56 protein-coding genes and 1 tRNA gene (1 of these 57 cut by a window edge) are annotated in these 56224 nt (G+C 64.8%); 22 read left to right on the forward strand and 35 right to left on the reverse strand.

The window, feature by feature from the left end:
• The first annotated feature begins 965 nt into the window (after window positions 1–965).
• Entirely contained in the window at window positions 966–2558 is a 1593-nt protein-coding gene (locus AC1DIO_RS09735) for a recombinase family protein (protein ID WP_476770383.1), read from the forward strand.
• Here AC1DIO_RS09735 and AC1DIO_RS09740 read toward each other — a convergent pair.
• From AC1DIO_RS09740 to proB, 11 genes are all read right to left on the reverse strand, one after another.
• Window positions 2509–2585 (reverse strand) — tRNA-Arg (locus AC1DIO_RS09740). The two genes, AC1DIO_RS09735 and AC1DIO_RS09740, sit on opposite strands and share 50 nt — an antisense overlap.
• A 142-nt stretch (window positions 2586–2727) precedes the next feature.
• The gene (hisE, locus tag AC1DIO_RS09745) at window positions 2728–3114 is read right to left on the reverse strand and encodes a phosphoribosyl-ATP diphosphatase (RefSeq protein WP_476770380.1); all 387 of its coding nucleotides are present in this window, start codon (window positions 3112–3114) and stop codon (window positions 2728–2730) included.
• Window positions 3115–3256: 142 nt separating this feature from the next.
• The gene (locus AC1DIO_RS09750; protein ID WP_476853363.1) at window positions 3257–3763 is read right to left on the reverse strand and encodes an RNA pyrophosphohydrolase; all 507 of its coding nucleotides are present in this window, start codon (window positions 3761–3763) and stop codon (window positions 3257–3259) included.
• Window positions 3760–4968: a divergent polysaccharide deacetylase family protein gene (locus AC1DIO_RS09755; RefSeq protein ID WP_476853364.1), complete on the reverse strand. Its 1209-nt coding sequence runs from the start codon at window positions 4966–4968 to the stop codon at window positions 3760–3762. Before AC1DIO_RS09755 ends, AC1DIO_RS09750 begins: the two co-directional genes overlap by 4 nt.
• Window positions 4969–5093: 125 nt before the next feature.
• The gene (locus tag AC1DIO_RS09760) at window positions 5094–6428 is read right to left on the reverse strand and encodes a S41 family peptidase (RefSeq protein ID WP_441492176.1); all 1335 of its coding nucleotides are present in this window, start codon (window positions 6426–6428) and stop codon (window positions 5094–5096) included.
• Window positions 6428–7798, reverse strand: a complete 1371-nt coding sequence (locus AC1DIO_RS09765) for a murein hydrolase activator EnvC family protein (protein WP_441505622.1) — start codon at window positions 7796–7798, stop codon at window positions 6428–6430. Before AC1DIO_RS09765 ends, AC1DIO_RS09760 begins: the two co-directional genes overlap by 1 nt.
• Window positions 7795–8274, reverse strand: coding sequence for a 23S rRNA (pseudouridine(1915)-N(3))-methyltransferase RlmH (rlmH, locus tag AC1DIO_RS09770; protein WP_441505623.1), 480 nt, complete (start codon window positions 8272–8274; stop codon window positions 7795–7797). The genes AC1DIO_RS09765 and rlmH overlap by 4 nt, the downstream gene beginning before the upstream one ends.
• Before the next feature lie 12 nt (window positions 8275–8286).
• Window positions 8287–8616, reverse strand: a complete 330-nt coding sequence (gene rsfS / locus AC1DIO_RS09775) for a ribosome silencing factor (RefSeq protein ID WP_441477524.1) — start codon at window positions 8614–8616, stop codon at window positions 8287–8289.
• A 150-nt stretch (window positions 8617–8766) separates the two neighbouring features.
• Entirely contained in the window at window positions 8767–9378 is a 612-nt protein-coding gene (locus AC1DIO_RS09780; protein ID WP_441492179.1) for a nicotinate-nucleotide adenylyltransferase, read from the reverse strand.
• Window positions 9375–10616 (reverse strand): glutamate-5-semialdehyde dehydrogenase, encoded by a 1242-nt coding sequence (locus AC1DIO_RS09785; RefSeq protein ID WP_441505809.1) that lies wholly within the window; start codon window positions 10614–10616, stop codon window positions 9375–9377. Before AC1DIO_RS09785 ends, AC1DIO_RS09780 begins: the two co-directional genes overlap by 4 nt.
• Window positions 10617–10716: 100 nt before the next feature.
• A complete protein-coding gene (gene proB / locus AC1DIO_RS09790; RefSeq protein ID WP_441505624.1) occupies window positions 10717–11841 on the reverse strand; it encodes a glutamate 5-kinase in 1125 nt (374 codons plus the stop codon).
• Between the two features lie 353 nt (window positions 11842–12194).
• Between proB and rpsU the strand changes: the two genes are divergently transcribed.
• The 6 genes from rpsU (at window position 12195) to AC1DIO_RS09820 (ending at window position 17409) form a co-directional block, all read left to right on the forward strand.
• Window positions 12195–12458, forward strand: a complete 264-nt coding sequence (gene rpsU, locus AC1DIO_RS09795) for a 30S ribosomal protein S21 (RefSeq protein WP_069882405.1) — start codon at window positions 12195–12197, stop codon at window positions 12456–12458.
• A gap of 83 nt (window positions 12459–12541) precedes the next feature.
• Window positions 12542–12919, forward strand: coding sequence for a DUF6481 family protein (locus tag AC1DIO_RS09800; RefSeq protein WP_441477526.1), 378 nt, complete (start codon window positions 12542–12544; stop codon window positions 12917–12919).
• A gap of 483 nt (window positions 12920–13402) precedes the next feature.
• Window positions 13403–14518, forward strand: a complete 1116-nt coding sequence (locus AC1DIO_RS09805; RefSeq protein ID WP_441492180.1) for a TRAP transporter substrate-binding protein — start codon at window positions 13403–13405, stop codon at window positions 14516–14518.
• Between the two features lie 90 nt (window positions 14519–14608).
• Window positions 14609–15184 (forward strand): TRAP transporter small permease subunit, encoded by a 576-nt coding sequence (locus tag AC1DIO_RS09810; protein ID WP_441492181.1) that lies wholly within the window; start codon window positions 14609–14611, stop codon window positions 15182–15184.
• Entirely contained in the window at window positions 15184–16512 is a 1329-nt protein-coding gene (locus tag AC1DIO_RS09815) for a TRAP transporter large permease (RefSeq protein ID WP_441492182.1), read from the forward strand. Before AC1DIO_RS09810 ends, AC1DIO_RS09815 begins: the two co-directional genes overlap by 1 nt.
• A gap of 147 nt (window positions 16513–16659) precedes the next feature.
• The gene (locus AC1DIO_RS09820; RefSeq protein WP_441492183.1) at window positions 16660–17409 is read left to right on the forward strand and encodes a GntR family transcriptional regulator; all 750 of its coding nucleotides are present in this window, start codon (window positions 16660–16662) and stop codon (window positions 17407–17409) included.
• A 9-nt stretch (window positions 17410–17418) separates the two neighbouring features.
• Here the strand turns inward: AC1DIO_RS09820 and AC1DIO_RS09825 are convergent, their stop codons facing one another.
• The 4 genes from AC1DIO_RS09825 to AC1DIO_RS09840 all read right to left on the reverse strand — a co-directional run bounded on the left by AC1DIO_RS09825 (window position 17419) and on the right by AC1DIO_RS09840 (window position 20476).
• Window positions 17419–18198 (reverse strand): enoyl-CoA hydratase/isomerase family protein, encoded by a 780-nt coding sequence (locus AC1DIO_RS09825; protein ID WP_441492184.1) that lies wholly within the window; start codon window positions 18196–18198, stop codon window positions 17419–17421.
• A gap of 15 nt (window positions 18199–18213) precedes the next feature.
• A complete protein-coding gene (locus tag AC1DIO_RS09830) occupies window positions 18214–19407 on the reverse strand; it encodes a CaiB/BaiF CoA transferase family protein (RefSeq protein ID WP_476853365.1) in 1194 nt (397 codons plus the stop codon).
• Window positions 19408–19591: 184 nt separating this feature from the next.
• Entirely contained in the window at window positions 19592–19783 is a 192-nt protein-coding gene (locus AC1DIO_RS09835; protein ID WP_441492216.1) for a hypothetical protein, read from the reverse strand.
• 93 nt (window positions 19784–19876) lie between these two features.
• Window positions 19877–20476, reverse strand: a complete 600-nt coding sequence (locus AC1DIO_RS09840; protein WP_441505627.1) for a TetR/AcrR family transcriptional regulator — start codon at window positions 20474–20476, stop codon at window positions 19877–19879.
• A gap of 206 nt (window positions 20477–20682) precedes the next feature.
• Here AC1DIO_RS09840 and AC1DIO_RS09845 point away from each other — a divergent pair, with 206 nt between their 5' ends.
• Window positions 20683–21693 (forward strand): LLM class flavin-dependent oxidoreductase, encoded by a 1011-nt coding sequence (locus AC1DIO_RS09845; RefSeq protein WP_441505628.1) that lies wholly within the window; start codon window positions 20683–20685, stop codon window positions 21691–21693.
• 3 nt (window positions 21694–21696) lie between these two features.
• Here the strand turns inward: AC1DIO_RS09845 and AC1DIO_RS09850 are convergent, their stop codons facing one another.
• Genes AC1DIO_RS09850 through AC1DIO_RS09865 form a run of 4 tightly spaced genes read right to left on the reverse strand, consistent with a single transcriptional unit; the run spans window position 21697 to window position 25239 of the window.
• Window positions 21697–22560: a metal ABC transporter permease gene (locus tag AC1DIO_RS09850; RefSeq protein ID WP_476853366.1), complete on the reverse strand. Its 864-nt coding sequence runs from the start codon at window positions 22558–22560 to the stop codon at window positions 21697–21699.
• On the reverse strand, window positions 22557–23417 hold the full coding sequence (locus AC1DIO_RS09855) for a metal ABC transporter permease (protein ID WP_476853367.1): 861 nt from the start codon (window positions 23415–23417) through the stop codon (window positions 22557–22559). Before AC1DIO_RS09855 ends, AC1DIO_RS09850 begins: the two co-directional genes overlap by 4 nt.
• A complete protein-coding gene (locus AC1DIO_RS09860; protein WP_441505631.1) occupies window positions 23414–24322 on the reverse strand; it encodes a manganese/iron ABC transporter ATP-binding protein in 909 nt (302 codons plus the stop codon). The genes AC1DIO_RS09855 and AC1DIO_RS09860 overlap by 4 nt, the downstream gene beginning before the upstream one ends.
• Entirely contained in the window at window positions 24319–25239 is a 921-nt protein-coding gene (locus tag AC1DIO_RS09865) for a metal ABC transporter substrate-binding protein (protein WP_476853368.1), read from the reverse strand. Before AC1DIO_RS09865 ends, AC1DIO_RS09860 begins: the two co-directional genes overlap by 4 nt.
• A 129-nt stretch (window positions 25240–25368) precedes the next feature.
• Between AC1DIO_RS09865 and AC1DIO_RS09870 the strand changes: the two genes are divergently transcribed.
• Complete coding sequence (locus AC1DIO_RS09870; RefSeq protein ID WP_176733307.1) at window positions 25369–25830, forward strand: Fur family transcriptional regulator; 462 nt, start codon at window positions 25369–25371, stop codon at window positions 25828–25830.
• Between the two features lie 177 nt (window positions 25831–26007).
• Here the strand turns inward: AC1DIO_RS09870 and acs are convergent, their stop codons facing one another.
• The 8 genes from acs to tsaD form a co-directional block, all read right to left on the reverse strand.
• On the reverse strand, window positions 26008–27954 hold the full coding sequence (gene acs, locus AC1DIO_RS09875) for an acetate--CoA ligase (protein ID WP_113516085.1): 1947 nt from the start codon (window positions 27952–27954) through the stop codon (window positions 26008–26010).
• 234 nt (window positions 27955–28188) lie between these two features.
• On the reverse strand, window positions 28189–29352 hold the full coding sequence (locus AC1DIO_RS09880; RefSeq protein ID WP_441505633.1) for a DUF418 domain-containing protein: 1164 nt from the start codon (window positions 29350–29352) through the stop codon (window positions 28189–28191).
• Window positions 29349–29876 carry a TetR/AcrR family transcriptional regulator gene (locus AC1DIO_RS09885; RefSeq protein ID WP_441505634.1) on the reverse strand — a complete coding sequence of 176 codons (528 nt, stop codon included), beginning with the start codon at window positions 29874–29876 and terminating at the stop codon, window positions 29349–29351. The genes AC1DIO_RS09880 and AC1DIO_RS09885 overlap by 4 nt, the downstream gene beginning before the upstream one ends.
• Before the next feature lie 87 nt (window positions 29877–29963).
• Window positions 29964–30371, reverse strand: a complete 408-nt coding sequence (locus AC1DIO_RS09890; RefSeq protein ID WP_069878907.1) for an EVE domain-containing protein — start codon at window positions 30369–30371, stop codon at window positions 29964–29966.
• Window positions 30371–30700, reverse strand: a complete 330-nt coding sequence (locus AC1DIO_RS09895; RefSeq protein WP_069878906.1) for a hypothetical protein — start codon at window positions 30698–30700, stop codon at window positions 30371–30373. The genes AC1DIO_RS09890 and AC1DIO_RS09895 overlap by 1 nt, the downstream gene beginning before the upstream one ends.
• Before the next feature lie 24 nt (window positions 30701–30724).
• Window positions 30725–31267 carry a L,D-transpeptidase family protein gene (locus AC1DIO_RS09900; RefSeq protein ID WP_476768846.1) on the reverse strand — a complete coding sequence of 181 codons (543 nt, stop codon included), beginning with the start codon at window positions 31265–31267 and terminating at the stop codon, window positions 30725–30727.
• A gap of 1 nt (window position 31268) precedes the next feature.
• The gene (locus AC1DIO_RS09905) at window positions 31269–32261 is read right to left on the reverse strand and encodes an NAD(P)H-dependent glycerol-3-phosphate dehydrogenase (RefSeq protein WP_441492195.1); all 993 of its coding nucleotides are present in this window, start codon (window positions 32259–32261) and stop codon (window positions 31269–31271) included.
• Between the two features lie 26 nt (window positions 32262–32287).
• Window positions 32288–33331: a tRNA (adenosine(37)-N6)-threonylcarbamoyltransferase complex transferase subunit TsaD gene (gene tsaD / locus AC1DIO_RS09910; protein WP_441505637.1), complete on the reverse strand. Its 1044-nt coding sequence runs from the start codon at window positions 33329–33331 to the stop codon at window positions 32288–32290.
• 174 nt (window positions 33332–33505) lie between these two features.
• On the opposite strand from tsaD, the gene hemC reads away from it, so the two are divergent.
• The 5 genes from hemC to rpoH all read left to right on the forward strand — a co-directional run bounded on the left by hemC (window position 33506) and on the right by rpoH (window position 40414).
• Complete coding sequence (gene hemC, locus AC1DIO_RS09915) at window positions 33506–34456, forward strand: hydroxymethylbilane synthase (protein ID WP_476768845.1); 951 nt, start codon at window positions 33506–33508, stop codon at window positions 34454–34456.
• A 43-nt stretch (window positions 34457–34499) separates the two neighbouring features.
• Window positions 34500–36452, forward strand: coding sequence for a uroporphyrinogen-III synthase (locus AC1DIO_RS09920; protein WP_441505639.1), 1953 nt, complete (start codon window positions 34500–34502; stop codon window positions 36450–36452).
• A gap of 16 nt (window positions 36453–36468) precedes the next feature.
• Window positions 36469–38154, forward strand: a complete 1686-nt coding sequence (locus AC1DIO_RS09925) for a heme biosynthesis protein HemY (protein ID WP_441505640.1) — start codon at window positions 36469–36471, stop codon at window positions 38152–38154.
• Between the two features lie 96 nt (window positions 38155–38250).
• On the forward strand, window positions 38251–39303 hold the full coding sequence (locus AC1DIO_RS09930; RefSeq protein ID WP_441505641.1) for an RluA family pseudouridine synthase: 1053 nt from the start codon (window positions 38251–38253) through the stop codon (window positions 39301–39303).
• A gap of 214 nt (window positions 39304–39517) precedes the next feature.
• Entirely contained in the window at window positions 39518–40414 is an 897-nt protein-coding gene (gene rpoH, locus AC1DIO_RS09935) for an RNA polymerase sigma factor RpoH (RefSeq protein ID WP_043233872.1), read from the forward strand.
• 58 nt (window positions 40415–40472) lie between these two features.
• Here rpoH and AC1DIO_RS09940 read toward each other — a convergent pair whose 3' ends face one another.
• Window positions 40473–41513, reverse strand: coding sequence for a DUF2125 domain-containing protein (locus tag AC1DIO_RS09940; protein WP_441505642.1), 1041 nt, complete (start codon window positions 41511–41513; stop codon window positions 40473–40475).
• A 137-nt stretch (window positions 41514–41650) separates the two neighbouring features.
• On the opposite strand from AC1DIO_RS09940, the gene AC1DIO_RS09945 reads away from it, so the two are divergent.
• Complete coding sequence (locus AC1DIO_RS09945; protein ID WP_476853369.1) at window positions 41651–42214, forward strand: gamma-glutamylcyclotransferase; 564 nt, start codon at window positions 41651–41653, stop codon at window positions 42212–42214.
• Window positions 42215–42217: 3 nt separating this feature from the next.
• Here AC1DIO_RS09945 and AC1DIO_RS09950 read toward each other — a convergent pair whose 3' ends face one another.
• From AC1DIO_RS09950 to ftsE, 5 genes are all read right to left on the reverse strand, one after another.
• Window positions 42218–42604: a hypothetical protein gene (locus AC1DIO_RS09950; protein ID WP_441492202.1), complete on the reverse strand. Its 387-nt coding sequence runs from the start codon at window positions 42602–42604 to the stop codon at window positions 42218–42220.
• Window positions 42605–42698: 94 nt separating this feature from the next.
• Entirely contained in the window at window positions 42699–43454 is a 756-nt protein-coding gene (locus tag AC1DIO_RS09955; protein WP_441505810.1) for a lysophospholipid acyltransferase family protein, read from the reverse strand.
• A 31-nt stretch (window positions 43455–43485) separates the two neighbouring features.
• Entirely contained in the window at window positions 43486–44232 is a 747-nt protein-coding gene (locus AC1DIO_RS09960; RefSeq protein ID WP_441492203.1) for a YdcF family protein, read from the reverse strand.
• Between the two features lie 135 nt (window positions 44233–44367).
• Window positions 44368–45327 carry a cell division protein FtsX gene (locus AC1DIO_RS09965; RefSeq protein WP_441492204.1) on the reverse strand — a complete coding sequence of 320 codons (960 nt, stop codon included), beginning with the start codon at window positions 45325–45327 and terminating at the stop codon, window positions 44368–44370.
• On the reverse strand, window positions 45314–45973 hold the full coding sequence (gene ftsE / locus AC1DIO_RS09970) for a cell division ATP-binding protein FtsE (protein WP_274533614.1): 660 nt from the start codon (window positions 45971–45973) through the stop codon (window positions 45314–45316). The genes AC1DIO_RS09965 and ftsE overlap by 14 nt, the downstream gene beginning before the upstream one ends.
• A 279-nt stretch (window positions 45974–46252) precedes the next feature.
• Between ftsE and AC1DIO_RS09975 the strand changes: the two genes are divergently transcribed.
• From AC1DIO_RS09975 to AC1DIO_RS09990, 4 genes are all read left to right on the forward strand, one after another.
• Entirely contained in the window at window positions 46253–47050 is a 798-nt protein-coding gene (locus tag AC1DIO_RS09975) for a zinc-ribbon domain-containing protein (protein ID WP_441492205.1), read from the forward strand.
• Window positions 47051–47203: 153 nt separating this feature from the next.
• Complete coding sequence (gene hpt, locus AC1DIO_RS09980; protein ID WP_069882402.1) at window positions 47204–47764, forward strand: hypoxanthine phosphoribosyltransferase; 561 nt, start codon at window positions 47204–47206, stop codon at window positions 47762–47764.
• Between the two features lie 3 nt (window positions 47765–47767).
• Window positions 47768–48142, forward strand: a complete 375-nt coding sequence (locus AC1DIO_RS09985) for a response regulator (RefSeq protein ID WP_441505644.1) — start codon at window positions 47768–47770, stop codon at window positions 48140–48142.
• Window positions 48143–48325: 183 nt separating this feature from the next.
• Window positions 48326–49693, forward strand: coding sequence for an Nramp family divalent metal transporter (locus tag AC1DIO_RS09990; RefSeq protein WP_441492207.1), 1368 nt, complete (start codon window positions 48326–48328; stop codon window positions 49691–49693).
• Window positions 49694–49706: 13 nt separating this feature from the next.
• Here AC1DIO_RS09990 and AC1DIO_RS09995 read toward each other — a convergent pair whose 3' ends face one another.
• A complete protein-coding gene (locus AC1DIO_RS09995; RefSeq protein WP_441492208.1) occupies window positions 49707–50216 on the reverse strand; it encodes a TspO/MBR family protein in 510 nt (169 codons plus the stop codon).
• A 115-nt stretch (window positions 50217–50331) separates the two neighbouring features.
• Between AC1DIO_RS09995 and AC1DIO_RS10000 the strand changes: the two genes are divergently transcribed.
• Both AC1DIO_RS10000 and AC1DIO_RS10005 read left to right on the forward strand, forming a co-directional pair.
• Window positions 50332–51486, forward strand: coding sequence for a trans-sulfuration enzyme family protein (locus AC1DIO_RS10000; protein ID WP_441492209.1), 1155 nt, complete (start codon window positions 50332–50334; stop codon window positions 51484–51486).
• A gap of 407 nt (window positions 51487–51893) precedes the next feature.
• Entirely contained in the window at window positions 51894–53198 is a 1305-nt protein-coding gene (locus AC1DIO_RS10005; RefSeq protein WP_441505645.1) for an aminotransferase class V-fold PLP-dependent enzyme, read from the forward strand.
• 125 nt (window positions 53199–53323) lie between these two features.
• Here AC1DIO_RS10005 and AC1DIO_RS10010 read toward each other — a convergent pair whose 3' ends face one another.
• Window positions 53324–54946, reverse strand: coding sequence for a peptide chain release factor 3 (locus tag AC1DIO_RS10010; protein WP_441505646.1), 1623 nt, complete (start codon window positions 54944–54946; stop codon window positions 53324–53326).
• A 174-nt stretch (window positions 54947–55120) separates the two neighbouring features.
• Between AC1DIO_RS10010 and AC1DIO_RS10015 the strand changes: the two genes are divergently transcribed.
• On the forward strand, window positions 55121–56224 hold the 5' portion of the coding sequence (locus AC1DIO_RS10015) for a methyl-accepting chemotaxis protein (RefSeq protein WP_441505647.1). It continues 579 nt past the right edge of the window; 1104 of the gene's 1683 nt are visible here — the first part of the coding sequence; it begins with the start codon at window positions 55121–55123; its stop codon lies off the right edge, out of view.

Raw genomic sequence — 56224 nt, forward strand, 5'->3', positions numbered from 1 at the left:
CGTCCACCGCCGCCGCGACCCCGTCGTGATCACTTCAAGCCGAGAGAGCTTCGGCATAGGCGTATGACTATCCATACGCCTATTTCTTCACTCAGCACGCGCCACCGCAAGGCGGCCCACGCCGAAGGGCTACGCAGCGGCCTTTGATTTGAGAATTGAAGCCTCATCGTGGTGACAGATTTCATTTTCAATATTCCCGCCGGGTCATTCGGCCGGGCGGTTTTCAAATGTGATTAAAAGCCTTGAGAGATTCTATTTCAAGGTCATGATATTGATTTATATCGCAACATTCGTAGAATAAATACCTATTAGTTTTTGATAATATGCGATTTTTGTCCCGCGCAGATATTCATATCTCCGAAAATTGACGGATATAAACGTCTTATTTTCAAAATCCCCAATTCAGTAAATCAGGACGAATAGTGAATTTGCGTATATCCATAACACATAAATATAATTTCTTTTACCGGCGCTTAATTAATTCAACATCATGCATAATACGCCATTATAACCACATACGCCGTGTATTTATCCCCGATCATATCGACTTCAAACTCACGTCGATTCGTCAGAAAGCAACACATAAGCTATAATTATTGTTTTATGCCGTAGTATGAAGTACGGTCTACCATCCTAGCCGGACTCAAGGAAKGGAGGACGGATATGACTACAAATGAACACGCCCCCCTCTTTTCGGTTTGCTCGGGCGAACGTCACTTACCCGCGCATACGATAGCTAACCTTGAGGAACGAAGTTATGCGCATCACCTTGATGGGCTCGATGTGACGGAACGTCAGAAGTCCGATTTGATGCTCGTTGTTTGGGCCCTCATGCGTACTTGGGTCGAAATGGACCTGCCGATCGGCACATGTGGACCGATTTTTGAAGCACTACTCAGCCCATCTGCGAATGAGACAGAGCCCGCGAAAGAAACGGAGAATTTTCCCACGCAAGGAGAGCCCACATGAAACCAACCAGAACCAACGGGGCAGTGGTCCAGGAGGATACGAAATTCGCGCTAATCTACGCGCGGGTATCAAGCAAAAAGCAGGTCGTAGCGGGCGATGGGCTCAACTCACAACTCACCGCGTGTATTGCGTATGCGCAGGCTAAGGGATATGAAGTCGAAGGCATACATACCGATGACTTAAGCGGCAGCGCGCGAAACCGTGCTGGCTTGGACGCTGTGTTCACCCACATGCAGTCCAATCCGGACAAGCGGTATCGGATCATCTTTGACCATATCAACCGGTTTAGCCGCGACCTTTATCTTCACGGCGATCTCCGCCGGATTGTGAACGATCTGGGCGGCATCCTTGAGTCGCCGCACATGATCTACGGTAACGACTCGACTTCGCGCCTTGTCGAAAACATGAGCGTTGTCGTGTCGGACTATCAGCGGGTTCACAACACGGAACAGACAAACTCGCGGATGCGGTCACGCCTTACAAACGGCTATGCCGTATTCGCTGCGCCTGTCGGATATGTTTACGGCAAGGTGCAGGGCCACAGTGGCCGTGTGCTTGTCCGTAATGAGCCCTCTGCCTCGGTCGTAGTCGAATCCCTCGAAGGCTATGCCTCTGGTCGCTTCGAAACGGTGGCCGATGTGCTTCGGTTCTGTCAGGAGCAGCCGCTTTTTCCGAAAAGTCGTGCGGGTAAAATTACACACCAGCGCATTGGGCAATTTCTGAGGAATCCGTCCTACGCAGGGCTCGTTGGATCAGGCGCTTGGGGAATCCCGTTTCGCATGGGTCATCATGAGGCCCTCGTATCGATAGAAACGTATCAACACGTTCAAGACAGGCTAAACGGCATCAACCGCGCGCCCAAGCGCCGAAACCTCAATGAGGATTTTCCCTTGCGAGGTTTTGTCATGTGCGATGATTGCGGGAACCCCTTAACCGCTTGCTGGTCCAGAGGTAATTCCGGCCGTCATCCCTACTATCTCTGCCACACGCGAAGCTGCGCAAGCTACGGCAAGTCAATCCGTCGCAATGTGATCGAGGGTGAGTTCGCAGCACTGCTGACGCGCATCGCCCCCGAACAAAAGATCTTCGACATGGCCGTGGACATGTTCAAGGAGCTATGGCGTCACCGCCAAGGCAACGCCGAGTCGCGCGCAACAGCGCTCACGGAGGAACTGTCGCGTATCGAGCGCCAGATCGAGATTCACGTCGAGCGCCTTGTGTTGACCAGCCTTCCGGTTATTTCGAGGGCTCTGGAAGACAAGATCGGAAAACTGGAAGCTGAACGGCTGCTCGTCGAGGAGCGGATCGCTCTTGTGGACCGCACAGAAGGAAGCTTCGATGCCCGACTTAGAACCGCACTGTCGTTCCTCGGAAACCCTAGTAAATTCTGGGATTCTGGTTGCTTGAACGACCGTAGGGCGGTCCTAAAACTAACCTTTGCCACCTTCCTCCGCTACAGGCGCGGGGAAGGCTTTAGAACCGCAAAAATAGCTTTACCGTTCAGGGTGTTAGGCGACTTTATGTCGCCTAAGTTGGAAATGGCGCGCCCGAAAGGATTCGAACCTCTGACCCTCAGATTCGTAGTCTGATGCTCTATCCAGCTGAGCTACGGGCGCGTATCAGGTGGCTCGGCCGTGGCCGCGTCGATCTGATGTGGCGGGAATAACCGCAACGCTTCGGCTTGGCAACCCCCGTCTTCCCGGAAATCTGACATTCCCGGGGATGAGGGGGCAAGCGCGCCAAAAACGCGCGGGATGCTCAGTCTTCGCGCAAGCCACCCCCGCCAATTGCGGCAACCTCGGCGCTTTCCTGTCGCGCTTGCTTCGCGGCGCGATTCTTCGGCAATTTCTCGGCAATGCCATAGAGCTGTTCGCGCCGGTCCATCTCGCGCCAGACATCCGCGGGCGCGATACCGATCTCGCTCCAGAGCACGACGAGATTGTAGATCAGGTCGGCGCTCTCGAGGATCACCCGCTCGCGGTCGGCCTGGACCGCTTCCAGCCCGACCTCCACCGCCTCCTCGGCCAGCTTCTTGGCCATCTTCGGCAGCCCCTCGCCGATGAGCTTGGCGGTGCGCGAAAAGGCCGGGTCGCGCGTGCGCGCGGCAAGGACCGCAGTGTGAAGCTTGAAAACCGAATCAACCATATCGCGAGCCTCACCCCCTCATGTGAGCATTTCGTGACAGGGAGCATCAGGCAGCACGCAGCGCGAATCACTCCCCAGGAAATGGTAGAGCAAATCGCAGGGCGCGAAATGTTTGTTTCACGCCGAGACGAACTTGGAATGATCAGTCCGCAGCGAAGGGAGCGAAGGACCGGGCCACGTCGCGATAGACGGCCTGCTTGAACGGAATGATCAGATCGGGCGTCTCTTCCAGCCGTGCCCAGCGCCAGGCCTCGAACTCTGCCTTGTGACCTCCTGCCGGGTGCAGGATATCGATCTCGCTGTCGGGACCGTCGAGGCGGAAGGCGAACCATTTCTGGGCCTGGCCGCGCCAGCGACCCTTCCAGGCCTGTTGGCCGATATCCACGGGAAGATCATAGCTCAGCCAGACGGGCACCTCCGCCAGCAGCGAGACGGAGGTGACATTGGTTTCCTCCTGCAGCTCACGCAGCGCCGCCTGATAGGGCGTCTCGCCGGGATCGATGCCACCTTGCGGCATCTGCCAGGCGAAGCCCGGCGCAACATGCTCGCGCTTGGTCTTGTCCGCCCGGCGCCCGACGAAGACGAGCCCGTCGCGGTTGAACAAGGCCAGCCCGACGCAGGGGCGATAGCCGGGAGGCGGCTCGGTCATTTCAGGGACCCTGTTGTGGAGGGATTGCGCAGTCCGCGGGCTGCGCTGACCGGCACGATGACGAGGCCCTTGGCCTCCAGAGATTTGGCCCAGCGGGCAATGCGCTCGATCGAGACCGGCAGCGCGCTCGCCGCGCCGATCGCCACACCCTGTTCGCGCGCCTGAGTCTCAAGCCGCTGCAGCTGCTGGTCGATCGCATCGGCGCGGGTGACCGTATCGATCACCCTGTCGACCTTGAGTGCCGGAATCTGCGCCCGCGCTGCCGCGCTCGCGAGCTGGCTGCGCGAGGACGAGCCGTCGTCGACGACCATCAGCCCGCGACCGGCGATCTCGCGCAGGACCGGCGACAGGGCGTTCTCATCCGCCGTCAGCCGGCCACCGAGGAAATTGACGATGCCGACATAGCCGGTGAAGCGACCCAGCACCCAATGCAGCCGATCGAGATTCTCCGCGGCCTTGGGGCCCGAGAGCAGGGTATGCGGCCCGGGATCGTTGTCGGGATAGTCGAACGGTTCCATCGGCACCTGCAGGAAGACCTCATGGCCGTCGCCACGAGCCCGCTGCACGACGCGCTCCAGCTCGACTCCATAAGGCGCGAAGGCCAGCGAAACCGCGCCAGGCAGCTGCGTGATCGCATCTGCCGTACCATTCTGGCTGATGCCCAGCCCGCCGACGAGAAGCGCAATGCGGCCCGCCGGCTTGGTCTCAGGCGCCGAACCTAACGGGCGGGCATAGACCTGCATCGGTGTCGCGCCGTCCGGCGCCACCTTCGGCAGAAGGCCGAACCGGCTGCGTTCGACCAGCCGGCTGTCGGGAGCCGGCGCGAGCTTGACCTCGCCGCTATCGGGAATCGTGATGACGATCGCACCGGGGGCCTCTGCCCCGGGGCGCACGACGGTCACCCCTGATTCGATTTCAAGCTGGCGCGCTGTGGATTGGGAGCGCGGATCTGTGACATTCGGTTCGGCGGCAGGTGCGGCCGCGATTTCCCTTGAAGGCTGCCTGATCTCGATCGCGGCAGTCGCCATCGGCTCGCCACCGTCGGGATCGCGCCGGAACAGCAGGATGGCAATCACCGCAAGTGCCGCGCAGCCCATCGCCCCGCTCAGGGCAAGCGACAGCCAGCGCGCCCACGGTTTGCCGTGGCGCACCGGGCGACCCTGCCCCAAGGGCCGATCGAGCTCGGTAAGCGGCGTTCCGGCCAAGGGCAGCCGTCCTCAGCTGTTCGAATCGGACCCGAATCAGCGGCCCGCACGCCTAGTCTTGGCGCGTGCGGGGCCAGCAGTCGAGAGCGCCGGAGAACGGCGCTCTCCTCCCAGTCGGATGGAGATCAGTTCGGCTTGGCGGGCTCTGGGGTCGGAACCGGGCCGGCGACGTCCTTCTTGACACCCCGCAACAGATTCAGCGCGGCAAGAAGCTGCGTATCCTTGGCCGGGTCATTCGGCACATAGGAAGCCGAACCCGACTGCTCATCCTTGCCGTCGCCCGACTTGAGATGGCCCTTCAGGGATGCCTCGCCCTTGTTGTCCGTCAGCTTGTCCTTGAGCTCTGGCGGAATTTCCTGGACGACCTCGATATCCGGCGTGATGCCCTTGGCCTGGATCGAATTGCCCGATGGCGTGTAGTAGCGCGCCGTGGTCAGGCGCAGGCCGCCATTCGAGCCGAGCGGGATCACGGTCTGCACCGAGCCCTTGCCGAACGAGCGCGTGCCCATCACGGTTGCGCGCTTGTGATCCTGCAGGGCGCCGGCAACGATCTCGGCCGCCGAGGCCGAAGAGCCGTTGATCAGAACCACGACCGGCTTGCCCTTGGTCAGGTCGCCCGACTTGGCGTTGAAGACCTGGGTCTCCTCGGCATTGCGACCGCGCGTCGAGACGATCTTGCCGCGCTCCAGGAACGCGTCCGACACCAGCACCGACTGGTCGAGCCTGCCACCGCGATTATTGCGCAGATCGATCACATAGCCCTTGATCTTGTCGACACCGATCTCGGCATTGACCTTGTCGAGCGCCTTGCGCAGGCCCTCATAGGTCTGCTCGCTGAAAGTGCCGATGCGGATATAGCCGACATCGCCCTCAACCCGCTCCTCGACCGCCGGGACGACGATGGTGGAACGCGTCAGGGTGAACTCCAGCGGATCCGGCTTGCCCGGGCGCTCGATCTTGAGCTTGACCTGCGTGTTGATGATGCCGCGCATCTTCTCCACGGCCTGGGTCAGGCTCAGGCCTTTCACCTGGTCACCATCGATCTCCCTGATGATGTCGTTGGCGAGGATGCCGGCCTTGGAGGCGGGCGTGTCGCGAATCGGCTTGGCGACCTTGAGGACGCCGTCCTCCATCGTGACCTCTATGCCGAGGCCGCCGAACTGGCCGCGCATGTCCGTGTCCATGTCACGGAAGCTCTTGGCGTCGAGATAGGCCGAATGCGGATCGAGCGAGGAGACCATGCCGTTGATCGCGGCCTCGATCAGCTTCTGCTCGTCGGGCTTCTCGACATAGTCGGTGCGAATCTTCTCGAAGATGTCACCGAACAGGTTGAGGCTACGATAGACCTCGGCCGAGGCCGCGACCGCGCTGGTCGAGGACAGCAGGTGGGTCTGCGTCGCCAGACTGGTAAGGCCCGCGCCAACGATTGCGCCGGCGAGAACGAGGGAGACCTTGCGCATCATCCGCGAACCTTTTCGCTTTGCGATTTCGTCCACCACGGTGCCGGGTCGATCGAAACGCCGTCTTTTCTGAACTCAATATAGAGAACCGGTTCCCCAGTCCCCGAACCTACGATCGTCGCGGCAGCTTCCGACGTTTGACCCATCATCGCAACCGGTTCCCCGGCAAGGACGAATTGGTTCAGCGACACGTCGATCCGCTGCATGCCGGCCAAGAGCAAATAGTACCCCCCACCCGCGTTCAGGATCAAGAGTTGCCCGAAGGAGCGGAACGGCCCAGCGTAAACAACCCAAGCGTCGGAAGGCGCCGAAACTAGGGCATTAGGGCGGGTTGTCAGTGAAATTCCGCGCGTCGTGCCGCCAACGCCGTCATTGTCACCAAAACCACGCAATTGTGATCCGGCAGCGGGCAGCGGCAGCATGCCGCGAGCTTCCGCGAAAGCGATCTTCGGCGCAAGCCGGGCGGGGTCCTTGAAAGCGAGCGCCGCCATGCGTTGCCGCTGCTCGCGGGTCTCGGCCTCCAGAGCCTGGCGCGCCGCTTCCGCGGCGCGATTCGCGACGGAGATTTCCTTCTCGATGCGCTCGACGAAATCGCGCAGACCCTTCGCCTGCGCCGCAAGCTCTCCGCTCATCCCGCGCTGCGCCTCGATATCCTTGGCGGCGCTGGCCTCGCGCTCGCGCCTGGCGTCGATCAGCGAAGCAAGGCGCTGGCGCTCGCCCGCGAGCGTTTCCAGCTCACCGGTCATCGCCTTGCGCTCTTCCGCGATCCCGCCGCGCAACCGCACCAACTCGCCGAGATCTGTGCTGAGGATCTCGATCTCCTGGCGCAGATCGGGCACCACAGCGCCGAGCAGCATCGAGGCGCGCACCGCCTCCAGGATATCCTCCGGCCGCACCAGAACGGCCGGCGGCGGCCGGCGGCCGATCCGCTGGAGCGCGGCCAGGACTTCGCCGATCAAGCCGCGGCGGCCCTCGAGGGAACGCCGGATCGCGGTTTCGCTGGTCTGCAGAAGCGCCAGCCGCTCCTCGATCGCGCCAATACGACGTTCGACCCCCTGGGTACGGGTCGTCGTCTCGAGCAGCGCCTTGTTGAGACCGGCCCGATCGGCCCGGATCGTGGCGATCTCAGCCTCCAGCTTGGCTCGCGCCTCGGCATTGCCGGCCAGCCGTTCCTCGATCGCCTTCAACTCGGCTTCGCGGGCCTGTTTCTCCACCTGTTTCTGCGCGATTTCGGGCGCCACGCGATCCGGATCGGGCCCCGGCTCCTGAGCGTTGACCGCCAGATGACCGAGACCGAGCGCGAGCCATAGCAAAGCGGCGCTGCCGAGGCGGCGCGAACTGGCTCGAATCACTGATGCGGCGGACGTCATGCGCGATGATAGGGATGTCCGGCGATAATCGTCATGGCCCTGTAGAGCTGCTCCAACGCAAGCACGCGCACGAGCTGATGCGGCAATGTCAGGGCCCCGAAGGCCAGCGTCAGATCAGCACGATCCCGAATGGTCTCATCCAGCCCGTCCGCACCGCCGATCACGAGGCTCGCGGTGCCCGTACCGGCGTCTCGCGAGGCCGCGATCCTGCCGGCGAAGGCATCGCTCGTCAGGCTCCTGCCACGCTCGTCAAGTGCAATCAGCAGCCCCGGCGAGAGCTTTGAAAGGATCGCGGCAGCCTCATCGCGCTTGCGCTCTTCAGGCCGCCGCGCCCGGCTTTCAGGCAGCTCCGTGACATCGGGCCCAGTCAGACCAAGGCTGCGCCCGAGACCATGGCTACGTTCGCGGTAGCGCTCGCAGAGGTCCCGTTCCGGCCCGTCCTTGAGCCGGCCGACGGTGATGATGGCGAGCCGCACCGGAAATCAGGATCAGCCGACGAGCCGCTCATTCGGGCGGTCGGCGCCCCACATCTTTTCCAGATTGTAGAACTGGCGCACTTCCGGCCGGAAGACATGGACGATGAGATCGCCCGTATCGATCAGCACCCAGTCGCAGGCAGGCATGCCCTCGACCTTCGGCGTCGGCAGTCCCGTCTTCTTGAAGGCCTCGACGAGGCTGTCGGCAATCGAGGCGACATGGCGGTTCACGCGCCCTGACGCGATGATCATCGCGTCAGCCAGCGAAGTCTTGCCAACCAGATCGATAACGGTGATGTCCTCGGCCTTCATATCTTCGAGAACATGGATTGCGAGGGCCACGCTGTCGGCGGACGGGTTTCCGGGGACAGCAGCCTGGGGAAGCGGCTTCGGCTCGGCTTCACCAAGGGTTTGACGGTTCAGTTCCGTATCCTCACATGACGACGCGCTCTCAGCGCGACGATCCTAAATTAAGCGATATGAGGTCGAAATTCAATCGCGACCAGCCAACTGGCGCAAATAGGTCGAGGACAGCTCGGAGCGCCGGCCATGCAGGAACACCCAGGCGGGGGGCTCCAGCAGCGGCAGGGCGGCAGCGGCATTCTCGGAAACCCGCCAGCGCGACAGCCAGTTGGCGGCCGGCGAAGCCACCGCGCGATGCGTCGATCCCGGGCGGTCGATCACGGCGATGGGCATCATCCGGGCAATGGCTCGCCACTCGTTCCAGCGGTGGAAACCCGCAAGATTGTCGGACCCCATGATCCAGACGAAGCGGACGCCAGGGCAGCGCAATTTGAGGGCGCGCAGGGTATCGGCGGTATAGCGGGTGCGCAGGCTCGCCTCGACCCCGGTGACATGGATGCGGGCGTGATCGGCAAGCTCTTGCGCCGTCGCAATGCGTTCGCCGAGCGATGGCAGGGCCGCATTGTCCTTGAGCGGATTGCCCGGGGTGACCAGCCACCAGACGCGGTCGAGCTGCAGCCGACGCAGCGCCGTCAGGCTCGCCATGCGGTGACCGTCATGTGCCGGGTTGAAGCTCCCGCCGAACAAGCCGATCCGAAGGCCCGGTGCATGGGGCGGCAGGCGCAGATCCTCTGCCCTCACGGCCGGATCTGGCCGCTGCCATGAACCCGGTATTTGAAGGAGCAGAGCTGCTCGACACCGACCGGCCCGCGCGCATGCATACGCCCCGTCGCGATGCCGATCTCGGCGCCGAAGCCGAACTCGCCGCCATCGGCAAACTGGGTCGAGGCATTATGGACGACGATGGCTGAATCGACCTCGGCCAGGAAGCGCTGCGCCGCCGCCTCGTCGGCAGTCACGATTGCATCTGTATGGTGCGAACCGTAGCGCTCGATATGCGCGATCGCCGCATCAAGCCCGTCGACCACCTTCACCGCAATGATCCGGTCCAGATATTCGGTTGCCCAGTCCGCCTCGGTTGCAGGCGTCACCTGCGGATTGGCCGCCTGTGCGGCGACATCGCCACGAACCGCGCAACCGGCCTCGACCAGCATCCTGAGGAGCGGCTGCAAATGGGTTGCAGCACAGGCGGCATCGACCAGTAGGCTCTCGGCCGCGCCGCAGACGCCGGTACGGCGCAGCTTTGCGTTCAGCACGATCGCCTTGGCCATGTCGAGATCGGCGGCTCCATGGATATAGACATGACAGTTGCCGTCGAGATGCGCGAAGACCGGCACACGCGCATCGCTCTGGACACGGGCGACCAGGCTCTTGCCGCCGCGCGGCACGACGACATCGACGGCACCGCCGAGCCCCGCCAGAATCTCGCCAACCGCTGCGCGGTCACGTGTCGGCACCAGCTGGATCGCGTCGCCCGGCAACCCTGCAGTTTCCAGTCCCTGGCGGAGCGCTGCAGCAATCTCGGTCGAGGTGCGGAAACTATCCGAGCCGGCGCGCAGGATCGCGGCATTGCCGCTCTTCAGGCAAAGCGCGCCGGCATCGGCGGTGACATTCGGGCGGCTTTCGAAGATCACCGCGATCACGCCAAGCGGTGTCGCCACGCGCTCGAAGGCAAGGCCATTGGGCTGGGTCCATTTGGCGAGCACGCGACCGACGGGGTCGGGCAACAGGGCGATGCCCGCCACCGCTTCGGCAACCGCCGCCAACCGGGCCTCGTCCAGCATCAGACGGTCGATGAAGGCGGCGTTCTGGCCGGCGCCGCGCGCCTCATCGAGGTCTCGCGCATTGGCGGCGAGGATCGCCGGCGCACGCTCGCGCAGGGCCTCGGCCATCGCCATCAGCGCCGCGTTGCGCTGCTCAGCCGACGCAAGCGCGACCAGCCGCGCAGCAGCGCGGGCCTGCCGGCCTAGCCCATGCATGACCGTGCCGATTTCCTCTTGGCCATCGCTTGCAGAAACCACGCGCAGCGCGCCTTCGCCAGTCATCGTCAACTCACCCGTTTCCTTGAGCCCGGCGACCTTAGCCGACACCGAGCGCCATGTCGTCACGGTGGATCATCTCGGCGCGCCCGGGATAGCCGAGGATCGCCTCGATATCGCGCGAGGCCTTGCCGAGCACGAGCCCCGCCTCCCCCGCATCATAGGCCACCAGCCCCCGTCCGAGCACCCGCCCATCCGGATCACGGATGAGCACGGCATCGCCACGCGCGAATTCACCCTCGATCCGGCTGACGCCGACAGGCAGCAGGCTCGCTCCACCGCGCAAGGCACGAGCGGCCCCTGCATCGACATACAGGGTGCCGCGCGGCTCGAGCGAGCCAGCAATCCAGGTCTTGCGCGCCGTCGCAGGCGTCGAAGCCGAGAGAAACCAGGTGCAGCGCCCGCCAGCCACGATCGCACTGAGCGGGTTCTTCGTCCGCCCATCGGCGATCAGCATATGAGTGCCGCCCGCCGCCGCGATCTTGCCCGCCTCGATCTTGGTGCGCATCCCGCCGCGGGAGAGTTCGGACGCTGCTCCGCCCGCCATGGCCTCGATCTCCGGCGTGATCAGCTCGACCAGCGGGATATGGCGCGCAGCCGGGTCCCGCGCCGGCGGCGCCGTGTAGAGCCCATCGATATCGGAGAACAGCACCAGCAGGTCGGCGCCCGCCATGGTCGCGACACGCGCGGCGAGGCGGTCATTGTCGCCATAGCGGATTTCGGTCGTCGCGACCGTATCATTCTCGTTGATCACCGGAATCGCGCGCAGATCGAGCAGGCGGCCAAGCGTGGCGCGCGCATTGAGATAGCGGCGGCGCTCTTCGGTATCCGCCAGCGTCAGCAGGATCTGTCCGGCGGTCAGCCCGTGATGTCCCAGCGCCTCGGACCATGTCCGCGCCAGCGCGATCTGCCCGACGGCCGCAGCCGCCTGGCTTTCTTCCAGTCGCAGCGGACCGCTCGGAAGTCTGAGCACGGTCCGGCCGAGCGCAATTGCCCCCGACGAGACGACAAGCACATCGGCGCCGCGCAAGTGCAGTTCGGCGAGATCCTCAGCGAGCGCGGCGAGCCAGGCCTGGCGCAGCCGGCCGCGCTCGCGGTCGACCAGCAGGGCCGAACCGACCTTGACCACGATGCGGCGGAACTGACTCAGCGACGGCGTGTTCACGGAGAAGACCAGGATCGAGTAACGGAAGCGAGGATTGCCTGTTGGCGAAAACCCGACACTTGTAAAGCGCKCCGCCGCCCGTTCGGCTATGCATGCCCATGCAAAAGCATGCCTGAACCCCGGCAATTGCATTGACATTCACTGTTCGAGAGGCCATATGGCGGCCGTCGATATTCGGCCGAACGCCGCGGTCCTGCGCATGTCAATGTGCCCGCCGACGACCTTCCCCGCTCAGATCGAACAACCGGCGCGCGGCCTTCTGGTGCGCTTCAACATGACGCTGCGAAGATTTCGCTGGATCTCGRGCCCGGGTTCAGCGCGATGTTTTCGCATTTCGAATGAAGGAAACCAGGATGCAGGTTCTCGTCCGCGACAATAACGTCGACCAGGCGCTGCGAGTGCTTAAGAAGAAATTGCAGCGCGAAGGCGTTTTTCGTGAGATGAAGCGCCGCTCAGCTTATGAGAAGCCATCCGAGCAGCGCGCCCGCGAAAAGGCCGATGCCGTTCGCCGTGCCCGCAAGGCCGCTCGCAAGCAGGCTCAGCGCGAAGGTCTCATCGCCGCGCCGAAGCCCAAGGCGAAGCCGACCCGCGCCGCAGGCGCAGCGCCTGCGCGCTGATTACAATACACATCCGGCCAGTTCTGGATTATTGCCCCCGCGGGCTCGCGAGTTAGAGCCCGTTCAACCCAAGAAGGTAGACCTTGAAGAACCCGAACGACCGCAGCTTCACTGATCGTCAGTCCAACTCCGCCAATGCCAAGAAGGCGCTGCTAGAGCGTTTCCAGGCACGGCCGAAGGCCGATGACCCGATCATGCAGCAGCGCCGCGCGGAGCGCCAGGCCATTGCCGATGCACGCGCTGTCCGCGACGCCGAAAAGGCCGCTGCCCGCGTCGAGGCTGAGCGCCTCGCGGCGATCGAACGCGCCGCCCAGGAGGAAGCCGAGCGTCAGGCCGAACTGGTGCGTGAGGCCGCCCGCAAGGCCGAACAGGCCAAGCGCGATGCCGAGCGCCCCCGCAAGGTTCTGCTCGAGGCCGTCCAGTACATGCAGATGCGCGCTGCCGGCAAAGGCCGCCGCTGAGCGACGCTCCGCCTTCCGGGGTCGAAAGACCTCGATCCCAAGACGACGATACGGGAATGAGCCGCGTGTAACGCGCGCCTCATTCTTTCTGTTTTCGCAATGCTCCTCCTTCGCAGCGACGAGCAATTGCACTTTGCCTCAAGGGCGCAAGCGCCCTCTTCCCGTCGCGCCCAGGCTCTTTCCTGGCCCTGCGCCACGGAGGAAAACTCCGGAAATCCGGCGTTTATCGCCGATTTTCGGCCTTGCTCAGTCGACCTGACATCAGGCTCCGCTAACGCAACGGCACTCCCTTGCCTCTGAAGCGGCATAACCTCTCCCGTTCTTGTGCAGTCGCGAAGGCAATCACGATCGAACTTCTAAGACTTTAGTATTACGCCTATCGCTTGCCACGGCAACTGAATACAGCAACTCTGGGATATCGCGGCCAGCAGGCCGCAATAACGACACGCCAGATACATGGCGGCACACCCAGGGAGGGAATCCATGACTACGGAGACCGCTAAACCTCGTTCGAATCGTCGCAACTTCCTCAAGGTCGCAACACTTGCGGGCGCTGGCGCCATTGCCATGCCCCAGGTCAGCCGCGCCCAAACGGTGACGTGGAAGTTCCAGTCCACCTGGCCGACCAAGGACATCTTCCATGAATTCGCCGGCGACTTCGCCAAGCGGGTCAATGACATGTCCGGCGGCCGGCTGAAGCTGGACGTGCTCGCCGCGGGCGCAGTCGTCCCGGCCTTCCAGATGCAGGATGCGGTCGCGGCCGGCATTCTCGATGGCGGGCATGGCGTCTGCGCCTATTGGTACGGCAAGAACAAAGCCTTCTCGCTCTTTGGCACACCTCCGTCACTCGGCTGGGACGCAACCAGCTTCCTGGGATGGATGAATCATGGCGGCGGCTATGAGCTCTATAACGAGCTGGTCGGCCAGACCCTGAAGCTCAATCTCGTAGGCTTCCTCAGCGGGCCGATGCCCTGCCAGCCGCTTGGCTGGTTCAAGAAGGAGCTCAAGACCCCCGACGACTTCAAGGGCCTGAAATACCGCACAGTCGGCCTCGCGGCCGATTTGATGAAGGAGATGGGAGCCGCAGTCACGATTCTGGCCGGTGGCGAGATCGTGCCGGCGCTCGAACGCGGCGTCATCGACGGCGCCGAGTTCAACAATCCCTCCTCCGACTCGATCCTTGGTTTCCAGGACGTCGCCAAGGTCTACATGCTGCAAAGTTACCATCAGGCAGCCGAGAGCTTCGAGCTCATCTTCAACAAGACGAAATTCGATGCGCTCGCCCCCGAGCAGAAGGCGATCATCAAATATGCGGCGGAAGCAGCCTCCTCCGACATGATCTGGAAGGCGCTCGACCGCTATTCCAAGGATCTCGACATGTTGCGCTCCAAGGGCGTCAACGTCGTCCCGACCCCGGAGGTGATCCTCAAGGCCCAGCTCGTCGCCTGGGACAAGGTGCTCGACAAGCTTTCTGCCGAAAACGCCTTCTTCAAGAGGGTGGTCGAGTCGCAGAAGGCCTGGGTCAAGCGCACCGTCGCCTATGAACGCGTCAACACGCCTTCGCGCGAACTGGCCTTCACCCACTTCTTCAAGGCCTGAGCCTCTGCCCGCATCCGGACGCCCGCCACCCGCAACCGGCCTGGCGGGCGTTTGCGCCGACGAGCTCTGCAACGTGCCGTGGAGACCCTGATGGGCATCGTGCTCGCGATCGACAAGTTCAATACCGCCATCGGGAAACTCGCCGGCTGGACGATTCTGATCCTGACCCTGGCGATCAGCTACGAGGTCTTCTCGCGATACGTCCTGCGTGCACCCACCGAATGGGCTTTCGACGTCAGCTACATTCTCTATGGCACTCTGTTCATGCTGGCCGGCCCTTACGCGCTCGCACGCAATGCCCATGTGCGCGGCGATTTCCTCTATCGCCAATGGGCCCCGCGCACGCAGGCCGGGCTCGATCTGGCGCTGTATTTTCTGTTCTTCTTCCCCGGAGTCATCGCGCTGGCCTGGGCCGGATACAAGTTCGCCGCCTTCTCCTGGATGATCGGGGAGCATTCCTCGAACTCTCCCAACGGGCCGCCGCTCTATCACTTCAAGTCGCTGATCCCGATCGTCGGGGTCCTGATGTTCGTCCAGGGGCTCGCCGAGGTGGCGCGTTGCGTCATCTGCCTGCGCACGGGCGAATGGCCCCCTCGCCTGCATGATGTCGAGGAGACCGAGAAGCTCATCCTCGAGGAAGCCGCAACCCGCGAGGGATCGATTTGATGTTCGGACTGGGCAATCCCGAACTGGGCGTGGTCATGCTCGTCCTGTTCATCCTCTTCATCATGCTCGGCTTCCCCATCGCCTTCACGCTGATGGCACTCGGCGTCGGCTTCGGTTACTGGGCGATGGGCGACAATGTATTCGCGCTGGTCGTGCAGCGAGCCTATTCGGTCATGGCCAGCGACGTGCTGGTCTCGATCCCGCTCTTCATCTTCATGGGCTACATCATCGAGCGGGCGAACATCCTCGACAGGCTGTTCCACTCGATCCAGATCGCGCTCGGCAATGTTCCCGGCTCGCTGGCCATCGCGACGCTCGCGACCTGCGCGATCTTCGCGACCGCAACCGGCATCGTCGGGGCGGTGGTGACGCTGATGGGGCTGCTCGCCTTTCCCGCCATGCTGCGTGCCGGCTACGACGTGAAGCTCTCGGCCGGCGTCGTCTGCGCCGGCGGCTGCCTCGGCATCCTGATCCCGCCGAGCGTCATGCTGATCCTCTATGGCGCGACCGCGGGTGTCTCGGTCCCCAAGCTCTATGCGGGCGCGCTCTTCCCCGGGCTGCTGCTGGCCGGCCTCTACATGGTCTATGTCATCGTTCGCTGCACCCTTAACCCGGCGCTGGCGCCGAAACTGCCGAAGGAACAGACGGACGTTCCCTGGAGCAAGGTCCTCTGGGCGCTGATGACCAGCTTCTTCCCGCTGACCATCCTGATCATGTCCGTGCTCGGTGCGATCTTCTTCGGGCTCGCGACGCCGACCGAAGCGGCCGCGATCGGCTCGCTCGGCAGCCTGATTCTGGCCGCAGCCTATCGCTCGCTCTCGTTCGGCAAGGTCAGGGAATCGGTCATCCTGACGGCGCGCACCTCGGCGATGGTTTGCTGGCTCTTCGTCGGCTCCTATATCTTCTCGTCGATCTTCGCGATTCTCGGCGGGCACGAACCGATCAAGGATCTGGTCACGGCGTTGAACCTGTCGCCGACCATGTTCCTGATCGTCGCGCAGCTGATCATCTTCGTGCTCGGCTGGCCGCTGGAATGGACCGAGATCATCGTGATCTTCGTGCCGATCTTCCTGCCTCTGCTGCAGTTCTTCAATATCGACCCACTGTTCTTCGGCATCCTGATCGCGCTGAATATCCAGACCTCGTTCCTCTCCCCGCCTGTTGCCATGGCACCCTTCTATCTGAAGGGCATCGCGCCACCGCATGTGACCATCAACCAGATCTTCTCCGGCGTGATGCCCTATCTGCTGATCGTGCTGTTCGCGATGGTGCTGGTCTATGTCTTCCCCGGCATCGCGCTCTGGCTGCCGAAATATCTTTACGGCTGAACGCCGCCGAGCATCCTGCGAGCAGGACAGGAACCTGCCCGCCCTTGCGGCCCCGCTTGTTCGGGGCCGCTGCCTTGCCTACAGATCAGGGGCCCTGCGAGACGTGCTGGGACGGAGGGCGAGGTTCCGCCCGTGACCCGAGGCCTCATGACCACGACGCCGACGCCTGTTCCCGAGACCGGCAGCCCTCAGCCTGGTCGCAAGGGGCGACTGCATGGCGCGACGGTCGCGACGCTGCGCCGGATGATCATCACCGGCGAATTGCCGGCGGGACAGAAGCTGCGGGAGCAGGAGATCTGCGAACAGCTCGGCGTCTCGCGCACGCCCCTGCGGGAGGCCCTGCGCACATTGGCAGCACAGGGATTGGTGAGACTGACGCAGAATCGCGGCGCCGAAGTCGCTTCGCTGACCCTCGACGATATCCTGGGCCTCTACGAAGTCGTCAGCACCCTGGAAGCCCTGGCGGCGCGGCTCGCCTGCAAGAACATCTCGGACGAGACCGTCGCCGAGATCGGCATGCTGCATTACCGGATGATGCGGCACCAGGCGCGCGCCGAGCAGCTGGAGTATTTCGCGCTCAACCAGCAGATTCATCGGGCACTTGTCGAGGCGGCGCGCAACGCGGCCCTGCTCGAAGCCTGGGAGGGATTGTCCGCACGCATCGAGCGCGCGAAATACCTTCCGAACCTTCAGCCCACGCGCTGGAAGGCGGCGATGCAGGAGCACGATGCCATGCTCGCCGCCCTTGTCGCCCGCGATGGCGAGGGCCTGGCGCGGCTCATCCAGATCCATTTTGCCAATAGCCTCGCCGCCATCCTCGCCGCCGCCAACCCGGGCGGGGAGCATGCGGCCGAGACGCCAACGCGGCAGGGCGATGACGAGCATGAGACGCCCTGACGGGCAGCTCTATCGCCCCTGCCAGTTGGGCGCGCGCTTGGCCAGGAAGGCTTCCATGCCCTCGCGGAAGTCAGCGCTCATGTAGCACATCAGGACGAGGTCCTCGTCGTCGGCATGGCCGCGTGCAGCGGCGATCCGGCGCAAGCCTTCCTTGGTGGCGCGCATCGTCAGCGGCGCATGACCCGCGATGGTCTGCGCCAACTCTCCGACCCGCGCGAGCAGAGCCGCATGATCGGCCACCAGCTCGCCGTAGAGGCCGGCGCGGTGGCCTTCCTCCGCCTCGATCAACCGAGCCGTGAAGACCATGTCCTTGACCCGCGCGGGCCCAAGCAGCGAGGCGAGCCGGGCGAGGTTGTTCATCGACAGGCAGTTGCCGAGCGTGCGCGCGATCGGGAAGCCGAAGCGGGCCGACTGCGTCGCGACCCTGAGATCGCAGGCACAGGCGATGGCGGCTCCACCGCCGGTCACGGCGCCCGAGATCGCCGCGATTGTCGGAATCGGACAGCTCTCGATCGTGGTGATGATCTCCTCGATCCGCGTCTCGTAGTTGAGGGCGTCCTCTGGCTTGTTGAACGCACGAAACTGCGAGATGTCGGTGCCTGCAGCGAAGGCTTTGTCACCTGCCCCGGTCAGGACCAGCACCTTGGGTGAACCATGGCCCTCGATGTCGCCGCAGATCGCGGCGATGCGGTCATACATCCCGAAGGTCAGCGCGTTGCGGGCCTGCGGACGGTTGAGGGTGATGGTGCCGACCCCGTCCTTCAAATCGTAAAGAATCTCGTCGTTCATCAGCCCGCTGCTCCTTCAGATCGCCCCGGCCTCGCGCAACCGCGCGACCGCTCCTGAGCCATAGCCGAGTTCGGCCAGGATCTCGGCATTGTGCTCCCCTGCCTCCGGCGTCGGCGAGACGACACCGGCGGGTGTCCGCGACAGGCCGACCGGCTCGCCCACCACCCTGAAATCCCCAAGGATCGGATGGCTGACCGGCTGTGCGATGCCGAGATGCTGCACCTGCGGGTCGTCGAACATCTCGTCGACGGCATAGATCGGTCCGGCCGGAACGGCATGGTCCTCGAAGGCCGCAAGCCAATGCGCCGAATCCCTCTGGGTCAGGATGCTCTCGATGATGACCCGCAGTTCCGGGCGCTTGTCGTAACGCTTTTCCATGCTGTCATAGACCGGGTTGTCGCCGAGTTGGGGATGACCGATCGCCTTGCAGAAGCAGCGCCAATGGCCCTCGGCGCCGACGCCGATATTGATATGGCCGTTCTTCGTCGCGTAGACGCCCATCGGCGTCGAATAGGGGTGATCGTTCCCGGCCTGCGGCGGCACCGTTCCCTCGACCAGGAAGCGCGCAGCCTGAAAATCCATCATCGCGATCTGGGCTTCGAGCAGGGAGGTCTGGACCCATTGGCCGAGCCCCGACGTCTCGCGCTCGGTGATCGCCACCAGCGCCCCAAGCGCGCCATAGAGGCCCGCAGCCGAGTCTGCGACGGCAATTCCGGCGCGCACCGGCCCCTGCCCCGGCAGGCCGGTGACCGACATCATTCCACCCATCCCCTGGGCGATCTGGTCAAAGCCGGCACKGGTCCGGTAGGGACCGCTCTGGCCGAATCCGGAGACCGAGACCAGGATCAGGCGCGGATTGAGCTTGTGCAGCGTTTCGAAATCGAGCCCGAGCCTGTCCTTCACGTCCGGGCGGAAATTCTCGATCAGCAGATCGGCACTCTCGATCAGCTTGAGCAGGATCGCTTTGCCCTCGGCAGTCTTCAGATTCAGCGTCAGCGAGCGCTTGTTGCGGTGCAGGTTCTGCATGTCATAGCCATGCCGCGCGCCGCTCATGTTCTCGTTCGGATCGAGCCCCGGCGGGCTTTCGACCTTGATCACGTCGGCACCGAAATCCGCAAAGACGCGTGCGCAGGTCGGCCCGGCCCGCACACGTGACAGATCGAGAACACGCAGTTTCGCAAGGGCGGAGGAAGGCGTCGGGCGGGGCATGGCTCGGCAGGCGTTGGCGACAAGGGCGCCGACTATGGGTGCACCCCGGCGGGGCGTCAACGCCCCTCGCATCTTGCATGCAAAATCATGCGGATGCAGGCCCCTTCAGCTAAGGCATTCGAAGACAGCCCCAAATAACCAGGAAATATGTATGCAAACGATAGTCGAAGCTTGAGCCACCGGATCACGTCCGCTTCGCCGCTCCTGTTCTCGTCGGGCTTTCCAAGGCAACAGGATCGCTGGCCGGAAAGGTCGCCCGAAGAGCATCGTTCAGTTCGGCGTCCTTGCCCTTCCCGCGTTGCGCCTTCCTTTGCTCCGCCTGCTCCTTGCGCAGGCTTTGCGTGGCCGGATTGGCCTTCTTGACCGCGCTCGCCATGACATCCCCCGCTTCGGATCACTGATTGTCGCGATACACGTCGCGACATGAAACGAAACGCGAATCCCGCCTCAGCGTTCCCTGAGCCGGGCGCTAGGCCCGCCTGTGACCATAGGCATGGTGCACGATACGGCTGAATGAGCGATAGAGTTGCTCGAGCCGATCGAAATTCCCGCCATCCTGCGTGATCGGCCCGGCGCTATTGGCGATGGCGACCAGTTGCAGCGCGATATCGCCGCGCGGGATGTCGTTGGAAAGCTCGCCCCGTGCCACGGCCTGATCAATTCCGGCGACCACGAGATTCTCGAGCGTCGCACCGAACTGAGCCAGCGCCTCGCGCGCTTTTGGGCCGATCACATCCTGCTCCAGCCGCATCCGGCCGATCAGGCTCCAGGGATTGGCGGTCGTGGCCGTTGGATTGTAGCGGAGATAGCGCTGACGGTTCGACTCCATCATGCCATGGATCTTCTCTTCAAAGCTCTTGTCGCTGCGCCAGTTCGCCTCCCAGTTGGCCAGCGTCTGCTCGACGTAGTCGACAATCACCTCCTCGGCGAGGTTGAGCTTGTTGCCGTAGTAGTAGTGGATGTTCGCGCGCGTCGTGTTGAGGACGTCTGCGACATCCCGGAAGCGGAAGCCCTGGTAGCCATTGCGGATCAGGAGCTCTGCCGAGATTTTCTTGATCTCCTGCTTCATATCTCACTCCGCCGCATCGATTGCGCCCTTCTGGAGCCGTTTCGAGCCGCCGTCCAGTGTGCCGCGTCGCGGATGGATCGTCTCGCCAGAACGCTTCTGCATTGGCGCCATGCCAGATCGCGAAGGGGCTGGACGCAAGCCGGCAGCACTCCCATCTGCCACGGGCGCGGCATGATGAGCCGGGCGTCGATACGCAGGAGCGCTGCATGGTTGATTTCTCGGTCCTCGACCTCTCCCCGGTGATCGAGGGGCAGGAGCCCGGCGACGCTCTGCGCAATTCGCTCGACCTTGCTCGCCACGCCGAGGCGCTCGGCTATCGCCGCTACTGGGTCGCCGAGCATCACAACATGGTCGGCATCGCCAGCGCCGCAACGGCGGTGGTGATCGGCTATCTTGCGGCTGGAACCAAGACCATCCGCCTTGGTGCCGGCGGCATCATGCTGCCCAACCACGCGCCTCTCGTCATTGCCGAGCAGTTCGGAACGCTGGAATCGCTCTATCCGGGCCGAATCGATCTCGGCCTCGGCCGCGCTCCGGGCACCGACCAGCGCACGGTCCGGGCCCTGCGACGCGACCCGATGGCCTCGGACAGCTTTCCTCAGGATGTGCTCGAGGTGCAGGCTTTCCTCGCGCCCGTGCAGCCCGGGCAGGTGGTGCAGGCCGTGCCAGGGGGAGGCACCGAGGTGCCGCTCTGGATCCTGGGTTCCAGCCTGTTTGGCGCGCAGCTCGCTGCAGAACTCGGCCTGCCCTACGCCTTCGCCTCGCATTTCGCACCGGACGCACTGATTCAGGCGCTTGCGATCTACCGCGAGCGCTTCAAGCCGTCAGAGCAGTTGGATCGGCCCTATGCGATGCCGGGCATCAACGTCATTGCCGCCGATACGGATGAGGAGGCTCGCTATCTCTTCACCTCAGTCCAGCAGCGCTTCATCGACATGATTCGCGGCACGCGCGGCAAGCTGCAGCCACCGATCGACGATATCGAAAGCTACTGGTCCCCGGCCGAGAAAGCGCATGTCTCGCAGATGCTGCGCTACGCCTTCGTCGGCTCGCCGGAAAGCCTGAAGCGCCAGCTCGATGCGTTCCTCGACGCGACAGGGGCCGACGAGGTGATGGTCACCGCACCGATCCACGATCACAGCGCTCGCAAGCGCTCCTACGAGATCCTCTCCGGCATCGTTCCGGGCCTGGCGAGAAACCAGACCAGGGCCGCGTGAGCGTCATTGCACCCATGACGCGCTGACGCTGAGACTGGCGCGTCGCGAGGCGCGCCAGAGATTGAGGGCAAGCGCCGCGAGGAAGAAGCCGGCCTGGACCACGACAATGCATGGGCCGGTCGCGGCATCGAGATGAAAGCTCAGGATCGTGCCGAGCACGCTTGAGACGGTCGCGACGCCGGCCGCCACGATGAGCATTCGGTCGAACTGGCGCGTCATCAGATAGCCGATGGCCCCCGGCGCGATCAGCATCGCAACGACCAGGATGATACCGACTGCCTTGAGTGCCGCGACGATCGTCAGCGCCAGCAGTATCAGCAAGCCGAAATGCAGCGCTGCGACCGGCAGGCCAATGGCACGCGCATGAGCCGGATCGAAGGAGACAAGCAGAAAATMGCGCCGCTTCGCCAGCATGATCGCGATGGTCGGCACCGCGATCAGCGCCGTCTCCCCGATATCGGCCCAACGCACGCCGAGCATGTTGCCGAACAGGATGTGCATCAGGTGCTGGTCGCTATCGACCTTGACGAAGAGCACCAGCCCCAGCGCAAACATGCCGGAGAAGACGATGCCCATCACCGTGTCCTCCTTCACCCGGCTGTTTTGCTTGAGGTAGCCGATACCGACGGAGCAGCCGAGCCCGGCAGCGAAGGCGCCAATCGCCAGCGGCAAGCTCAGGATATGGGCGAGCACGATACCGGGCAGCACCGCATGCGAGACCGCATCACCCATCAGCGACCAGCCCTTGAGCACGAGGAAGCAGGAAAGCACCGCGCAGACGAGGCCGACCAGCACCGCGACGATCAGCCCCCGCTGCATGAACTCATGCGCGAACGGCGAAAGGAACCAGGTTTCGATCAGGCTCATGCGGCTTGCTCCGGAAGGGCCCGGGCCGCCCGGCGCGCCGCAAGACGGCCGTGCTTAGGCGCGAAGATGAAGGCGAGCAGGAACAATACGGTCTGGAAGACCACGATCAGCCCGCCGGTCGAACCGTCGAGAAAGTAGCTGGCATAGGCGCCGATCGCGCTGGTCGTGACACCCATCGCAACCGCGATGATGATCAGGCGACCGAAACGGTCGGTAAGCAGGTAGGCGGTTGCGCCCGGCGTCACCACCATGGCGATCACGAGGCAGGCTCCGACCGTCTGCAGGGCTGCGACCGTGCAGGCGCTGAGGAGCACKAAGAAGAGAATCTTCAGGCGCGTCGGCGAGAGCCCGACGCTGCGTGCCTGGTTCTCGTCGAAGAAGACCAGCATCAGGTCCTTCCAGCGCACTATCAGGATCACCAGAGAGACGAAGGCGATGATCGCGACCTGGACGACGTCCTCGTCGGAGATACCCAGGATGTTGCCGAGCACGATCGATTGGACGTTCACCGAAGTCGGGTTGATCGAGACGATCAGCAGCCCGACAGCAAAGAACGTGGTGAAGACGATGCCGATCACCGCATCTTCCCGCAATTGCGTGCGCACCCGGACCAGGGACATGGCGAGCGCTGCCAGCAGGCCGGAGAGGAAGGCACCGGCGGCATAGGGCAGCTTCAGCAGATAGGCGAGCGCGACGCCCGGCACGATCGCATGCGCCAGCGCGTCGCCCATCAGCGACCAGCCCTTGAGCATCAGATAGCAGGACAGGAAGGCGCAGACGCCGCCAACCAGCGCCGAGACCCAGATGGCCTTGACCATGTACTGGTAGGCGAAGGGTTCGAGCAGGAGGTCGATCACCGGACCGCATCCCTGCTGGCGTCGACGACCACCTCGTGATCGCGCTCGCCATAGAGTACGAGCGGACGTTCGTCGTCGGTCAGGACGGTGACGCGCCGGTCGTCGGCATCGTCGTGGAGTTGCGCGCCCCCGAGCCGGAAATGCCGGAGTACGCCGCCGAAGGCCCGTTGCAGATTGGCTTCCGTGAAGGTGGTCGCGGTCGGGCCGGCCGCCAGCACGGTCTTGTTGAAGATCACGACCTGGTCGCAGAAATCCGGGATCGAGCCGAGATTATGGGTCGAAACCAGCATCAGCCGCCCTTCGGACCGCAATTCCCGCATCAGGCCGACGATCGCATCCTCGGTCTTGACGTCGACACCGGTGAAGGGCTCGTCCAGCAGGATGACCTGCCCGCCCTGCGCCAACGCCCGCGCGAGAAAGACGCGCTTGCGCTGGCCACCGCTGAGTTCCCCGATCTGGCGGCGTCGGAAATCCAGCATATTGACGCGCGCGAGCGCCTCCTCGACGGCCTCCTTGTCGGCGCGCCGGGCCATGCGCATCAGGCCCATATAGCCGTAGCGTCCCATCATCACGACATCGTCGACGAGAACCGGAAAGCTCCAGTCGACCTCCTCGGACTGCGGCACATAGGCGACGAGCCCGCGCTTCAACGCCTGCCGCACCTCCAATCCCGCGATCGCGACGCGGCCCTGAGCCGGCTTAAGAAAGCCCATGAGCGTCTTGAACAGGGTCGACTTGCCCGAGCCATTGATGCCGACCAGCGCGCAGATCGTGCCCGCGCCGAGGGCAAAGGAGGCATCGTTCACCGCTGTCACGCCATTGCTGTAGCGCACCGTCACGCCCTCGACCGTGATCGAGGGTGTCAGGCCAAGCGCGCCCGGTCGGCCAGTCACATGAATGTTCACTGCCCGAACCCCTTCGCGATCGTGTCGACGGTCACCTCCAGCAGCTTCAGATAGGTCGGTACCGGCCCGTTCTCGGCGGAAAGCGAGTCGACATAGAGGACGCCGCCATAGGCCGCTCCGGTTTCGCGGGCGACCTGCCTGGCAGCCTTGTCGGAGATCGTGCTCTCGCTGAAGACGGCGGGAATCGTGTTCTTGCGCACGAGATCGATCAGGCGACGCACCTGCTGCGGTGTGCCCTGTTCATCGGCATTGATCGGCCAGAGATAGGCCTCCCGCCAGCCGAAATCGCGCGTGAGATAGCTGAAGGCGCCTTCGCTGGAAACGAGCCAGCGGCGGCCTTCCGGCACCTTGTCGAGCCGGGCACGCAACGGCGCGTCGATCGCCCTGATCTGCTCGGAATAGGACTTCGCGTTCCTGGAATACGTCTCGGCATTCGCAGGGTCCGCAGCCGCCAGCGCCTTTCGAATGTTCTCGACATAGATCAGCGCGCTCGCCGTCGACATCCAGGCATGCGGATTGGGCTTGCCCTCATAGGGGCCCTCCTTGATGCCCATCGGCACGATGCCTTCGGTCACGACCGCGCTCTTCACATCCTTGACGTTCTMGAAGAAGCGCTCGAACCAGCGCTCGAGATTCAAGCCGTTCCAGAGCACGAGATCGGCCGATTGCGCCTTCACCACATCGAGCGGCGTCGGCTGGTAGTCATGGATCTCGGCACCGGGCTTGGTGATCGATTCCACGATCGCTGCAGTGCCAGCGACGTTCTGCGCGATGTCCTGGATCACCGTGAAGGTCGTGACGACGCGCAACGGCTTGGCCTGCCCCGCCTGAGCCAACACTCCCTGGCTCGTTGCTGCAAAACCGGCCGCGAAGGCGATGGCGGCGGCCAGAATCGTGAAGCGTCGACGCGAAGGCATGATCTCTCCTGCTACAGGCTCGATCCATTTACGCTAATGCAAATCACTTGCATCTGTCAACGCAATTGCAAATGATTTGCGATAAGCCTCGATTTTTGCGAATGCGTCTCAACATGCTATCCCGGTGGCATGAAGGGAATCGACAAACGGGTAGCCCTCTTCGAGGAGGAACTCAGGCGGGCGGGACTGCGGATGACGCAGCAGCGCCGGCTGATTCTGCGCGTGCTGGCCGAGGCCGACGACCACCCCGACGCCAAGGGCATCTTCACGCGCGCCTTCGCGCACGACCCGACCCTGTCGCTGTCGACGGTCTATCGGACGATGAAGCTGCTGGAGACTCAAGGCGCGATCGAACGCCACGCGTTCGAGGACGGCGTCTCGCGCTACGAGCACGCAGACCAGCATCACCATGATCATCTGATCGATGTCGAGACCGGTCAAGTMGTCGAATTCTCGTCGCCGGAGATCGAGGCGCTACAGGCCAAGATCGCTGCCGAACTCGGCTATGAGATCGTCCGTCACAGGCTCGAATTGTACGGACGGAAGATGCCCGGCACCAGCAAGCGCAAGAGTGCAGGGAAGACTGACTGAGCCGCCATGGTCGGGCAAAATCCCGACCATCACCGTCTCCCCGCAAATGCATCCTGAGACATCATGCGCGCCACAAGGTCGGGCACGATGTCGGAGCGATCAGATCATCTGACCTTCTTGTGTTTGCATCGGTGCGATAACCACTTTCCGCTCTTCGCACCGATGCTGTGGCCGGCCTCAGCCCGCCTTGCGCTTGTTCTGACGGTTTGAAATCAGATCGTCGACCACGGCGGGATCGGCCAGCGTCGACGTATCGCCGAGCGCGCCGAATTCGTCCTCGGCGATCTTGCGCAGGATACGGCGCATGATCTTGCCCGACCGCGTCTTCGGCAGGCCGGGCGCGAACTGGATCAGATCCGGCGAGGCGATCGGGCCGATCTCCTTGCGCACATGGGCGACCAGTTCCTTGCGCAGCGCCTCGCTCGACGCCTCTCCCTGCATCAGCGTGACATAGGCGTAGATGCCCTGCCCCTTGATGTCATGGGGATAGCCGACCACCGCGGCCTCCGAGACCTTCGGATGCGCCACCAGTGCCGACTCGACCTCCGCCGTGCCCATGCGGTGGCCGGACACGTTGATCACGTCGTCGACGCGGCCGGTGATCCAGTAATAGCCGTCTGCGTCGCGCCGGCAGCCGTCACCGGTAAAGTACTTGTTTGGGTAGGTGGCGAAATAGGTTTCCTCGAAGCGCTTGTGGTCGCCATAGACCGTGCGCATCTGGCCGGGCCAGCTCTCGGCAATCACCAGATTGCCTTCGGTCGCCCCCTCCAGCACCTTGCCTTCGGCATCGACGATCTCCGGCTTGACGCCGAAGAAGGGCCTTGTTGCCGAGCCGGGCTTGAGCTTGGTCGCACCGGGCAGCGGCGTGATCAGGATTCCGCCCGTCTCGGTCTGCCACCAGGTATCGACGATCGGGCAGCGATCATCCCCGACGACGCGGTGATACCACTCCCAGGCCTCCGGATTGATCGGCTCGCCGACCGAGCCGAGCAGGCGCAGCGACTTACGCTTGGTCTTCTTCACAGGCTCCTCGCCGGCGCCCATCAGCGAACGGATGGCAGTCGGCGCGGTGTAGAAGATGTTGACCTTGTGCTTGTCGACGACCTCCCAGAAGCGCGAGATCGTCGGATAGGTTGGAATGCCCTCGAACATCAGGGTCGTCGCGCCGTTCGCCAGCGGGCCGTACACGATATAGCTGTGCCCGGTGACCCAGCCGACATCGGCCGTGCACCAGTAGATGTCGCCGTCATGGTAGTCGAAGACGTATTGATGCGTCATCGAGGCATAGACGAGATAGCCGGCGGTGGTGTGCAGGACGCCCTTGGGCTTACCAGTCGAACCCGAGGTGTAGAGAATGAAGAGCGGGTCCTCCGCCTTCATCTCGACCGGCGGACAATGCCCGGAGACCTTCGCCGCCTCCTCGTGATACCAGACGTCACGGCCCTCCTGCATCGCGACATCGCCGCCGGTCCGCTTGACCACGATCACGGTCTTGACCGGGGCCTTTTCGGCCGCCGCGTCGACATTGACCTTGAGCGGCACCTTGCGCCCGCCGCGCAGGCCTTCATCGGCCGTGATCACCACGTCCGAGGTCGCATCGGCGATGCGCCCGGCCAGCGAATCCGGAGAGAAGCCGCCGAAGACGATCGAGTGCACCGCACCGAGCCGCGCGCAGGCGAGCATCGCATAGGTCGCCTCGGGGATCATCGGCATGTAGATCGTGACGCGGTCGCCCTTCTTGACGCCCTGCGCCTTCAGCACATTCGCGAACTTGCAGACCTCGGTATAGAGCTGGCCGTAGCTGATCTTCTTGGATTCCGACGGATCGTCGCCTTCCCAGATGATGGCCGTCTGCTTGGCGCGCGTCGCCAGATGCCGGTCGACGCAGTTGTAGGAAACGTTCGTGGTGCCGTCTTCATACCATTTGATCGAGACCTTGCCCGGCTTGTAGCTGACGTTCCGCACCTTGCTGAAGGGCTTGAACCAGTCGATCCGCTTTCCGTGCTCGGCCCAGAACTTGTCGGGGTCCTTGATCGAGGCCGCATACATCTTCTTGTATTTGGCGTCGTTCAGATACGCCTTTTTGGCCCATGCGGCCGGCACGTCATAGATCTTGTCGGACATAGAAGACTTCTCCCCGGACTTGGACCGCAATCAGCCCATCTTCGTCGCGGCTCATGGCATGAGTGCCGGATTCCTCGGCAAATAACGACCGCTTCTTTCGAATTGCGCGCATCATAAAGCGCGAAAGAGCGGCGGCAAGCCACGCGCCCTCGCACTTTGGTTTCAAAGACTTTTGGCGAGGGTCGGATCGGTTCGCCACGCGCCGGATTGCCCGTTATCGCGCAAAATTGGCCGTCATTGCCGCAACCGACGCGGCCCTGCCATGCGCTCGACGAACCACTCGAACGGCCCCTTGCTGAAACTCCGCGACCATAGTGACGCCAGCACCAGCAGGTACGCGTAGATGACGGCTGCCGCGAGCATGCAGGCGGCGGGCCCGAGGCGCCCGTAAAGGCCAAGGCCATAACCGAGAAAGATCAGCACGCAGACGATCGACTCGGACATGTAGAGCGAAAGGGACAGGCGGCCATCCGCCTGAAAGATCCGGCCAATGCGCATGCCGAGCGGCCGGTTGAAGAAACTCAGGCCGGCGCCGATCATCACGAGGCTCATCAGCGGCGGGAAGACGCCGCGCAGGATGAGTTCCGCTGCAGCAAAGGCCGGTTTCGCCGGGCCGGGAGGCGCCATCGCCGCCGCGGCATAGGCGAAATTGCCGACGAGGGCGGGCAGCCAGAGAAAGCGCGCCAACGCCGCGCCCGGTGCGGCGAGGCTGCTCAGCGAGGCGGTGCCGAGATGGCGGAAGGCGGCCATGCCGAGGAAGAACATGCCCGCGACATGCGGCAAGGTGATCAAGGGCGCCAGCCCATAGAAGATCGCCCATTCCATCAGCCGATAGCGCGCGATCGCCAGGAAATCGCCGGAACGATGCACCGCAACGACGGCTGCATCCGCACCGGTGGCCGGATCGGGCTCGATGATGCCGATGATTGCAAGCAGGGCATGGGTCAGGATCGCCAGCAGCCACATCAGGGCAGCCGCCTTGAGCAGGCGTCCCAGCGACCAGCGGGCCGCGAGCGGCAGGATCATTCCGAGAAGCGCGTAAGCCAGTAGGATATCGCCTGCGAAGAGCAGCAGGCCATGGGCAACGCCGAGCAATCCGAGCGCGAGCAGGCGACGCCGATAGCGCCCTTCGCCGTTGGTTGCGATCTGCCGCGCCGCGCCATAGCCGAACAGAAACGAGAAGATCAGAACGAATTTCGCTTCGAACAGGGCCTGGATCAGGAACACTGCAAGATGATCCAGAGCGCCGGGAAAGGCGGAGCGCCACCAATCGCCGCCAAAGCCGAACGGCATGGCGAAGAAGGGCAGGTTGACGACGAGGATGCCGAACAGGGCGATGCCCCTGATCGCATCGACGGCCGGGTCGCGCCCCGGCACCGCACCACGTGCAGGCGTCATTGCGCGGCCTTGGTCAGCTTAAGGAGCGCCTCGCGCGCAGCCGCCGTATCGGCGGGGTCGAGCTTGGTGACGAAGGCGCCGTCGACGGCAAGGCGGATGGCAATCGCCAGCCCGCGCGGCAGGCCATCCGAACAGGCGGCCTCGAGCCAGCGACGGTCGGCGCTGAGCAAGGGCACCAGCGCCGGCGACTCCGGAGGCAATCCCGCCAGCAGGATCCCGAGCAGCCGGTCGACATCGCCTCCGTCGGTGAAGGCCATGCGGATATAGGCGCGCAGCCAGCGGCCCGGCCCATCGGGCTCGGCAGCGCTCGCGCGTTCTTCGGCGATCGCAAGATCGACAAGGCTGATGATGCCCTCGACCAGAGCGATCAGCAGGCGCTCCTTGTCGGGGAAATGGTAGAGAATGCCGCCCTTGCTCACGCCGGTTTCGGCTGCGAGCCTGTCGAAAGTCAGGGCGTCGATACCGCCCCCGACGATGATCGCGCCCGCTGCCTCGAGCAACGCCGCCTTCTTGCTGCTACGCACGTCCATTCTCCATAACTATACCGTCTGGACGGTATAGTTATGGCTTGACCCCTGCGACCGCAAGAGGTCGCAGAGCTCGTCAATCCTTCAGAGCCCGCCCATCTTGCAGACCAGTGCCCATTCATCGTCGGTCACCGGCTGCACGGACAGGCGGAAGGACGTGACCAGCGCCATCTTGGCGAGTTCCGGCGTTGCCTTCACCTGAGCAAGGGTCACAGGCTTCGGCAGCGGCTTCACCGCCTTGAAGTCGACATAGACCCAGGGCTCGCCTGGGTTCGCGATATAGTGCTCCTTGATGACCTCGACGATGCCCACGACCTCGAGCCCCTCGTTCGAGTGGTAGAAGAAGACCTGGTCGCCGAGCTTCATCGCCATCAGGTTGAGCTTGGCCGTATGATTCTTCACGCCATCCCAATGCGTGCCCTTGGCGCCCGCCTTGACCTGGTCATCCCAGGACCAGACCGATGGTTCGGATTTGACCAGCCAGTGAGCCATCAGACGTCATCCTCTTTCGTCGGAGCAGGCGGACGCAGCGCGGCCTCGCCCTGTTCGTTCCAGAATCGCACCATCTCGCGTGTCAGCGCGGCATAATCCTGCGGGCCGAGTTCGACCCTGACCTCGCCCTCGCCGAAGGGCAGAATCAGCACGAAGCGGTGGGTGTCGTCGCCGCGCCGCCGTCGATGCTGGATCACCGGTCCGGCCGGCACACGCCCGGCCAACGCCACCGGCATGCTCTCGGCAACCAGCTCCGAGCCGGTGGTCTTCCGTACCTCAGCGACGCCGCGCGCCACCCGCTTGCTCAGATCCGACCAGTCGCCTGCCATTGCTGCCTCTGCTACGTCGCTGCGTTACGGCCGGATCTCGACCCGGGTCCCTTGCGCAACGCGAGCCCAGATCCCGCGAATCTCGGCATTGGTGACCGCAATGCAGCCATCCGTCCAGTCGCGGCTGAGGTGCAGCCGGCCCAGCCAACCAAGCCCGTTGCGAATGCCGTGGATCATGATGTCGCCACCCGGGGCAAAACCTGCGCGCTCGGCGTCCTCACGATCCAGGCGATCAGGATAGGAGATGCGAAGCGCGAGGTGATAGCGGCTGCGCGGGTGCTTGAAATCAATGTCGTAGACGCCTTCCGGAGTCCGGCCGTCGCCCTCCTTCACCTTATCACCGACCGGACTCGAACCCAGCGCCACCGAATAGCGGGCCAGGACGCGGCCATCCCGTTCCAAGGTCAGCTGACGTGCGGCCTTCTCGATGAGGACGCGGGTCGCCTGTTCGTCGGGAGCCGCGAGTTCAGGAACCGTTCGGGCGATCTGCAGGAACTCCAGCCCCAGGGCAAGCACGAGACCTGCACTCACCGCCATGGCCGCGCGTCGCAGAGGCTTTCGCGCCAACTCAGTTCTCCGCCCGGACCGGTCGCGCCAGCAATCCCGTGACCGCTTCGCGAACGCCGATGCGTTCGGCGATAATGGCCGCAACGGCCTCGGCGATGGGCGTCTCGATGCCGCGTGCCTGCGCCATCTCTGCCAGGACCGACGTCGTGAAGGCGCCCTCGGCCAGTTTGCCTCCAGCGGCCTCGGCCGGTGTCTTGCCCTGGCCGAGCGCCAACCCATAGGCGAAATTGCGTGACTGTGCGGACGCGCAGGAGAGCACGACATCGCCCAACCCCGAAAGCCCCATCAACGTTTCCGGCTGCGCACCAAAAGCCTCGCCGAAGCGCCTGAGTTCGGCAAAGCCACGCGCCACCAGCGCGGCACGGGCGCTCTCGCCATAGCCGAGCCCKATCGCGATCCCCGCTGCGATCGCCAGCACGTTCTTCGCGGCTCCGCCGATCTCGACGCCACGGATGTCGACGCCGTGATAGATGCGAAAGGAGGCAGAACTCAGCGCCTCGGCCAGATCCTGCGCCAGATCCGCCTCGCGCGCTGCCAGTGTCAGAGCCGTCGGTAACCCGCGTGCGATATCGGCGGCAAAGCTCGGACCGGACAGGATGGCCGGGACCGCACCGGGCCAAAGCTCGGCGATGATTTGCGTCGTGAACAAGCCGCTCTTCTGCTCGATGCCCTTGGCCGCCGAGATCGTCGGCACGCCATCCGGCAAGGCTTGCGCGAGCGCGGTGCAGACCTGTCGCAGCGCCTGGGTCGGAACCGCGAGGATCAGCGCCTGTGCATCGGCAAGCGCGGCAAGCTCGGCAACCGGCGATACGGCGGCAGGCAACGTCGCGCCGGGCAGGCGCGGCACCTCTCGACGCTCCCGCATGGCCGCGATGGCCTCGGGATCACGGGCCCAGAGCAGCACGTTTCGCCCGGCCCGCGCCGCGGCCAGAGCCAGTGCGGCACCGAAGGAGCCGCCGCCTACGACGCCGATTGTCTCGAAGGCCTTGCTCATCTCGGCGCGCTCACGTCGCTCACGGATCACGCTTTGGCCTTGAACTCGTCCAGCGGCCAGCGTGGCCGGGCAACCGCGCTCATGTCGTCGACAAGCCCGAGCCTCAGCCTCTCAAGCCCAGCCCAAGCGATCATCGCGCCATTGTCGCCGCAAAGCGCGACCGGCGGCGCGACCATCGGCAGGCCGGCCTCGGTCGCAAAGCGGGTCAGTCCGCGCCGGATCGGCTGGTTGGCGGCAACGCCACCGGCGACCACCAAGGCCGTGGGCATGATCCCGGCCCCACGGCAGGCGCGCAGGCCCGCTCGCGTGCGGTCGACCAGCACGTCGACGACCGCTGCCTGGAAGGAGGCGCAGAGATCGGCGACGTCGCGGTCGGAGAGCGGCGCAATGCGTTCGGCCACCAGCCTGACCGCGGTCTTGAGGCCGGAAAGCGAGAAATCGGGATTGGGGCGCCCAGCCATCGGCCGCGGAAACTCGAAGCGTTCGGGATCGCCCTTCTCGGCTTCCCGCTCGACCGAGGGGCCGCCCGGATAGGCCAGACCGAGCATCTTTGCGATCTTGTCAAAAGCCTCGCCGACCGCGTCGTCGATGGTTCCGCCCAGGCGCAGATAATCGCCGACGCCGCGCACCGCCAGGAGCTGCGTATGCCCGCCCGAGACCAGCAGCAGCAGATAGGGAAAGGCAACGTCGTCGGTCAGCCGCGCCGTCAGCGCATGCGCTTCGAGATGGTTCACCGCAATGAAGGGGCGGCCGGTTACCAGCGCGATCGCCTTCGCCGTGGTCAGCCCGACCATGACGCCGCCAACCAGACCCGGCCCGGCAGCAGCAGCGACCGCGTCGATCTCGGAGGGCTTGAGTCCGGCATTCGCGAAGGCGCGAGCGACGATGCGGTCGATGGCCTCGACATGCGCGCGCGCCGCGATCTCCGGCACCACGCCACCATAAGCCGCATGTGCGGCGATCTGACTCAGGATCTCGTTGGACAGGATTTTGGCCTCGCCGGCGCGATCGACGCCAACGATTGCAGCCGCGGTCTCGTCACAAGTCGTCTCTATCCCCAGAACGCGCATGATCGATCGACAAATCTCGGACAGGTTTCGGCCGGAACAGGCCACAAGGAGAGGCGGGCGGAGCTCCGACGGTTTCGCGCCGGGGATTCCCTCGTATAGTGCGCCACGGAGCATAAGGCCAAGAGGCCGTGGAGTTCGCCGGCCAGCGGCCGGCATCAGGAAGACGCAAAGAGAATGAATGAGATCGCAGCTTCGGTTCGCGGACGCCAGGTCGGCCGCTTTGTCATCGGCACGCGCGGCAGCCCCCTGGCGTTGGCGCAGGCCAATGAGTTCGCGCGCCGCCTCGCCGAGGCTCATGGCTGGGCAAAGGACGAGCTGCCGCTCGAAATCATCGTCACGACGGGTGACTCCATTCGCGATCGCCCCCTCTCGGAGGCCGGCGGAAAGGGTCTGTTCACCAAGGAGATCGACCAGGCTCAGATCGAGGGCCGGATCGACTACGCTGTCCACTCCGCCAAGGATCTTCCCACCAAATTGCCCGACGGCCTCACCATCGCTGGCTATCTCCCCCGCGAGGATGTGCGCGACGCGTTGATCGCACGCGGCATTTCCCGCGTTGCGGACCTGCCGCAGGGCGCGGTCGTTGGTTCGGCCTCGCTGCGCCGCCAGGCCATGCTGAGGCGCGCCCGGCCCGATCTCGAGATCGTCCTGCTGCGCGGCAATGTCGCAAGGCGGCTGGAGAAGGTGGCGAGTGGAGAGATCGACGCGACCCTGCTCGCCATCGCCGGGCTGAAGCGGCTCGGGCTCGCCGACAAGGCAAGCGGCATCCTTTCCATCGAGGAATCGCTTCCGGCCGTCGGCCAGGGTGCGATCGCTGTTGCGGTTCGCATCGGTGACACCGCAAGCACGGAAGCTGTCCAGCCGATCCTTTGCCGTGACACCGGCATCGCACTCGCCGCCGAACGTGCCTTCCTGACCGAGCTCGACGGTTCCTGCCGGACACCGATCGCCGGTCATGCCACCGTCGAGGGCGACCGCTTCCATTTGCGCGGGCTGCTGCTCTCGCCCGACGGCAGGGCGATGGCCGAAGATAGCTGCAGCGGTCCCGTCAGCGAGGCCGCGGAACGTGGCGCCGAACTCGGACGCGCCTTGCGCGCCAGGGCTCCGGCGGGGATCTACTCATGAGGCCGGGTGTTCCATGAACGCCAACGACGCGACAGGAGGGCGCATGCGCGTATTCGTGTTCAGACCGCAGGCGGATGCCGAACGCAGCGCTCGCGCGCTCGCCGCCCATGGACATGAGCCGATCGTGGCGCCGCTTTTCGATGTGGTCCGCCTCGCCGAACCGGTACCCAAGGGCACATTCGCGGCGTTGATCCTGACCAGCGGCAATGCTGTGACGGCCCTCGCCGATGCCCCATCCGCCTGGCGGGACCTGCCGGTCTTCACCGTCGGGGCGCGGACGGCCGCGAAGATGCGCGACGCCGGTTTCGAGGATGCCCGCAGTGCCGATGGCGACCGCAACGACCTGATCGCTCTGGTCCAGCGCAACATCCCCACGCCGGCACGCCTGCTTCTGGTCGCTGGCCGGGACCGCCATGACGATATCGCGGAGCGCCTGGGCAAGGCTGGCTACGAGATCGCGAACTGGACGGCCTATGCGGCCGAGGCCAAGCCCAGCCTGCCCGAAGTGGCGGCCGCCAGCCTGCGGGATGGGCGCGCCGAAGCCGCACTTCACTATTCACCACGAGGCGCCCAGACCTTCCTCGCCCTGACACGCGCCTCCGCTCTCAGTGAACAGGCGCTGGAACTGACGCATGTCACGCTTTCGGCGGAGGTTGCGGCCCCCTTGATCGCAGCAGGCGCCAGCACGGTTCTGGTTGCGGAATACCCCGAAGAGGCGGCCCTGCTGGCCGCGCTGGATCAAGTGACCGCTCGCAATCGTCGCGCAGGGGATGTTAGACAGGCCGTGGCCGCGCCGGCCGGCGTCGAGACGGACAAGGATGCGATGAGCGAGCCGCAGACAGCCACGCCGCGCGGACGCCAGCGGCGAACTCCCCCGACCATCGACGGTAGGGTAGAGGCGGCAGTGACCACGACACCAGAAGCTGCTTCGGCAGAGACGGACCAGCCTCCCCCCGCAGCCACGCAACCCAGTGAATTCACACCCGGAATCACATCTCCGGCGCCTGAGCCCGTTGGCTTGGCTCCATCTGAGCCTGCGCCGCCCGTTTCAGGCGAGCCGTCTCCCCCTCCGCGGCTGCCATGGGCTGCTCTGGCCGCCACCGGCCTGATCGGCGGCATCCTTGGGGCGGGTCTCATGACACTGGTCGGTTCCCGCTCGACGCCCGATACCAGCGAACAGCAGATCGCCGAACTGAAGGGGCGCATAGAGACCCTGCAGCGCACGACGACCAATCTGCAAAGTGCTGTCACAAGCCTGCCCCAGCGCGCAGCGCTGGAGGCGCTCGATCGCCGGGTCAGCGCGACATCGGAAGCTGCCGCCACTGCCGCCGCGGAAGCAAAGACCGCCGCAGCACGGCTGGCGGAACTCGCAAACGCTCCCGCCCCGGCCACGGCCGAGAACAGCTCCGCCATCGCCGGGCTGACGCAACGCCTCGGCACCGTCGAGACGCTGGCCAAGTCCGCGGCCTCGCCGAGCCCGCAGGCATTTGCCGCCGCGCGCATCGTGCTCGCCGAACGCATCCAGGGCGCGCTTTCTGCCGGCAGGCCCTTCGCGGCCGATATCGCGGCTCTCGGCAAGGGCGGCGGCTCGGCCGAACAACTGGCCGCGCTCTCCGCCGTCGCCACAACCGGCGCACCGACGCAGGATGCGCTGCTGGCGCAATTCCGGGTTCATCGCGCCATGTTCGATCGCGAAATGACGCCGGCCGCCAAGGATTGGCAGGATCGCCTGCTTGGGCTCGCCAGCAAGGTCGTCACCATTCGCCCGGTCGGAGATACCGGCGCAAACGACCCTGCAACGCTGGTGATCCGCCTGGAGAATGCGCTTGCGCATAACGAATTCGGCAAGGCCGCCGGCCTCTGGGCTCAATTGCCCGAGCCGGCGCGGCGGGACAGTGCCGAGTTCGGCACCAGTTTGCAGAGGCGCGCTGCCGCTGACGCCGCGATCGGCAGGATTGCACAGGATGCGGTTGCCGCGCTCGGCGCGGGTGGCTGACGGAGGATAGCGTTCAATGGTTCGCGTGCTGCTCTATCTCTTTGTCATTGCCTGCCTCGCGGCTGGTGCCGTCTGGCTGGCCGACCGCCCCGGCGAGGTCTCGGTCCTCTGGCAGGGCTACCGCATCGAGACGAGCGTCGCGATCGCGGCAATCGGCGTCATCATCCTGGCCTTCCTCGCCATGCTCGGATGGGCCGCGGTGCGCTTCGTTCTGGGCCTGCCCTCGGCCTTCAGCTTCGCCTCGCGAGCGCGACGTCGGGCCCGCGGCTTCGAGGCCGTCTCCCGTGGCATGGTCGCAATCGGTGCGGGTGATCCAGTGGCTGCCGGCCGCTACGCCGTCGACGCCCGCAAGTTTTCCGGCAACGAGCCGCTGACCCTGCTGCTCGAAGCACAGACGGCCCAGCTCTCGGGTGACAGGGGCCGGGCGGAAGCCGCCTTCAAGGCCATGCTCGACAAGCCGGAAACTCGCGTGCTCGGCCTGCGCGGTCTCTTCGTCGAGGCCCGTCGCCGTGGCGACATGACGGCTGCGCGCGCCTTCGCGGACGACGCCGTGCGGCGCTCCCCCTCGCTTGCCTGGGCCAATGACGCCCTGCTCGATTTCCACACCAGCGCCGGAGACTGGCAAGCAGCGCGCACAGCCGTCGAACGCCGCGCCGCCCTGCGTCTCGCCGAAAAGGCGGATGCCAAGCGCCAGCGCGCTGTGCTGCTGGCGGCGGAAGCCCTCGACGCGAAGGGCAGCGAACCGGAGAAGGCCTTGGCCGCCGCCCTGGAAGCGACAAAACTCGCCCCAGGCCTCACGCCGGCAGCTGCCCTTGCAGGGCGCATGCTCGCCGAGCGCGGCGATATCCGAAAGGCCGCCAAGCTGCTCGAAGCCGCCTGGCGCGAGGTCCCGCATCCCGACATCGCCGCCGCTTATCTCGATGTGCGCCCCGGTGACAGCGCGCAGGACCGGCTCGCACGGGCCGAAACGCTCGTAAGGCTGCGTCCGGCCGATCCGGAAGGCGTGCTGGCTCTGGCCGGCGCGGCGATCCATGCCCGTGATTTCGCCAAGGCCCGCCAGGCGCTGAAGCCGCTGCTGGCCGGCGGTGCGTCCGTCCGCGTCTGCCTGCTCATGGCCGAACTCGAAGAGGCCGAACATGGTTCGGCCGGCCGGGTTCGCGAATGGCTCTCGCGCGCCACGCGCGCGCCGCGTGACGCAGCCTGGGTCGCGGACGGGCTGGTCTCTGACCATTGGCTGCCCGTCTCGCCGATTTCCGGGCGCCTCGATGCCTTCGTCTGGACGGTTCCTCCGGCGACACTCGTCAGCCAGGCGCCGGCGATCGACGATGTGCTGGCCGATCTCGACGATTCCGCACCGCTGCTGGAAGGGCGTGCCGAGACGATGGCACCCGTCGAGACCGCCAAACCGGTGATCGAGCAGGCAACGCTCGTCGCACCCGAGCCGGCGAAAATCGAGCCCGCGAAGCCTGCAGGGGACGAGAAGCCTGCGACCGAGCCTGTCGCCAAGGGTGAACCGGCCGTCGCGGCCAAGCTCCCAACTCCGGTCGCCGAGGCGACAGTGGCTCCTGCGACCTCAGCCTCGGTCCGCGATCATCGCCCCTCCCCGGTGATCTTCCCGGTATCGCACGCACCGGACGACCCGGGCCCCGAAGACGTTCAACCGGCCACGGCCGCCAAGGCAAAGTTCCGCCTCTTCGGCTGACCGGCGAGCGCGCCGGCCAGCGCGCTCGCCTCGTCTGCACGGGCGATCGCGCGAAAAGGGGTGCGGGTCTCCCTCCCGCCCCTTATAGCGGTCTGCATGAACACCGAACCTACTGCCCCACTATCGACCTCCCCGGACAACGCAGAGGGCGTCAGCCTGCATGTCGCTCCGGAGCAGGCAGGAATGCGCCTCGACAAGGCGCTCGCCATGCTTGCCGGCGAAATCTCACGCGCCCGCCTGCAGCAGGTCATCCGGGAGGGTGGTGTGAGCCTCAACGGCGCGATCGCAGGCGATCCGAGCCGGAAGGTCGCCGCCGGCGACGTCCTGACCCTGGTCATGCCTGCGGCCAGGCCGCCCGCGCCCCTGGGCCAATCGATCCCGCTCGAGGTCGTCTATGAGGACGATGCTCTGATCGTGATCAACAAGCCGGCCGGCCTCGTCGTTCATCCCGCGGGGGGACATGAGGACGGTACTTTGGTCAATGCGCTGATCGCTCATTGCGGAGACAGCCTCTCCGGCATTGGTGGCGTCAGGCGACCCGGCATCGTGCATCGGCTCGACAAGGATACCAGCGGGCTTCTCGTCGTGGCCAAGACCGACAAGGCCCATCAGGGGCTTGCCAAGCAGTTTGCCGACCATGGCCGCACCGGGCCGCTGGAGCGCGCCTATCTCGCGCTGGTCTGGGGTACGCCGCGCCGGCCGCATGGCACGATCGAGGCCGCCCTCGAGCGTTCACACCGCAATCGCGAGAAGATGGCGGTCGTTGCCGAAGGCCGCGGCCGCGAGGCAATCACCCACTTCACCGTTCTGGAGCGCTATCCGCCGCTGCTTCGCGGGCAGGAGGAAACCGAAGCCCTGGCCAGCCTGATCGAGTGCAGGCTGGAAACTGGTCGCACGCATCAGATCCGCGTCCATATGAGCCATCTCGGTCATCCCTTGCTGGGCGACCAGCTCTATGGCTCCGGCTACATAACCAAGGCAAGCCGCCTTCCTGACGGCGCACGCGATGCACTGGCCGCCCTCGGCCGGCAGGCACTGCATGCAACGGTACTCGGCTTTGCCCATCCGGTGACGGAGGCGGAAATGTATTTCGAAGCGCCTCCGCCTGCCGATTTTGCAAATCTGCAAGCGGAACTCGCGGCCCTGTGAGCTAATCTGGCCACTTCGCCCACTTTCCGCCAAGCTCCATTGGCATATAATGAGGCTTGGATGCGGATGGCTTAAGGGGCGCCGCATGGGGCCGGGCTCGACGAACCCTCACAGGGTTCGCGCGTTGGTTCAGGCACATCATCCAAAACCTGCGCGAGGGTCGTTCGCGCGGTTGGCTTGCCGCGAAGCGGGAGCCAGGAAAGGAGAAACGAGCATGGCGATTGCATCGCTGCCCGTCATGTCCGCGGAGGGCGGACTTTCACGTTATCTCGAAGAAATTCGCAAGTTCCCGATGCTGGAGCCGAGCGAGGAATACATGCTCGCCAAGAGCTGGCGCGAGCATGGCGACCGCGATGCGGCGCATAAGCTCGTCACCTCGCATCTGCGGCTGGTGGCCAAGATCGCCATGGGCTATCGCGGCTACGGCCTGCCAATCGGCGAAGTCGTGTCCGAAGGCAATGTCGGCCTGATGCAGGCGGTCAAGCGCTTCGAGCCCGACAAGGGCTTCCGTCTTGCAACCTATGCGATGTGGTGGATCAAGGCCTCGATCCAGGAATATATCCTGCGCTCCTGGTCGCTGGTGAAGATGGGCACCACCGCCAACCAGAAGAAGCTGTTCTTCAACCTGCGCAAGGCGAAGAGCAAGATTTCGGCACTTGGCGAGGGCGATCTCAAGCCGGATCAGGTCAAGACGATCGCGACCAAGCTCGGCGTCAACGAGCAGGACGTCATCGACATGAACCGCCGCCTCGGCGGCGATGCGTCGCTGAACACGCCGTTGCGCGAGGATGGCGAGGGCGAATGGCAGGACTGGCTCGTCGACGACAGCGAAAGCCAGGAACGTCGCCTGGCCGACTCCGAGGAAAGCGACAACCGCCACCAGGCGCTGCGCGAAGCACTGACGGTGCTCAATCCGCGCGAACGCCGGATCTTCGAGGCTCGGCGCCTGGCCGATGACCCGATCACGCTAGAGCAACTCTCCGAGGAATTCGGGGTCTCGCGCGAACGCGTCCGGCAGATCGAGGTTCGCGCGTTTGAGAAGGTGCAGGAAGCGGTCAAGAAGGCCTTGACCAGGATCGAAGCACCGCGCGCCGCCCTGCCCGCGAACTGAGACCTGAATTCATCGGCAGCACGATACGAAAAGGGGGCGGTGACGCCCCCTTTTCTGTTCAGTAGAGCGGCGCCAGGGGCTGCAGGGGCAGCCGGAACGGCCCGAGATAGACCCGACCCTCGCGCAGGACGACCGGCGGCAGAGGCGTAAGCCCAGGTGTGCCGCCGCTCGGCTTGCCACCAAGCAGTCCGCCAAGACCAGCGGCAAGACCACCGAGCTTTATGCCGCCAATCCGGTCGATGCCGGCGACACCGGCATCGATCTGACCGGACAGGCGATGCGTCTGGTCGAGCAGCAGACGCCCGCTCGCCTCGAGCCGGGCAGCCCCCTTTGTCATCAGCAGTCGCATCAGTTCGATCTGCCCGCCGGTGGTACGCCAGGCTTCGAGCGCATCGGGATTGAACCCGGCCTTGAACGCCAGCGATTGCGTCAGACTCGCCTGCATCTCGACATCACCAGGTTCAGTGGTTCCGAGCAGCGCATCGAGCGCGGGCAGCACCGAGCCTTTCGCTGTCAGCGCAAGATCCGCCACCTGCTCGGTCGCAAAACGCGCCGGGTTTCGGCGCAGATGCACGTCCAGCTGATTGGCGCGCCAGGTTTCGTCGCTCGCGCCGGGCGCGGTCAATGTCGCATTCGGCTCGACCAGCACCATGGAGAAACGCTCGGGCTCGCGCTCTTTCAACGCCAGGCTGGCCTCGAGCTGACTCCAGCCGAGATCAAGTTTGCGGCCTTCAGGCAGGGCAGCCTGCAGCGGCCCCTTCACCTCCAGGATGACGAGGCCGGGCGTATAGATCTGTCCGACCGCCACACTCGGGCCAGTCTCGACCTTGACCGTATCGCCCCAGCGCGACGAGGTCAGCGTCAACCCCGCGCAGCGGACCTCGATCCGAAAGGGAAAGCCTGCGACGGAGCGATCGCTGCATGTCCACGTTCGGCCCATCTGCGCCTCGCGGGCAACAACGCGGTCAAGCCCCTCGACCACCCGCCCTTTGACGACGAACCAGAAGCCGGACCAGGCCAAGGCCAGCAGCACGAGCAGAGCGAAGGGCGCATAAAGCCAGAAGCGGCCTCGGCGGCGCTCGGAAGGGAGGTCGGTCATGCAGCAGCGATCCATTGCGCGAAAGCGGCCGGATTGTTAGCTCCCGGTCGCAGGAAGCGCCAGACCCGCCATTCTCTCGGCCGATTCGAACGCTTCCTTCGTCAAGCAGCTTCTGACGGCGAAACTGTGGGATAACGATGACAGCGAATGCAGCTTCTGACGATCTGTGGGTCTTCKGCTACGGTTCGTTGATCTGGCGCCCCGGCTTCGCCTTCGAGGAAAGCGTGGCGGCCCGACTCAACGGCTATCATCGCTCGCTCTGCGTCTTCTCGCATGTCCATCGCGGCACCCCGGAACGGCCGGGCCTCGTGCTTGGGCTCGATCGTGGCGGCATTTGCCGAGGGCTCGCCTTCAGGGTGGCGCCCCCCCATGCCGCCGGGACCATCGCGTATCTGCGCGAGCGCGAGCAGGCGACCTCCGTCTATCTCGAACGCCAACTGCCCGTCAGGCTCGAGGACGGCCGCCGTATCCGGGCGCTGGTCTATGTGGCCGACCGCAAACACCTGCAATATGCTGGCCGCCTGCCGGCCGAGGAATTACTCAAACTGGTGCGCCAGGGCCGCGGAAGCTCCGGAGAGAACCCCGACTATGTCCTGCGCACGCATGATCACCTGCGCAAGATGGGCATCTTCGACCCGGTCCTGAGCCATCTGGCTCATGTGCTGGCACCCGGTCTGCCCGAGCCACGCCCGCCGCTCTAAGCCTCACACCTGCGGCATCAGGTCGAGCAATGCAGCCCGGCGACTCAAGCCGTCCTCGGCGAGCAGATGGATATGGATCTCGCTCGCCCCGGCAAGCACGACGGACCGGCGCCAGCGCGTCAGCGCAGCTTCAATCCCGAAGGGACCGCTCTCGCGCGCCGCGATAATCTGCCGGTCCTCGGATACCGCGAGCAGCACGGCATCGCTGAAGCCGAGAGCATGATCGTCCGTGACCGAAAAGACCGAGGCGACATAGCGGCGCCCTGATCGACCACGCCAGGCGGTGAAGCGACGCTCGCCCAACCCTGCGGTGCTGCGCAGCGGCATTTCGCGCGCATCCGCACCGGGTTCGATGCTCCATTCGTCTAGCTTAAGGGCGAGAACAGGCATTTGTTCCTCCTTTGTTCCGAACAAAAAGAGAACAAATTTGAACGCCTGTCAAGCATGGCCCGCCTTGCGGGCGGAATGCGCCACCGGGGCTCGTCTAAGCGAGGGGGTCCTGCCCGATCCTGGCGAGTTCGCCGCGCCCCGTGGCGAGCAGCTTGTCGCTGGCAGTCTCGATGCGATCCTGCAACTGCGCCTGGAAAGCTTCCTTCGACATGCCGGGCAGGATCGGCGGCAGGATCTCGACGCGAATCGTTCCAGGGCGGCGCAGGAATTTGCGGCGCGGCCAGTAGAGCCCCGAGTTGAGCGCGACCGGCACGCAGGGCACGCCGAGCTCGGCATAGAGATGTGCGACGCCGAACTTGTAGGCCGGCGGCGCCCCGGCCGGACGGCGCGTTCCTTCCGGGAAGATCAGGAGCTGGCGGCCGTTCTGGCCAAGCTCGACCTTGGCGCGGCGGGTCACATGCGAGAGAGCCCGTGCCCGCGCGCCACGATTGACCGGAATCATGCGCATCTTCCACAGGCACCAGCCGAAGAACGGGATCCAGGTCAGTTCACGCTTCAGGATGAAGACCGGGTCCTGGAAGATAGTGACGAGCGCAAAGGTCTCCCAGAACGACTGGTGTTTCGCGGCCACCATCATGCCGCCCTGCGGAATATTCTCGAGACCGCTAATCTCATAGCGGGTTCCAGCCGTCACCCGCATGAGCCACAACGCACTGCGCGCCCAGGTCAGGGCGACCCACAGCATATAGCGCCGCGGCAGGACAAGCGCGGGCAACGCCGCGAAAATCAGCCACAGGATCAGGTTCAGATAGAACAGGACGTTGAAAAGGAGCGAGCGCAGCACGAGCATGGCGCGCAAAGAGCGCGCCGGCTCGCCGACGTCAAGCGCCGCGCTCCTCCGCCCCCAGGCGCGTGCGCTTTTCGTTCTCGGGGCCGAGCACGCTGGCAGGCTTGGAGGAGACCGGCTTTCGCCCGCCGATGATCACCGACAGGCGCGATGTTTCCGGATCGTCCTCCAGCATGCTGCGTAGCCGCGCCACCAAGTATTTCACATATTCCGGGACGAGCACCCTGGCGACGCGCCATTCGTTCCACCAGCTCGATGCATCGATATGCTCGGTCACCACCGGGTGCGGCACGACGCGAACGCCTGGCATGGCGTGGCTGAACTCGGCCAGCGCCCGCGGCATATGATAATTGGAGGTCACCAGCAGCAGTGACTTGAAGTCGTGCCTGCGGACCCAGCGGCGTGCCTCGATGGCATTGCCGATGGTGTTGCGGGCGCGATAGTCGAGATCGACGCAACAGCCGAGCAGCTCGCGCGCGGAGGGATTGAGCTTTGCAAGCTCCTCACGGCCGGTGCGCTCGTTGACACCGCTGATCAGCAAGCGCGACCCACGTTCGGCCCCGAGCAGGCCGATGGCATCGCCGACGCGCTGGGCCCCGCCGGTCACGACGACGATCGCATCCGTACGCGGCGCGACCGTCGGCTCGCGCTGTTCGATCCTGGCAATGAAACCGGCATAACCACCGGCGAGCGCGAGCGCGAGCAGGGCAGCAACGGCAAGGGTCAGGCGCCATGCCCAGACTCCTGCAGAGCTCCTCCTGCTCGTCGCGGTCGGCGACATCGCGTTGTCCCCCCCCCTCACCGGCAGCTGTCCGTGTCTGATTCCCATCATCACCATGTCTTGCCAGGCTAAACCGGCAATCGGGCATAAGGGCGACGTGAAAAGTCGTCCTCCGCCCCAGAGATTAAGACTTCACTACCCCAGCACCCGCAAATAATGGCGCACGGTAAACCGCGAAACGAGACCGGATATCGCCGCCACCACCATCGCCACCAGAAGCACAGCGGCATAACCCGACCAGCCGATCTCGAAAGCACCAAACATGGCCTGAATCTGCTCTGACCCCGGCGACGAACTCCAGCTGGAAGCGAGCCAGCCCAGAATGGCGATGGCCACGATTGCAGCAAGCCCTCCAGCCGCGCCCCCCTTGAGCCCGAGCCTGACGAACCGCGCCTGGAATTCCCGCGCGATGAAGTCATCATCAGCTCCGACAAGATGCAAGACCTCGACGCTGTCGCGGCTGCCGGCCATTGCTCCGCGCGTCGCAAAGGCCACGGCCAGCGCCGCGGCGGTCAGGACCAGCAGAACGACGACGACACCGGCAAGGATGATGGTGTTGGCCATGGTCGAGAGGCGGCGCAGCCAGAGGCGGTGATCGTCCAGGCTCGCGGTCGGGACGTCGCGCCGCAGCGTTTCCTTGAAAGCCGCGATTTCCGCCGAATTGCCGCTGCGCAGCTTCAACACGATCAGCCGCGGCACGGGCAGTTCGACGAGATCGAGCCCCGCGCCCAGCCAGGGCTCGAGCAGCTTGTCCGACTCCGCCTTCGGTACGGCGCGCACCTCGTCGACGCCGGCAACGGCACGTGCCATCTCGACCGCGCGCGCAACGTCGCTCTCGATATTGCGGCGTGTGTCCGGCCGAATCTGGATCGTCATCTCATTGGCGACGGCACCGCGCCACTGCTCGGAGGCGTGTGCGGCGAGCAGCGCCGCGCCGGCACTGAGGGCCGCGAGAAAGGTCAGGATCGCGATCACCGCGACCAGCGCCCGGCCGGCAGCCGAATCGACCGGAACCAGCGGCTGGTCCCGTCGGAGATTGAGTGGGAGCGCGCGTTCACGCGGTTCCCCATCCTGCTCGAAGTCAGCTGTCGACATGAAGATGGCCGTCGGCAATGACAAGGCGCGGAGCATCATAGAGCTCCATCAGCGCGAGATCGTGGGTTGCGATCACGACGGCGGTCCCGAGCGACTGCAATTCCATGAACAGGCGCAGCAATCGCCGGCCGAGCGCCGGGTCGACATTCCCGGTGGGCTCGTCCGCCAGCAACAACTCCGGCCGCCCGATCAAGGCGCGCGCGATCGCGGCGCGCTGCTTCTCGCCGCCCGAGAGAATGGTCGGTACGGCATGCATGCGCTCGCCGAGACCGACCCAGCGCAGCAGTTCGACGACCTCCGCGCGGTAGCTCGTCTCTTCCTTGCCGAGCACGCGCAGCGGCAACGCGACATTCTCGTAGACCGTGAGGTGATCGAGCAGGCGAAAATCCTGGAACACCACCCCCATGCGGCGACGGAAGGCCGTGAGCGTCGTCGCATCCAGCCGCGACACATCCTGGCCGAACAGGTTCACCAGCCCGCGCGTCGGCTTCAGAGCCATTAGCACGAGCCGGATCAGGGTCGTCTTGCCGGCGCCGGACGGGCCGGTCAGATACTGGAACGAGCGCGGCGCGATGCTGAAGTTGATGTCCTTCAGCACCTCGGGGCCCATGCCGTAACGCAGACCGACATTCTCGAACCGAACCAAGCCCTCGTCCCTTCGGAGCAAGCCCGGCAGTCGCGGGCATCCCTTGCGAATCTCGACCGCGATCCTACACCGCAAGCCGGTGCCGGCGGAAAGCCGGCCGATCTTCAAACCATGCAGTACAGGTTCTTCACGGGGCGTTAACCATAAATCCCTCCAATGGGTCGAGACCTCCACGAGCCGCACGCGAGAGCTTGAATCGCGCTGCGCCAGGGAAGAAATCTGCAGCGGCACCTGAGCCGCGCGTACCGGTGCCATTGCGAAAGAGTCATTCGCCAAACCATGCTGATCGTCTGCCCGTCCTGCTCCAGCCAATATGAACTCGATGCGGCCAAACTTGGCCCGTCCGGGCGCAAGGTGCGTTGCGCCAAATGCGAGACGCGCTGGCATGTCGAGGCGGAGCCCCAGCCGGTCACATTTCCCGATGCGCCGAGCAGCGAGGAAACGACCGCGCTGCTCGACGAAGAGCTGCGCCGCGCTGCCGAGATCGAGGAACAGGTGTCCGCACTCACAGCCGAGCGCGCGGCCCTGGCCGAAGGCGATGAACCAAGCCGCCCTGGAGCCAGGCCGCGCGGTCGCCGTTCTGCGCGCACAGGTCGAAAGGCCGCCCCCGTGCCGCTGGGCACCCGGATGCGAGCCATGGCTGCGCCGGCGCTCGCGATCGGCGGTCTCGCCGTGCTCGGGCTGCTTGTCTGGAAACGGGACGTGGCGGTCCGTGGCGCTCCCCAGCTCGCTGTCGTCTTCGAGAAGATCGGCCTGCCGGTGAACGTGCGCGGCCTCAGCCTGACGGGCATCGAGAGCGGGGTCGTGCAGGACGCGCAAGGCCGCTTCCTGGTGGTCGAGGGCGATGTCACCAACATCACCAAGACCGTCGCCAAAGTGCCGCAAATCGAGGTCGCCGTGCGCGATTCGGCTGGCCAGACCCTCTATACCTGGGCAACGGAGCCGCCGCGCCCGACCCTGGAACCCTCCGAGCTCATCCGTTTCCGAGCCCGGCTCGCGGCCCCGCCGGAGGCCGGGCAATCCGTGCTGGTGCGCTTTACCGCCGCCAAGTCGGCCGGGATCGCCAGCGCACGCTGATCAGACAACGGTCGAGGTTGCCCGCGCCTTCACCTCGCCGCACTATCCCGCTGCAAGCGATCGTATAAACCTGCGATTGGAACCAGACTGCGCAGCGTGCTGCGCCAAACGGGCGGCCGGCATCCGGCGAGACCCGAAAGGACACTGACGACGATGACTCAGCCCCTACGCATCCGGGTGCTCTACGAAGAGGCCGCGATCGCCAAGCGGAACGAGGAAATGGCACGCGAGATCGCTGCCGCCTACCCGCCCGACCTGCTGGTCGTCGCAGTGCTCAAAGGCAGTTTCATGTTCGTCGCCGACCTCATCCGGGCCATGCATCGCGCCGGCATGACGCCGCAGGTCGAATTCGTCCATCTCTCGAGCTATCGCGCTGCGACCATTTCCTCCGGGCAGGTCGAAATCCTGCGCGACGTGCAGAGCGACGTTCGTGGCCGTCAGGTGCTGCTGGTCGACGACATCCTCGAATCCGGCCGAACCCTCGCCTTCGCCAAGGACCTGCTGGCCGCCCGTGGCGCATCGCGCGTTTCCACAGCGGTGCTCCTGGAAAAGCCGGCCAAGCGCGCCGTCAACATCCAGGCCGATTATGTCGGCTTCGACTGTCCCGATTACTTCGTTGTCGGCTACGGCATGGATGTCGCACATTCCTATCGACAGCTGCCCTATGTCGGCGTCATCGAGACTGCCGATCAGGCCGGCCTTCCAGGTATCTGAACGATGTCACGTATTCTGGTCGTCGACGATGAGGAAAGCCTGCGCGCCCTGGTGGCGCGCGGTCTCACGCTTGACGGACATGTCTGCATGATGGCGGGCGACGGCGCCGAAGCGCTGGAGATTCTCATGGCCGAGAAGGGGCGTTTCGACCTCCTGCTCACCGATATCCGCATGCCGCTGATGGACGGGATCGCGCTCGCGCTCGCCGCCAAACAGGAGTTTCCGGACCTGCCCATCATGCTGATGACGGGCTATGCCGAGCAGCGTGAGCGCGCCAAGAGCCTGGAGGCAATCGTCTCGGAAGTGATGACGAAGCCCTTCACCATCGCCGAATTGCGCACCACGGTCATGCGCGTGATCGAACGCTCGATCGGCTGAACATCGCGCTTATACCGGTATCACGCGCTCCAGGCGATTCATCGGGCCGGAGAATGCCGACCTTTGGCGACAGCCGCAGACTTTCGTCGCGGCATTTATTGCAACCGAGTTGCAGCTGCATTGACGGGTTTTGCTCGACCTGTCATCCTGCTCTTGCAAATGAATTGCAGGTCGGGGTCGAGCATGACGATCGATGTCGTGAGCACGTCGAAGGATGTCGCGGACGCGGCACACCCCGCCGGGTGGCAACGGCCGCGGGGTGATCCGTCGCTGCTGGACGTCTTTCGATCGATCCCGGTTTCGGCCAAGGCCACTCCCTGGCGCAAGTTCCTCACATTTCTCGGGCCGGGCTATCTGGTGGCCGTCGGCTACATGGACCCTGGCAACTGGGCGACCTCGCTCGCGGGCGGCGCGCAGTTCGGCTACGCGCTGCTGGTCGTCGCACTCGTCTCCAATATCATGGCGATCATCCTGCAGTCGCTTTGCGCGCGGCTGGCGGTCGCGACAGGCAGGGACCTTGCGCAGGCCTGCCGTGATGCCTATCCGCGCTGGGTTTCGTGGCCGCTCTGGATCTTTGCGGAACTGGCGATCTGCGCGACCGACCTCGCCGAGGTCATCGGCACGGCAATCGGCCTCAATCTGCTCTTCGGAATTCCGCTCGAAATCGGCGTATTGATCACCGCGCTCGATGTCTTCGTCATCCTCTGGCTGCAGACCAAGGGTTTTCGCTGGATCGAAGCCTTCATCATCACGCTGCTGGGCGTCATCGCCGTCTGTTTCGCCGTCCAGATCGCACTCGCCGATCCGGACTGGGGCCAGGTCATTCGCGGCTTTGCCCCGACGACCGACATCGTCACCAATCCCAACATGCTCTACCTCGCGCTCGGCATCATTGGCGCGACGGTGATGCCGCATAACCTCTATCTGCATTCCGGCATCGTGCAGACCCGCGCCTATGGCGGCAGCCTGCCGGAGAAGCGCGAGGCGCTGAAATACGCGACACTGGATTCGACCGTCGCCTTGATGTTCGCACTGACTATCAACGCAGCGATCCTGATCCTCGCCGCCGCGACCTTCTACAAGACCGGTCAGAACACCGTCTCCGAACTCGGGCGCGCGCATGAACTGCTCGCCCCGCTGCTCGGCGCCTCGATCGCGCCATCGCTTTTCGCCATCGCGCTGCTCTGCTGCGGCCTGAACTCGACGGTGACCGCGACCATGGCGGGACAGATCGTCATGGAAGGCTTCATCGACATCAAGCTGCCGGCATGGCTGCGCCGCCTGGTCACGCGCCTGGTCGCCATCATCCCTGCCATCGTCGTGACGATCGTCTATGGCGAAGCGCAGACCGGCAAGCTGCTCATCCTCTCGCAGGTGATCCTGAGCTTCCAGCTGCCCTTCGCCATCGTGCCGCTCGTCATGTTCACGGCGTCGCGCAAGAAGATGGGCGAACTGGTCTCGCCGCGCTGGCTGACGGCGAGCGCCTTCGTCATCGCAGCGATCATCATCGCCCTGAACGTCAAGCTGATCTTCGACGTCGCCTTCGGCTGAACCGAGCGGACATCTACCGGTTCAGCCACCAGATCGAGATTGTCAGCACGGTCGCGAAGGACACCCAGGCGGCATAGGGCCAGAACAGGTTCGCCGCGAGACGATCGAGCGGAGCGAAGCGCTTGATCGTGATCAGGATCATCGCCAGCAGCGGCAGGATCACCAGGATCCCGGCGAGCGGACTCTGCATTCCGAAGAATCCGAATGACCACAGCACGTTCAGCAGAAGCTGGACATGATAGGCGATCAGCGCCCCGGACTTGCCGGGCGTCTCTGCCGGCAGTCGGAGGATGCGGTAGACGCTCAACGCCATGATCGCAAACAGCGCCGTCCAGACCGGCGCGAACAGCCAGTTCGGCGGGTTGAATGGCGGCTTGGCAAGCGTCGCATACCAGCCTGGGATTTGCGGAACGGTGGCCGCGCTGCCCAGCAGCGAGGCGGCGACCACCGGGACGATCGCAATCAGCAGATCGACCCAGATCGGCCTCGGCGAAGATCCGGCCTTGCTCGACAAAGTGCTCATGCCCCCAGCATGGGGTGCGTCTGCGGCATCGGCAAGCCGAGACCCTTGCGCCAACCCCCATGCCTGCGCCAGATGGACATTCCCGTTCCTCATGGAACCTTTCCGGAATCGCTCCATGACCAAGCGCCCGCTTCATCCCCGTTCGCTGGCCGCCCAGGCCATGGGCAAGATCGATCAGCTCACCAAGGGCGTCGTGACGCCGATCCATATCGCCACGACCTATATCCGCGACGAGGACAACGGCTACTCCTCCGGCTTCGTCTATGGACGCCCGGACAACGAGACGGTGCGCGAGGCGGAAACCGTGCTCGCGATGCTGGAAGAGGCGAAGGCGGGGGCATTGCTCTTCAGCTCAGGCATGGCGGCCGCCACGGCTGTCTTCCAGGCGCTCTCGCCGGGGGATCATGTCGTCGCCTCGAAGGTGATGTACTGGGCGCTTCGCTCCTGGCTGCTGACCGAGGCCACGCGCTGGGGCCTGAAGATCGAATTCGTCGAGACAGATGATCTCAACGCGCTGAAGGCCGCCGTAAAGCCAGGCGTCACCAAGCTGGTCTGGGCCGAGACGCCCTCGAACCCGCTCTGGACCATCACCGACATCGCCGGCGCCGCCGAGATCGCCCATGCGGCCGGTGCGAAGCTTGCGGTCGATTCGACCTGCGCGTCCCCGGTCCATACCCGGCCGCTTACGCTCGGTGCCGACATCGTCATGCACGCTGCCACCAAGGTGCTGAACGGCCATTCCGACGTCGTCGCCGGCGCCCTCTGCGCCCGCGAGGATGACGCCTTCTGGAACCGCGTGAAAACAGTCCGCAAGATGCAGGGCGGCGTTCTCGGCCCCTTCGAGGCCTATCTGCTGATGCGCGGCATGCGCACCCTTCACGTCCGCCAGGAACGCCAGACGGCCTCCGCCATGACGCTCGCCCAGAAGCTCTCCGCCCACCCGCTGGTGGCCCGCGTGCTCTATCCCGGCCTGCCACAGCATCCGGGCCATGACATCGCGGCGCGCCAGATGCAGAACGGCTTCGGCTATATGCTGTCGATCCAGGTCACCGGCGGCGAGAGGGCGGCGATCAAGGCGGCGGCGCATGTCGAGCTCTACAAGCGCGCCACCTCGCTGGGCGGCGTCGAGAGCCTGATCGAGCATCGCGCCTCGATCGAGGGCGCAGGCTCGCCCTGCCCGGTCGATCTACTGCGCCTCTCGACCGGCATCGAAGATGTCGAGGACCTCTACAACGACCTCGACCAGGCGCTGAAGGCCGGGCACGCCTAGCGCAGGGTCGCCCGTGCCATAGCCAGCAGGCGCACGTGCCCCCCTTTTCCACCGCCTTTGACCGGCAGCGGAAAGGGTCCCGAATTGCCGGTCGTTCCAGCAGCTTCAGGGCTGGAACAGGCCGCAGCCGTGGGAACGCATGCCGTCGCCCTGAATGGTGTCGTGGCTGCGCGCGCTTGCAGCGCACGAAGGGCATGGCCCGCCTCTTCCTCGGGCGTCCTGAAGCCATGGGAGCCAATCTCTGGGCCGTGTTCGGGTGCGGCCGCGAAACCTGAGCGCGCTGGTAGCCCGACCCGGTGCTTCCGAGCCCGCTGGGGGACAAGGCCCACGATCAATCCGGTGGATCGTCACAGGTCTGCAACAGCCCATCGTTAGCTCTGCGCGGCATCAGCGAGGAGATGACGCTCATGACCGGCCAAGCCTTCGAAACGAATCGCCGCACGCTTCTGCTCGGCCTTGGCGCCGCAGCGCTGATACCGCAGCCGATGCCTGCCGCCGCGCGCAGCCTGCCGGCATTTCCGACCGTCAATCCCGGCACGGACACGAGCTACTGGAACATCGTGCGCGGCCTCTACAGCGTCACGCCCGACATGGTGAATCTCGAGAACGGCTATTGGGGCATCATGGCCGAGCCGGTGAAGGCCGAGTACAAGCGCCTGACCGACTTCGTGAACTTCGAGAACACGGTCTATGCCCGCAGCAGGATCGGCGCCGATCTCGACAATGTCCGCACCCCACTCGCCGCATTCCTCGGCGTTGCGCGCGAGGAGATCGCGCTGACGCGGGGCGCAACCGAGGCGCTGCAGGCGCTGATCTCCGGCTACAACAAGCTCAAGCCCGGCGACACCGTGCTCTATGCCGATCTCGACTACGATTCGATGCAGTATGCGATGAACTGGCTGAAGGCTCGGCGCGGTGTCGATGTCGTCAGGTTCGACATCCCGGAGCCCGCCACGCGCCAGGCCGTGCTCGACGCCTATGACGCAGCGCTCAAGGCCAATCCCAGGACGAAGCTTCTCCTGCTGACCCATATCAGCCATCGCACCGGGCTGATGATGCCGGTCAAGGAACTGGCCGCGATGGCCAAGGCGCGCGGTGCCGATGTCATCCTCGACGCGGCCCATAGCTGGGGCCAGGTTGCCTTTCAGGCCCGGGATCTCGGCGTCGATTTCATCGGCTTCAACCTGCACAAATGGATCGGCGCGCCGCTCGGTGTCGGCCTGCTCTACATTGCTAAGGACCGGCTCGACGATATCGACCCCTATATGGCCGACGAGGATTTCAAGGCCGACGATGTCCGCTCGCGGATCCATACCGGCACGCCGAACTTCGCAGCGCAGCTCGCGGTCCCTGCCGCACTCGCCCTGCATCAGGAGATCGGCCCGGAGGCCAAGGAGGCGCGCTACCGCCACCTGCGCAATCACTGGGTCGCCAAGGCACGCGAACTCAAGGGCGTCGAGATCCAGACCCCGGACGATCCCGGCATGGTGGCCGGCATCACCTCGTTCGCCCTGGCCGGCAAGCGCAGCCCTGCGGAGACCAATGCGATCGTTGCGGAGCTGCGCGACAAGCACAAGGTGATGACCGTTCGCCGCGGCGGCGTCGCCAAGGGCAACACGATCCGGATCTCGCCGGCCCCCTACATCATGGAGGCGGATCTCGATCGCTTCGTCGAGGCCCTGGCGATCGTCTCCGGCAATCGCGCGGGATAAGCCAGCTCGTCGGCCCGCGCGAGCGCAGAGCTCGGCCGCGCCACATCCTCAAGAGGCAACAACGGGGATGAGGCGCGTCGCCGATCCCCGTCCTGTCTTCTCCCTCTCCTCGGAGAGGGAGAATCTCAGGCCTTCGCGACCTTCTGATAGTCCTTGACGTCGGAGAAGGTGATCTCCGGGACGCGCTCCGCATCGTATTTCAGCGTGAACTGGGACGAGGCCATGAAGACCGGGTCGCCGTCGAGATCGTCCGCCATCGAAGACGGCTTCAGCGCGACGAATTTTGCGAGCGCCGCCTGATCGGCCGAGGAGACCCAGCGCGCGATCGCGAACTGGCACGGCTCGAAATCGACGGGCAGCGAATACTCGACATCCATGCGCTCCTTCAGCACGTCGAGCTGCAATGCGCCGACCACGCCGACGATCGCCGGCGCGCCGTCATGCGGCAGGAAGAGCTGGACGACCCCCTCCTCCGCCATTTGCTGCAGGGCCTCGCGCAGCTTCTTCGCCTTCATCGCGTCCTTGAGCTTGACGCGGCGCAGGATTTCCGGCGCGAAGCTCGGCACGCCCTTGAAGACGATGTCCTCGCCCTCGGTGAGCGTATCGCCGATGCGCAAGGTACCGTGGTTCGGCAAGCCGACGATGTCGCCGGCAAAGGCCTCTTCGGCAATCGAGCGGTCTCGCGCAAAGAAGAACTGCGGCGCGTTCAGCGGCATCGGCTTGCCGGTGCGAACCAGCTTCGCCTTCATGCCGCGCGAAAGCTTGCCCGAGCAGACGCGCATGAAGGCGATGCGGTCGCGATGGTTCGGATCCATGTTCGCCTGGATCTTGAAGACGAAGCCGGTCATCTTCGGCTCTTCCGCCTCGACCGCGCGTTTGTCCGCGACCTGGGCGCGTGGGCTCGGAGCGTGCCGGCCGAGCGCGTCGATCAGGTCGCGCACACCATAGTCACGCAGCGCCGCGCCGAAATAGACCGGCGTCAGATGGCCCTCGCGAAAGGACTCCAGGTCGAACGGCTTCAGGCCCTCGCGCGCCAGGAAAACCTCCTCCCGCCAGGTCTCGGCAAGGCCGTTCGGCAGGAGCTCGTCGAAGAGCGGATCGTCCTCGCCCGCAACGGGGGTTCCCGCGTCGCTCTCGTCGCCCTTCTGGTTGCGACGGAAGGTATTCGAGGCGAAATCGAGTGTCCCGACGAAGTCGCGCCCGCGCCCGACCGGCCAGGTCATCGGCGCGACGTCGAGCGCCAGCGTCGTCTCGATCTCGTTGATCAGGTCGAAAGGATCGCGCGTCTCGCGATCGACCTTGTTGATGAAGGTCACGATCGGGATGTCGCGCAACCGGCAGACCTCGAACAGCTTCTTGGTCCGCGCCTCGATACCCTTGGCGGCGTCGATCACCATCACCGCGGAGTCGACCGCCGTCAGCGTGCGATAGGTGTCTTCCGAGAAGTCCTCGTGGCCCGGCGTGTCGAGCAGATTGAAGACGTGCCCGCCATACTCGAAGGTCATCACCGAGGTGACGACCGAGATGCCGCGCTGACGCTCGATCTTCATCCAGTCGGATGATGTCTGGCGGCGGCCCGCCTTGGCGCGCACTTCGCCCGCGAGCTGAATCGCGCCGCCGAAATAGAGCAGCTTCTCGGTCAGCGTCGTCTTGCCGGCGTCCGGGTGCGAGATGATGGCGAAGGTACGCCGGCGCGCATGCGGCGCGACGGCGGTCGCCGGGGCATCAAGGATGGAAATATCGGTCATGCCGGTGTGAAGACAGGAAGGGCGCCCGCTGTCAATGATCCGCAACGCGACTTCGACGTCAGCCGCGCCACCTGATGGGCCCGCAGATCACCATGGATTAACCATTCGCAGCCATCATCCGGCGCCGCGATCACATCTGCGCCAGCTGCGGCCGGCGCTTCAACCCACGAGCGGATGGCGTCCCTGCGCAAGATTTCCAGCCAGATCTTCGGAGCCGTCCTGCTTCTCGCCGTCACTGCCGCCCTGGCAACCATCCTCGGGGTCCAGGCGCTTGGCCGCTACGCGGCGATGACGGACGAGATGCAGCTCGCATCGCGCCGCGTGTTGATGGCCGAACGGATCAACGGGTTGGTCAACGCCGTCGTGATGGAAACGCGCGGGCTCTATATGAGCCGCGATTCCGCCGATGCCGAGCGCTTCGCCCAGCCACTCCTGGATGATCTTGCCCAGATCCATGAGGTCATGGACGATTGGCGCCCTCTCGTTCAGGCAGAGGACGGCGCAGCCTTTGCCGCTGTCTCCGACCAGATCGAGCAATTCATCCGCTTCCGGCGGGAGACGGTTCGGCTCGCACGCATCGAGGGCCCCTCCGCAGCAAACAGGCACGGCAACAACGAGGTCAACCGGGCGAACCGCAAGGCACTGAACGAAGCGTTGAAACACATCGCGGTTCTCAACGACGTCAACAGCCGCATCATCGATTCCCGCCTCGACGCGCTGCAGGACAGCAGCGCGAGGCGGCAGACGCTGATCGGCGCTCTGATGATCGCGGCCGGTCTCGCTCTCGCGCTCTGGATCGTGCATCGGCGCGTTTCACAGCCGCTCAGGCGGTTGGCGGCAACGATGCGCCGCTTGGCACAGTCGGAACCGGTCGCCGAAATTCCTCTGTCKGCACGCCCGGACGAGATCGGCGATATGGCCCGCTCGGTCGTCGTCTTTCGCGACAACGCCATGGCGCGCGCCGAGCTCGAAGGCACCGCCCGGGTGACCGAGACCGCCCGTGCCGAGCGTCAGATCAGGATTGACACGCTCATCCGCAGCTTCGATGCCAGGATCGACGCCGTGCTGAAGACGGTGAGATCCGGTTCGAGCCAGATGGAGAGCACGGCCCGGACGTTGAACGATGCAGCGACAGCGGCAACCTCGCAGGCCGAAGACGCTCGCGCTGCCTGCCTTGATGCCGCCGACAGCGTTCGGAATGTTGCCGCGGCTTCGGAACAGCTCTCCGGCTCGATCGCCGAGATCACGGGGCGGGTCGCCAAGGCCAATGGCGTCGTC

The sequence above is a fragment of the Allobosea sp. 05T439 genome, from assembly GCF_056396005.1.

What these genes read in the sequence shown, in the direction of transcription:
- AC1DIO_RS09825 (WP_441492184.1), bottom strand. Translation starts at nt 18,198, where the DNA reads ATGAACGACGAGATTCTTTACGATTTGAAGGACGGGGTCGGCACCATC.
- AC1DIO_RS09995 (WP_441492208.1), bottom strand. Translation starts at nt 50,216, where the DNA reads ATGAGCACTTTGTCGAGCAAGGCCGGATCTTCGCCGAGGCCGATCTGG.
- AC1DIO_RS09805 (WP_441492180.1), top strand. Translation starts at nt 13,403, where the DNA reads ATGACTACGGAGACCGCTAAACCTCGTTCGAATCGTCGCAACTTCCTC.
- AC1DIO_RS09965 (WP_441492204.1), bottom strand. Translation starts at nt 45,327, where the DNA reads ATGTCGACAGCTGACTTCGAGCAGGATGGGGAACCGCGTGAACGCGCG.
- AC1DIO_RS09750 (WP_476853363.1), bottom strand. Translation starts at nt 3,763, where the DNA reads ATGACCGAGCCGCCTCCCGGCTATCGCCCCTGCGTCGGGCTGGCCTTG.
- AC1DIO_RS09930 (WP_441505641.1), top strand. Translation starts at nt 38,251, where the DNA reads ATGAACACCGAACCTACTGCCCCACTATCGACCTCCCCGGACAACGCA.
- AC1DIO_RS09760 (WP_441492176.1), bottom strand. Translation starts at nt 6,428, where the DNA reads ATGCGCAAGGTCTCCCTCGTTCTCGCCGGCGCAATCGTTGGCGCGGGC.
- AC1DIO_RS09890 (WP_069878907.1), bottom strand. Translation starts at nt 30,371, where the DNA reads ATGGCTCACTGGCTGGTCAAATCCGAACCATCGGTCTGGTCCTGGGAT.
- AC1DIO_RS09920 (WP_441505639.1), top strand. Translation starts at nt 34,500, where the DNA reads ATGCGCGTATTCGTGTTCAGACCGCAGGCGGATGCCGAACGCAGCGCT.
- hpt (WP_069882402.1), top strand. Translation starts at nt 47,204, where the DNA reads ATGACTCAGCCCCTACGCATCCGGGTGCTCTACGAAGAGGCCGCGATC.
- AC1DIO_RS10000 (WP_441492209.1), top strand. Translation starts at nt 50,332, where the DNA reads ATGACCAAGCGCCCGCTTCATCCCCGTTCGCTGGCCGCCCAGGCCATG.
- AC1DIO_RS09925 (WP_441505640.1), top strand. Translation starts at nt 36,469, where the DNA reads ATGGTTCGCGTGCTGCTCTATCTCTTTGTCATTGCCTGCCTCGCGGCT.
- AC1DIO_RS09810 (WP_441492181.1), top strand. Translation starts at nt 14,609, where the DNA reads ATGGGCATCGTGCTCGCGATCGACAAGTTCAATACCGCCATCGGGAAA.
- AC1DIO_RS09835 (WP_441492216.1), bottom strand. Translation starts at nt 19,783, where the DNA reads ATGGCGAGCGCGGTCAAGAAGGCCAATCCGGCCACGCAAAGCCTGCGC.
- AC1DIO_RS09815 (WP_441492182.1), top strand. Translation starts at nt 15,184, where the DNA reads ATGTTCGGACTGGGCAATCCCGAACTGGGCGTGGTCATGCTCGTCCTG.
- AC1DIO_RS09840 (WP_441505627.1), bottom strand. Translation starts at nt 20,476, where the DNA reads ATGAAGCAGGAGATCAAGAAAATCTCGGCAGAGCTCCTGATCCGCAAT.
- rpoH (WP_043233872.1), top strand. Translation starts at nt 39,518, where the DNA reads ATGGCGATTGCATCGCTGCCCGTCATGTCCGCGGAGGGCGGACTTTCA.
- AC1DIO_RS09975 (WP_441492205.1), top strand. Translation starts at nt 46,253, where the DNA reads ATGCTGATCGTCTGCCCGTCCTGCTCCAGCCAATATGAACTCGATGCG.
- AC1DIO_RS09990 (WP_441492207.1), top strand. Translation starts at nt 48,326, where the DNA reads ATGACGATCGATGTCGTGAGCACGTCGAAGGATGTCGCGGACGCGGCA.
- AC1DIO_RS09820 (WP_441492183.1), top strand. Translation starts at nt 16,660, where the DNA reads ATGACCACGACGCCGACGCCTGTTCCCGAGACCGGCAGCCCTCAGCCT.
- AC1DIO_RS09895 (WP_069878906.1), bottom strand. Translation starts at nt 30,700, where the DNA reads ATGGCAGGCGACTGGTCGGATCTGAGCAAGCGGGTGGCGCGCGGCGTC.
- AC1DIO_RS09955 (WP_441505810.1), bottom strand. Translation starts at nt 43,454, where the DNA reads ATGCTCGTGCTGCGCTCGCTCCTTTTCAACGTCCTGTTCTATCTGAAC.
- AC1DIO_RS10005 (WP_441505645.1), top strand. Translation starts at nt 51,894, where the DNA reads ATGACCGGCCAAGCCTTCGAAACGAATCGCCGCACGCTTCTGCTCGGC.
- AC1DIO_RS09735 (WP_476770383.1), top strand. Translation starts at nt 966, where the DNA reads ATGAAACCAACCAGAACCAACGGGGCAGTGGTCCAGGAGGATACGAAA.
- rpsU (WP_069882405.1), top strand. Translation starts at nt 12,195, where the DNA reads ATGCAGGTTCTCGTCCGCGACAATAACGTCGACCAGGCGCTGCGAGTG.
- AC1DIO_RS09765 (WP_441505622.1), bottom strand. Translation starts at nt 7,798, where the DNA reads ATGACGTCCGCCGCATCAGTGATTCGAGCCAGTTCGCGCCGCCTCGGC.
- hisE (WP_476770380.1), bottom strand. Translation starts at nt 3,114, where the DNA reads ATGGTTGATTCGGTTTTCAAGCTTCACACTGCGGTCCTTGCCGCGCGC.
- AC1DIO_RS09950 (WP_441492202.1), bottom strand. Translation starts at nt 42,604, where the DNA reads ATGCCTGTTCTCGCCCTTAAGCTAGACGAATGGAGCATCGAACCCGGT.
- AC1DIO_RS09985 (WP_441505644.1), top strand. Translation starts at nt 47,768, where the DNA reads ATGTCACGTATTCTGGTCGTCGACGATGAGGAAAGCCTGCGCGCCCTG.
- acs (WP_113516085.1), bottom strand. Translation starts at nt 27,954, where the DNA reads ATGTCCGACAAGATCTATGACGTGCCGGCCGCATGGGCCAAAAAGGCG.
- tsaD (WP_441505637.1), bottom strand. Translation starts at nt 33,331, where the DNA reads ATGCGCGTTCTGGGGATAGAGACGACTTGTGACGAGACCGCGGCTGCA.
- hemC (WP_476768845.1), top strand. Translation starts at nt 33,506, where the DNA reads ATGAATGAGATCGCAGCTTCGGTTCGCGGACGCCAGGTCGGCCGCTTT.
- AC1DIO_RS09960 (WP_441492203.1), bottom strand. Translation starts at nt 44,232, where the DNA reads ATGTCGCCGACCGCGACGAGCAGGAGGAGCTCTGCAGGAGTCTGGGCA.
- AC1DIO_RS09880 (WP_441505633.1), bottom strand. Translation starts at nt 29,352, where the DNA reads ATGACGCCTGCACGTGGTGCGGTGCCGGGGCGCGACCCGGCCGTCGAT.
- AC1DIO_RS09940 (WP_441505642.1), bottom strand. Translation starts at nt 41,513, where the DNA reads ATGACCGACCTCCCTTCCGAGCGCCGCCGAGGCCGCTTCTGGCTTTAT.
- AC1DIO_RS10010 (WP_441505646.1), bottom strand. Translation starts at nt 54,946, where the DNA reads ATGACCGATATTTCCATCCTTGATGCCCCGGCGACCGCCGTCGCGCCG.
- AC1DIO_RS09845 (WP_441505628.1), top strand. Translation starts at nt 20,683, where the DNA reads ATGGTTGATTTCTCGGTCCTCGACCTCTCCCCGGTGATCGAGGGGCAG.
- AC1DIO_RS09785 (WP_441505809.1), bottom strand. Translation starts at nt 10,616, where the DNA reads ATGCATGGGCTAGGCCGGCAGGCCCGCGCTGCTGCGCGGCTGGTCGCG.